48 protein-coding genes, 3 tRNA genes, 1 other RNA gene, 1 pseudogene and 1 riboswitch (2 of these 54 running past the window's edge) are annotated in these 57,671 nt (G+C 44.2%); of the genes and pseudogenes, 39 read left to right on the top strand and 14 right to left on the bottom strand.

Translation table 11 applies throughout. The features are described 5' to 3' along the window. Together metH and V7R39_RS00990 are read left to right on the top strand one after the other, a co-directional pair. Positions 1–448, top strand: the end of a protein-coding gene (gene metH / locus V7R39_RS00995; protein WP_334027294.1) for a methionine synthase. 2,177 nt of this gene lie to the left of the window's left edge; only the last 448 of its 2,625 coding nucleotides appear in the window; its start codon lies off the left edge, out of view; its stop codon occupies positions 446–448. 51 nt (positions 449–499) lie between these two features. Next, a complete protein-coding gene (locus V7R39_RS00990; RefSeq protein ID WP_334027292.1) occupies positions 500–1,084 on the top strand; it encodes a DUF938 domain-containing protein in 585 nt (194 codons plus the stop codon). Positions 1,085–1,095: 11 nt separating this feature from the next. On the opposite strand, the gene V7R39_RS00985 is transcribed toward V7R39_RS00990, so the two are convergent. Continuing rightward, entirely contained in the window at positions 1,096–2,001 is a 906-nt protein-coding gene (locus tag V7R39_RS00985) for a LysR family transcriptional regulator (protein WP_334027289.1), read from the bottom strand. A 128-nt stretch (positions 2,002–2,129) separates the two neighbouring features. Further along, on the bottom strand, positions 2,130–3,071 hold the full coding sequence (locus tag V7R39_RS00980) for a hydrogen peroxide-inducible genes activator (protein ID WP_334027287.1): 942 nt from the start codon (positions 3,069–3,071) through the stop codon (positions 2,130–2,132). A 166-nt stretch (positions 3,072–3,237) separates the two neighbouring features. Here V7R39_RS00980 and V7R39_RS00975 point away from each other — a divergent pair, with 166 nt between their 5' ends. Continuing rightward, positions 3,238–3,900: a carbonic anhydrase gene (locus V7R39_RS00975; RefSeq protein WP_334027285.1), complete on the top strand. Its 663-nt coding sequence runs from the start codon at positions 3,238–3,240 to the stop codon at positions 3,898–3,900. 12 nt (positions 3,901–3,912) lie between these two features. Continuing rightward, the gene (locus V7R39_RS00970; protein ID WP_334027283.1) at positions 3,913–5,550 is read left to right on the top strand and encodes a SulP family inorganic anion transporter; all 1,638 of its coding nucleotides are present in this window, start codon (positions 3,913–3,915) and stop codon (positions 5,548–5,550) included. Positions 5,551–5,913: 363 nt separating this feature from the next. Here V7R39_RS00970 and V7R39_RS00965 read toward each other — a convergent pair whose 3' ends face one another. After that, positions 5,914–7,989, bottom strand: a complete 2,076-nt coding sequence (locus V7R39_RS00965; RefSeq protein WP_334027281.1) for a M13 family metallopeptidase — start codon at positions 7,987–7,989, stop codon at positions 5,914–5,916. Positions 7,990–8,008: 19 nt separating this feature from the next. Next, complete coding sequence (locus tag V7R39_RS00960; protein WP_334027278.1) at positions 8,009–9,217, bottom strand: GNAT family N-acetyltransferase; 1,209 nt, start codon at positions 9,215–9,217, stop codon at positions 8,009–8,011. 190 nt (positions 9,218–9,407) lie between these two features. Between V7R39_RS00960 and V7R39_RS00955 the strand changes: the two genes are divergently transcribed. The 9 genes from V7R39_RS00955 to V7R39_RS00915 all read left to right on the top strand — a co-directional run bounded on the left by V7R39_RS00955 (position 9,408) and on the right by V7R39_RS00915 (position 17,368). Next, positions 9,408–9,857: a regulatory protein RecX gene (locus V7R39_RS00955; protein WP_334027276.1), complete on the top strand. Its 450-nt coding sequence runs from the start codon at positions 9,408–9,410 to the stop codon at positions 9,855–9,857. 341 nt (positions 9,858–10,198) lie between these two features. Then, entirely contained in the window at positions 10,199–12,796 is a 2,598-nt protein-coding gene (gene alaS / locus V7R39_RS00950) for an alanine--tRNA ligase (RefSeq protein WP_334027274.1), read from the top strand. A gap of 132 nt (positions 12,797–12,928) precedes the next feature. Beyond that, positions 12,929–13,120: a carbon storage regulator CsrA gene (gene csrA, locus V7R39_RS00945; protein ID WP_032094439.1), complete on the top strand. Its 192-nt coding sequence runs from the start codon at positions 12,929–12,931 to the stop codon at positions 13,118–13,120. A gap of 282 nt (positions 13,121–13,402) precedes the next feature. After that, positions 13,403–13,492 (top strand) — tRNA-Ser (locus V7R39_RS00940). A 39-nt stretch (positions 13,493–13,531) separates the two neighbouring features. Continuing rightward, positions 13,532–13,608, top strand: a tRNA-Arg gene (locus V7R39_RS00935). A gap of 53 nt (positions 13,609–13,661) precedes the next feature. Further along, positions 13,662–13,738, top strand: a tRNA-Arg gene (locus V7R39_RS00930). Positions 13,739–14,023: 285 nt separating this feature from the next. Continuing rightward, positions 14,024–14,293, top strand: coding sequence for an OadG family protein (locus V7R39_RS00925; protein ID WP_032094440.1), 270 nt, complete (start codon positions 14,024–14,026; stop codon positions 14,291–14,293). Between the two features lie 15 nt (positions 14,294–14,308). Then, a complete protein-coding gene (gene oadA, locus V7R39_RS00920; protein ID WP_334027270.1) occupies positions 14,309–16,234 on the top strand; it encodes a sodium-extruding oxaloacetate decarboxylase subunit alpha in 1,926 nt (641 codons plus the stop codon). Between the two features lie 3 nt (positions 16,235–16,237). Continuing rightward, entirely contained in the window at positions 16,238–17,368 is a 1,131-nt protein-coding gene (locus tag V7R39_RS00915; protein ID WP_334027268.1) for a sodium ion-translocating decarboxylase subunit beta, read from the top strand. A gap of 64 nt (positions 17,369–17,432) precedes the next feature. Here the strand turns inward: V7R39_RS00915 and V7R39_RS00910 are convergent, their stop codons facing one another. The 7 genes from V7R39_RS00910 to pspF form a co-directional block, all read right to left on the bottom strand. Then, on the bottom strand, positions 17,433–17,642 hold the full coding sequence (locus V7R39_RS00910) for a hypothetical protein (RefSeq protein ID WP_334027266.1): 210 nt from the start codon (positions 17,640–17,642) through the stop codon (positions 17,433–17,435). Between the two features lie 141 nt (positions 17,643–17,783). Beyond that, positions 17,784–18,590 (bottom strand): ATP-binding cassette domain-containing protein, encoded by an 807-nt coding sequence (locus V7R39_RS00905; RefSeq protein WP_334027264.1) that lies wholly within the window; start codon positions 18,588–18,590, stop codon positions 17,784–17,786. Beyond that, on the bottom strand, positions 18,587–19,582 hold the full coding sequence (locus V7R39_RS00900) for a peptide ABC transporter ATP-binding protein (protein ID WP_334027263.1): 996 nt from the start codon (positions 19,580–19,582) through the stop codon (positions 18,587–18,589). The genes V7R39_RS00905 and V7R39_RS00900 overlap by 4 nt, the downstream gene beginning before the upstream one ends. A 1-nt stretch (position 19,583) precedes the next feature. Beyond that, complete coding sequence (locus V7R39_RS00895; RefSeq protein WP_334027261.1) at positions 19,584–20,477, bottom strand: ABC transporter permease subunit; 894 nt, start codon at positions 20,475–20,477, stop codon at positions 19,584–19,586. Continuing rightward, the gene (locus tag V7R39_RS00890) at positions 20,464–21,495 is read right to left on the bottom strand and encodes an ABC transporter permease (RefSeq protein WP_334027259.1); all 1,032 of its coding nucleotides are present in this window, start codon (positions 21,493–21,495) and stop codon (positions 20,464–20,466) included. The genes V7R39_RS00895 and V7R39_RS00890 overlap by 14 nt, the downstream gene beginning before the upstream one ends. Then, entirely contained in the window at positions 21,492–23,261 is a 1,770-nt protein-coding gene (locus V7R39_RS00885; protein WP_334027256.1) for an ABC transporter substrate-binding protein, read from the bottom strand. The genes V7R39_RS00890 and V7R39_RS00885 overlap by 4 nt, the downstream gene beginning before the upstream one ends. A gap of 121 nt (positions 23,262–23,382) precedes the next feature. Then, positions 23,383–24,552, bottom strand: coding sequence for a phage shock protein operon transcriptional activator (gene pspF, locus V7R39_RS00880; RefSeq protein WP_334027254.1), 1,170 nt, complete (start codon positions 24,550–24,552; stop codon positions 23,383–23,385). A gap of 227 nt (positions 24,553–24,779) precedes the next feature. On the opposite strand from pspF, the gene pspA reads away from it, so the two are divergent. The 7 genes from pspA (at position 24,780) to maiA (ending at position 30,950) form a co-directional block, all read left to right on the top strand. Next, the gene (gene pspA, locus V7R39_RS00875; RefSeq protein ID WP_334027252.1) at positions 24,780–25,463 is read left to right on the top strand and encodes a phage shock protein PspA; all 684 of its coding nucleotides are present in this window, start codon (positions 24,780–24,782) and stop codon (positions 25,461–25,463) included. A gap of 67 nt (positions 25,464–25,530) precedes the next feature. Next, positions 25,531–25,770 (top strand): envelope stress response membrane protein PspB, encoded by a 240-nt coding sequence (pspB, locus tag V7R39_RS00870; protein WP_032094451.1) that lies wholly within the window; start codon positions 25,531–25,533, stop codon positions 25,768–25,770. Then, positions 25,767–26,216 carry an envelope stress response membrane protein PspC gene (gene pspC, locus V7R39_RS00865; RefSeq protein WP_334027249.1) on the top strand — a complete coding sequence of 150 codons (450 nt, stop codon included), beginning with the start codon at positions 25,767–25,769 and terminating at the stop codon, positions 26,214–26,216. Before pspB ends, pspC begins: the two co-directional genes overlap by 4 nt. A 190-nt stretch (positions 26,217–26,406) precedes the next feature. After that, positions 26,407–27,207 carry a phenylalanine 4-monooxygenase gene (phhA, locus tag V7R39_RS00860; protein ID WP_334027247.1) on the top strand — a complete coding sequence of 267 codons (801 nt, stop codon included), beginning with the start codon at positions 26,407–26,409 and terminating at the stop codon, positions 27,205–27,207. Positions 27,208–27,457: 250 nt separating this feature from the next. Further along, positions 27,458–29,014, top strand: coding sequence for a transcriptional regulator TyrR (gene tyrR, locus V7R39_RS00855; protein WP_334027245.1), 1,557 nt, complete (start codon positions 27,458–27,460; stop codon positions 29,012–29,014). Positions 29,015–29,248: 234 nt separating this feature from the next. Then, a complete protein-coding gene (locus V7R39_RS00850; RefSeq protein ID WP_334027243.1) occupies positions 29,249–30,259 on the top strand; it encodes a fumarylacetoacetate hydrolase family protein in 1,011 nt (336 codons plus the stop codon). Between the two features lie 37 nt (positions 30,260–30,296). Continuing rightward, entirely contained in the window at positions 30,297–30,950 is a 654-nt protein-coding gene (maiA, locus tag V7R39_RS00845) for a maleylacetoacetate isomerase (protein ID WP_334027242.1), read from the top strand. A gap of 74 nt (positions 30,951–31,024) precedes the next feature. Here the strand turns inward: maiA and V7R39_RS00840 are convergent, their stop codons facing one another. Further along, entirely contained in the window at positions 31,025–31,492 is a 468-nt protein-coding gene (locus tag V7R39_RS00840; RefSeq protein WP_032094572.1) for an Lrp/AsnC family transcriptional regulator, read from the bottom strand. A 193-nt stretch (positions 31,493–31,685) separates the two neighbouring features. On the opposite strand from V7R39_RS00840, the gene V7R39_RS00835 reads away from it, so the two are divergent. Next, positions 31,686–32,744: a Glu/Leu/Phe/Val dehydrogenase dimerization domain-containing protein gene (locus V7R39_RS00835; protein WP_334027239.1), complete on the top strand. Its 1,059-nt coding sequence runs from the start codon at positions 31,686–31,688 to the stop codon at positions 32,742–32,744. Between the two features lie 83 nt (positions 32,745–32,827). Further along, positions 32,828–32,924: signal recognition particle sRNA small type (gene ffs, locus V7R39_RS00830), an RNA gene on the top strand. A gap of 242 nt (positions 32,925–33,166) precedes the next feature. Here ffs and V7R39_RS00825 read toward each other — a convergent pair. After that, positions 33,167–33,436: pseudogene (locus V7R39_RS00825) on the bottom strand (late competence development ComFB family protein); the annotation flags it as partial. A 238-nt stretch (positions 33,437–33,674) separates the two neighbouring features. On the opposite strand from V7R39_RS00825, the gene V7R39_RS00820 reads away from it, so the two are divergent. The 12 genes from V7R39_RS00820 (at position 33,675) to V7R39_RS00765 (ending at position 50,259) form a co-directional block, all read left to right on the top strand. Next, positions 33,675–34,766, top strand: coding sequence for a tryptophan 2,3-dioxygenase family protein (locus V7R39_RS00820; protein WP_334027237.1), 1,092 nt, complete (start codon positions 33,675–33,677; stop codon positions 34,764–34,766). Between the two features lie 347 nt (positions 34,767–35,113). Continuing rightward, positions 35,114–38,053 carry a TonB-dependent receptor domain-containing protein gene (locus V7R39_RS00815; RefSeq protein WP_334027235.1) on the top strand — a complete coding sequence of 980 codons (2,940 nt, stop codon included), beginning with the start codon at positions 35,114–35,116 and terminating at the stop codon, positions 38,051–38,053. 519 nt (positions 38,054–38,572) lie between these two features. Beyond that, the gene (locus V7R39_RS00810) at positions 38,573–41,473 is read left to right on the top strand and encodes a TonB-dependent receptor domain-containing protein (protein WP_334027233.1); all 2,901 of its coding nucleotides are present in this window, start codon (positions 38,573–38,575) and stop codon (positions 41,471–41,473) included. Positions 41,474–41,538: 65 nt separating this feature from the next. After that, a complete protein-coding gene (locus V7R39_RS00805; RefSeq protein ID WP_334027231.1) occupies positions 41,539–42,444 on the top strand; it encodes a class I SAM-dependent methyltransferase in 906 nt (301 codons plus the stop codon). A 5-nt stretch (positions 42,445–42,449) separates the two neighbouring features. Beyond that, positions 42,450–44,288 (top strand): putative 2OG-Fe(II) oxygenase, encoded by a 1,839-nt coding sequence (locus V7R39_RS00800; RefSeq protein ID WP_334027229.1) that lies wholly within the window; start codon positions 42,450–42,452, stop codon positions 44,286–44,288. A 32-nt stretch (positions 44,289–44,320) separates the two neighbouring features. Then, complete coding sequence (locus V7R39_RS00795; RefSeq protein ID WP_287010119.1) at positions 44,321–45,019, top strand: 2OG-Fe(II) oxygenase; 699 nt, start codon at positions 44,321–44,323, stop codon at positions 45,017–45,019. A 296-nt stretch (positions 45,020–45,315) separates the two neighbouring features. Then, positions 45,316–46,077 carry a DUF3450 domain-containing protein gene (locus tag V7R39_RS00790; protein WP_334027225.1) on the top strand — a complete coding sequence of 254 codons (762 nt, stop codon included), beginning with the start codon at positions 45,316–45,318 and terminating at the stop codon, positions 46,075–46,077. Positions 46,078–46,083: 6 nt separating this feature from the next. Next, positions 46,084–47,442: a MotA/TolQ/ExbB proton channel family protein gene (locus tag V7R39_RS00785; protein WP_334027223.1), complete on the top strand. Its 1,359-nt coding sequence runs from the start codon at positions 46,084–46,086 to the stop codon at positions 47,440–47,442. A gap of 1 nt (position 47,443) precedes the next feature. Next, positions 47,444–47,968, top strand: coding sequence for a MotA/TolQ/ExbB proton channel family protein (locus V7R39_RS00780; RefSeq protein ID WP_334027221.1), 525 nt, complete (start codon positions 47,444–47,446; stop codon positions 47,966–47,968). A gap of 11 nt (positions 47,969–47,979) precedes the next feature. After that, on the top strand, positions 47,980–48,378 hold the full coding sequence (locus V7R39_RS00775) for an ExbD/TolR family protein (protein ID WP_163105330.1): 399 nt from the start codon (positions 47,980–47,982) through the stop codon (positions 48,376–48,378). Position 48,379: 1 nt separating this feature from the next. Continuing rightward, on the top strand, positions 48,380–48,991 hold the full coding sequence (locus V7R39_RS00770; RefSeq protein ID WP_032094466.1) for an energy transducer TonB: 612 nt from the start codon (positions 48,380–48,382) through the stop codon (positions 48,989–48,991). A gap of 2 nt (positions 48,992–48,993) precedes the next feature. Further along, complete coding sequence (locus V7R39_RS00765) at positions 48,994–50,259, top strand: tetratricopeptide repeat protein (protein WP_334027216.1); 1,266 nt, start codon at positions 48,994–48,996, stop codon at positions 50,257–50,259. A 279-nt stretch (positions 50,260–50,538) separates the two neighbouring features. Here the strand turns inward: V7R39_RS00765 and V7R39_RS00760 are convergent, their stop codons facing one another. Then, positions 50,539–52,938: a GNAT family N-acetyltransferase gene (locus tag V7R39_RS00760; RefSeq protein ID WP_334027215.1), complete on the bottom strand. Its 2,400-nt coding sequence runs from the start codon at positions 52,936–52,938 to the stop codon at positions 50,539–50,541. 60 nt (positions 52,939–52,998) lie between these two features. Between V7R39_RS00760 and V7R39_RS00755 the strand changes: the two genes are divergently transcribed. The 5 genes from V7R39_RS00755 to V7R39_RS00735 form a co-directional block, all read left to right on the top strand. After that, positions 52,999–53,424 carry an acyl-CoA thioesterase gene (locus tag V7R39_RS00755; protein ID WP_032094467.1) on the top strand — a complete coding sequence of 142 codons (426 nt, stop codon included), beginning with the start codon at positions 52,999–53,001 and terminating at the stop codon, positions 53,422–53,424. Positions 53,425–53,618: 194 nt separating this feature from the next. Further along, a riboswitch (TPP riboswitch) is annotated at positions 53,619–53,723 on the top strand. Positions 53,724–53,779: 56 nt separating this feature from the next. Further along, on the top strand, positions 53,780–55,876 hold the full coding sequence (locus V7R39_RS00750) for a TonB-dependent receptor (RefSeq protein WP_334027212.1): 2,097 nt from the start codon (positions 53,780–53,782) through the stop codon (positions 55,874–55,876). A gap of 12 nt (positions 55,877–55,888) precedes the next feature. Then, entirely contained in the window at positions 55,889–56,152 is a 264-nt protein-coding gene (locus V7R39_RS00745) for a hypothetical protein (RefSeq protein ID WP_334027210.1), read from the top strand. Beyond that, on the top strand, positions 56,152–56,790 hold the full coding sequence (gene pnuC, locus V7R39_RS00740) for a nicotinamide riboside transporter PnuC (protein ID WP_334027208.1): 639 nt from the start codon (positions 56,152–56,154) through the stop codon (positions 56,788–56,790). Before V7R39_RS00745 ends, pnuC begins: the two co-directional genes overlap by 1 nt. Continuing rightward, on the top strand, positions 56,756–57,671 hold the 5' portion of the coding sequence (locus V7R39_RS00735; RefSeq protein ID WP_334027206.1) for a phosphotransferase. It continues 20 nt past the right edge of the window; 916 of the gene's 936 nt are visible here — the first part of the coding sequence; the start codon lies at positions 56,756–56,758; its stop codon lies off the right edge, out of view. The genes pnuC and V7R39_RS00735 overlap by 35 nt, the downstream gene beginning before the upstream one ends.

Here is a 57,671-nt window from a genome sequence, read left to right as displayed (position 1 = left end):
TATTAAGGCCGGTGATGATTACAATGGCATTATGGTAAAAGCCGTTGCCGATCGCTTAGCCGAAGCCTTCGCTGAATATCTTCATCAGCAAGTGCGCTTGAAGTTTTGGGCCTATGCGCCTAATGAAACCTTAAGCAATGAAGAGCTCATTAGGGAGAAGTACCAAGGTATTCGACCTGCACCAGGTTATGCGGCGTGTCCAGAACATACCGAAAAGCAGCTTATTTGGGATTTGTTATCTGCAAAAGAACACACCGGCATGACGCTTACTGAAAGTTATGCAATGTGGCCTGGCGCGTCTGTATCGGGGTGGTACTTCGCTCACCCAGAGGCAAAATATTTTGCGGTGGCTAAAATTCAACCTGACCAAGTTGAAGATTACGCCAAGCGGAAAAACTGGACACTGGAAGAAGCCGAGAAATGGCTGGGGCCTAATCTGAGTGATTAGGTCAACCTGTCCCTTGGCGAAATTATCTGTAAGATGGAAGTTACAACAGTAATGGAAAAACCCTTTAGCCAAGCCTGTGAAAATAACAAACGCCCAATTTTAGATATTCTAAAAAGGGCGTTCGCTGACACTCAACAGGTGCTTGAAATTGGCAGCGGTACGGGGCAGCACGCATCCTATTTTGCTGCTCATTTGCCGCATCTAGTATGGCATACGAGCGACCAATACGAGTACCATGACGGAATAAACGCCTGGGTAAGTGAGTCTTCACTATCCAACCTTATTCAGCCAGTTGAGTTCAAGGTGGGTGTAGACCCTTTTCCTGCTTTGCCCTTTGATGGCATATTTTCCGCCAATACTGCCCATATTATGCAAAAGCATGAGGCGAAACTGCTCATGGAATTAGTATCGCAAAAATTACCTAAAGGCGGTACATTTTGCCAGTACGGTCCGTTCACCCAATCAGGGATTTTCTCATCTCAAAGTAATGCTGAATTTCACCAATCGTTAGTCGAGCGGGGTTTTGGCGGTTATAGAGATATTGATGAACTCGAAGCATGGGCTAAGCGACTCACATTGAAAGAAATGACAACGATGCCTGCTAACAATCTTATGTTAGTGTGGACGAAAGAGTAACAGCGCGGTTATTACTTCGTGCTGTTTGCTTTTATCCCCTGCGCCATTGCCATCTCTACGAAGCTATCAATAAAACCCAGCGTGTCAGTACGCTTTCTATGCCCCACGAACAAGGTTTTTGTTAGCCCTTTTTTACCAAGAGGACGACAGCACAGTAATTCACTTTCTTTCGACTCATCTACAAGCCATTTAGGCAGCGCAGTTACCCCTCTTCCTGCCGCTACCATTTGCAGAATAATCTCAGTGGTCTCTATGGTTTTGTGACTTTTAACCGACGCATTGGCCGGCGTTAAAAAGTGAGAGAATATGTCTAACCTACTGTTTTCTACTGGGTAAGAAATGAGCGTCTCTTGAGCGAGATCCCGAGGCGTTATAAATGCCTTCGACGCTAAGTCGTGTGTATTGTGCATAACGAGAACCTGTTCGTAGCTAAACACAGGTGTGTAAGTAATCGCATCTAAGTGCAGGGGATCGGGAGTAATGAGTACGTCAATGTCATAACCATGCAGTGCTTGAAGGCCGCCAAAAGAAAAGGCACGTCGTACGTCTACGTCTACATCAGGAAATCGTTTTAGAAAGGGAGCGACTATTTTCAATAGCCATTCAAAGCAGGGGTAACATTCCATTCCAATGCGCAGTGTGCCTTGCTTGCCCTCGGCAAATCGACGAAGTTGCGCTTCTGTGTGTTCAAACTGAGGTAATATACGCTGTGCAAGGCCAAGTAAACTTTCACCTGCTTGGGTTAAAAACAAACGCCTGCCTTCTTTTTGCCATAGCGGAACATCAAACTCGTGTTCAAGCTTTTTCATAGCATGACTTAAAGCCGACTGGGTTAAATACAAAGATTTCGCGGCTTGTGTCATCGTGCCATGCTGGTGTATTGCGTGGACAATACGCAGGTGTTGTCTATCAATCATGTGTATAAAAGCGCTAGTGAATATGGAGTCAATATAACATCAATAGGTGTGTTAAAAGCGCTAATTCAATAACCCTATTTAAATAACAGGCTTTAATTAAATAACGAGCACCTCTTTACTCACCAAACCTAATCACACATAGTGACAGCATCAGCAAGCCGCTCTTCAATAATACGCCTAATAATAATAGACATCTCGCGGAAGGTCTTTCGACTAGGTGAGGTATTACGCCAAGCAAGAGAATGCTGGCGCTCAATAGGCATGTCAGCAATTTCACACACGTGTAAAGCTTCAGGCTTGTGTAATTCAGAATGAATATAAAGACCGGGTAAAAAAGCAACGCCCATGCCCATAACCACCATTTGTCGTAATGTATCAAGGCTGGTGCCTTCATAGTCACGCTGTAGGTCTGCACCTATGTCTTCGCATATTCTTTGCACTTGATGATGAAAATGATGCTTATCTTCTAACGTAAGTATTTTTTCACCGCTGATATCCTCAGGGTGCACAAATGCCTTACCCGATAGAAAATGGTCAGACGGCGTAACAAACTTTAGCGGTTCTTTGAACAGCGGCGAAGTAATAAGCTGTGAGTTATCACTTGAAAGGGGAGAAAGAATAATGTCGTACTCACCTATTAATAATCCGTGCTGCAAGTCATCGGGTGACGCTTCCCTTACGTAAAATCGTAGTCCTGGCTTTAGTCTGTGCAAATCGGGTAAAACAAAAGGCAATAAATAAGGGCCAAGTGTTGGAGGAATACCAAGCCGATAGGTTATTACTTCCCCTTTTGAGAGATCGCGGGCCATTTCCGAGAAGCGTTGAGTAGACTGCAATACCTCCTCTGCACTGGCTAAAAGCGCCTTTCCTAATGGCGAAAGCAAGGTGCCAGTACGGGAACGTTCTAACAGCGTTAAATTCAGTGTGTCTTCTAACGCATTTATCTGGCTAGTCAGCGTGGGTTGGCTAATGCCAAGTGCTCCTGCTGCCTGTCGAAAATTGAGGTATTTTGCAACGGCCACAAAGTAGCGAATCTGGTTAAACGAGGGGGCTTTACCACCTAATTGCATAATTAAAATTCCTATTTTCGACTATAATTAACGGGCGGTCTAACCAACAAATAACTTGCATGATAGTTTTTGGTTATCACGAGGTGGTATATTAAACTATTAATCTATCAAGTAACACTAATGTATTAACATTGTTAAAACTATTTTAAATAATCGGGAGTATTCTATGGAACACGTCTTTTCAGGTGTTGCGAAGTTTCAAAAAGAAGTTTATCCAAACAAAAAAGCAACCTTTCAAAAATTAGCGAATGGGCAAAACCCAGAAGTTCTCTTCATCACGTGCTCTGATTCTCGTATTGACCCGAACCTAGTTACCCAAACCGACCCGGGCGAGCTTTTCATTTGTCGAAATGCGGGCAATATTGTTCCTCCTCATAGTAATCAAACCGGCGGCATGACGGCGTCTATTGAATTTGCTGTAGCTGCGCTAGGCGTGTCTCACATTGTTGTATGCGGTCATACAGATTGTGGTGCTATGAAAGGCGCTATCAGCCCTGAAGGCCTAGATTCATTACCACATGTAAAAGAGTGGTTAGGTCACTGCCGCGTAGCGACCGACGTTGTTAAAGAACGTGGTGGTCACGACAAACTTTCTATCGACGATTTAGAAGCGGTGACAAAAGAAAACGTATTACAACAAATACAGCACCTTCGCACTCATCCTGCAGTGGCGGCTAAAATTGCGACTGGACAAGTAGAGCTTCACGGCTGGGTTTACAATATCGGTAGCGGCGACATGTTGTGTTACAGCAGCGAAGCTGGCGACTTTGTTACTATGGACCAGACAGAGGCAGAAGCGCGATTCAAACGTGCGAAAGCGGCTGAATAAGAGGGAACATTTGTGGTAAAAATTAATTTTTCAAATTTAAGGGGTGATCTCACTGGTGGTTTAACCGCCGGTATCGTTGCATTACCTCTTGCGTTAGCGCTTGGTGTAGCCTCAGGTCTTGGACCTATGGCTGGCCTGTATGGTGCAATAGCTGTTGGTTTTTTCGCTGCTCTTTTTGGCGGCACACCAGCTCAAATTTCAGGCCCTACTGGACCAATGGTGGTGGTACTTGCTGGCTTGTTTGCCAGCCTCTCTGGTGATGCTAGCCTAATTTTTACGGCGGTAATGCTAGCCGGTATATTCCAAATAGCGTTTGGCTTTTTTGGGGTTGGTCAATATATAAGGCTTGTTCCTTATCCTGTGATTTCGGGCTTTATGTCTGGGATTGGTGCCATCATTATTATTTTGCAAATTGGCCGATTACTTGGGCATGAACCTCCAGGCGGTACCATCGGTGCGCTTTCCTACCTTCCAACCGCGTTGGCTGATATAAACTTCTCAACTCTAGCTTTAGGTCTTGGCACGTTAGTCATAGCATACAAGTGGCCTGCGTCTTTAGGCAAATATGTACCTGGTGCTCTTGCTGCACTTATCATTGGTACATTAGTCAGTCTTGCGCTAAGTGTGCCTGTATTAGGTAATATTCCAACGGGCTTGCCTAGCCTTCAATTGCCTGTATTTGACCAAAGCAAAATATGGGTTGTAATAGAGGCTGCATTTATTCTAGCGCTGCTAGGTGCAATTGATAGTCTTTTAACTTCGCTTGTTGCTGATAACATGACTCGTACTCGTCATGATAGTAATAAAGAGCTTATCGGTCAGGGTATTGGTAACACCTTTGCCGGCTTAATCGGCGGTATCGCGGGTGCAGGTGCAACCATGCGTACTGTTGTAAACATCCGAAGCGGCGGTAAATACAATGTTTCTGGTATGGTCCATGCGTTGGTATTACTTGCCATTGTATTAGGTTTAAGCCCACTGGCGGCAAAAATCCCGCATGCTGTGCTTGCCGGTATATTGGTAAAAGTTGGACTAGACATCATCGATTGGGGCTACTTAAAACGTGGTCACAAAGGCCCACGATGGGACTTCGGATTAATGGCATTGGTATTGCTGTTAACGGTATTCGTAGACCTTATTACCGCAGTGGGTGTAGGTGTTGTACTTGGCGCTTTAGCATATGTTAAACAAGTCGCTCAGCTACAAATTGAAGAGCTACAAAAGATTCCCCAAGATCTAAACGACCCTAAAGAGAACGGGTTACTTGAAGAACTCAAAGACAAAGTGTCTATCTTCAGTTTTGGTGGTCCATTGAGCTTTGGTGCGGCAGCTGATTTAGGTCACCGTGTTCGCGAGCGTGTTCAGCCAGGCAGTAAGTTCACTATTCTGGACTTCTCACGGGTACCTTTGATGGATGTATCTGCAGCAATGGCAGTGGATACAGTAACATCAGACGCACTAGCGGCAGGAAGACAGTTGATAATTTGTGGTGCCAACGAAAAGCTTAACAAAGTACTTGAGGGTGTTAATGAAGCTCATCCAGGCATTCCTAACTTTGAGACGCTACACGAAGCACTACTGCATGCAAAAAAGCAACTTGGCGGTAGTGATGATGGCGCACCATCATTGCAAGCCGCTGCGCAGTCGTAGTCAATAGATTACACTGGTTAAAGGCCTCCGCTTCGTAAAGAACCGGGGGCTTTTTTATGCCCTTACCTAAATACCTTCTCAGTAGCCATCCTCTATTCATTGCAAGTCGCTATTAGGTAGTCGTTAGTAATGGAGCAAAGGTAGAATTAATAAGGTAAAGTTAGATAGGTAAGAGCAGATAGGTAAGAGCAGATAGGCCTTGAGGCCAATAAAAAAGCACCTTACTGACGTAGGGTGCTTATTATGTTTTTTAGAGTGTCGTCGCTTAGTTAAAGAATTGCTACTTCATAGCGAATGCACCGCCAGGAAACAAGCCGGTTATAGTGCTAACCGGCGCTGTCTCAGGTACCCAGCATTGGGTTATTACCAAATACGCACACGCTCATCTGGCGCTAGATATAGCGCGTCACCTGGTTTAACGTCAAACGCTTCATACCATGCATCATGGTTACGAGGTGCTTGTGCACGGAAGCGACCCGGTGCGTGTGTACCGGCACGAAGCTGGTTCAACATGCTTTGTTCAGTTCGCTTTTCTTTCCAAACTTGAGCCCAAGCAAGGAAGAAACGCTGATCGCCTGTAAGACCATCAATAACTGGCGCTTCTTCGCCGTTAAGACTAAGTTTGTAAGCGTGGTAGGCCATTGCAAGACCGCCTACATCACCAATGTTTTCACCTAGACTGTTACGACCGTTTACGAAGTTACCTTCAATGGGCTCGTACTTACTGTATTGAGCTGCAAGGGCATCTGCTTTTTCTTCGAACGCCGCGCGATCTTCGTCTGTCCACCAGTTAGTTTGAATACCCATGGCATCAGACTTCGAGCCTTGGTCATCAAAACCGTGTCCCATTTCATGACCGATAACAGCACCTATTGCACCGTAGTTAACGGCTGCATCTGCATTTGGGTCGAAAAATGGTGGTTGAAGAATGGCAGCAGGGAATACAATTTCGTTGAATGAGCTGTTGTAATAAGCATTTACTCGCTGTGGTGTCATACCCCAGCGCTCACGATCGGTCTTCTTAAGCTCACGCTCTACCGATTCAGCATGGAAGAATTCACGTAAGTTGCGAACGTTACCAATAAGGTCGTTATCACTAATAGTTACGCCGTCAAACGACTGCCACTCATCTGGGTAACCAATTTTAGGACGAAATGCCATTAGCTTCTCTTTGGCATTAACCTTGGTTTCTTCACCCATCCATTCAAGGGTATCTATACGCTCGCTTAATGCAGCACGTAAATTTTCCACTAGCTCTGCCATTTGTGTTTTTGAGCTTTCAGGAAAATACTCATCTACGTAAATCTTGCCAATGGCAAAACCAAGAGACTGAGTACCCGACATTTGACTTAACGCACGCTTCCAACGAGGGCGCGGCTCTTGTTGACCATTAAGCGTACGACCGTAAAAGTCGAAATTGGCCATGTATACATCTTCTGCAAGCAAGCCCGCATTATTAGAAATCGTGTGATATTTCAAATAAGATTTCCAGTCGTTTAGGTCAACCTGGTTTATCAGTTTAATCACATCTTTTACAGGCTGAGGCTGAGTGATGTTGAGCTCTGGTACCTTATAGCCTGACTGTGCGAAATAAACATCCCAATCGAAACCCGGATAGGCATCAGTTAGCTTACTGCGCTCAATTTGGTTAAGGGTCAGGTCACGGTTACGGCGTTTTTCGCGAGGCCACTGAACCTCAGCTAGCTGAGTTTCTAGCGCCATAATATTCGCTGCTTTTGTGCCTGCGTCTTCTACGCCAGCTAATGTAAGCATTTCTTCAATGTGGGCTACATAGGCTTCGCGAATTTTTACAAAGCGCTCACTATCGCTTAGGTAGTAGTCGCGATCGGGAAGGCCAATGCCTCCAACACCAACGCTTAGCTGGTATTCATTCGGGTCAAGACGGTTGTACCACATACCGCCACCAATAGGTGTACTGTAACCGTATAGCCAGCTTTTACCGAAGGCTGCGGTGAGGTCTTTTGTGTTTTCTATACTATCAATGTCGCTTAATACATCATTAATAGGAGATAGGCCTTTTTCATTGATGGTCTCTGTGTCCATAAAGGCAACGTAGAAATCTCTTACTAACTTTTCATCTGCGTTGAGCGTTTCCTTTTCTGTTAGACCATCGATAATGCTTTTTACCTGTTCTTCGCTGCGTTCAGCTAAGCCGGTAAATGCGCCATAGCGCGTTTTATCTGCAGGAAGTTCATAGTTGTCGTACCAAGTGCCACTGGCATACATAAAGAAGTCGTCGCCTGGCTTGACCGCTTCATTTCGAGCAGAAAGATCAACACCAAACGAGCCAAGTTCCGCCTCGGCTTTTGCTTCAGTTGGCTCTGCTTTGGTCATTTGTTCTTTGACTTGCTCTGGTTGAGAGCAACCAGCCAGGCCAAGCGATGCCGCAATCGCTACGGCAAGGAGTTTATATTTCATATGGATTCTCATTTTAGTTTTATGTGTCGTCGTTAGGATGAATGACACTTTTAGTTTTTAAAGTAGGCACAAATTCCTGATTAAAAGGTAAAGCATTCTGTGCCTGATTAAAATAGTGGGCGATATGTTCGTTTTCTTGCTGTAAAAAATTTGCGACAGCATCGTGGAAAGCAGGCTCAAACAGCTGGTGTTTGGACTGACAGTAAATAGGCTCAAACCCTCGCAATATTTTATGTTCGCCTTGGGTGCCTGGATTGAAGTGGGTGAGCTTATTGTTAATCGCAAATTCGATACCTTCGAAATAACAGCATGCAAAGTGCAGACTATCGATATCTTTGAGTGCTCCCCAATAACGTCCATAAAGGCCAGATTCGTCGTGAAAAAATAAAGCGCTAGCCACCGGATTTCCGTGCTCAATTGCTGTAACAATAAGCAGGCGTTCACTCATAGTTGACACAAGCGTTTCAAAAAAGGCGGTATTGAGGTAGCCAAGGTGGCCACTGCGCTTTAAGTAGGTAGATTGATAGCACTTGACGAAGAAGGCGAGTCTTTCTGGGGTAATGTCGCTTCCGCTGTAGTGTGAGAATTGGATGCCGTGTTCAGTCAGTTTTTTTCGGGTTTTGCTTATTGATTTACGCTTTCTCGAGGTGAGGGCATTCAAAAAATCATCAAAATGCGTATAACCATAGTTGTGCCACTGAAATTGTACGCTGTGGCGAGTTAAATAATGATGTTCTTTAGTCAGGAAGTTGTTTTCGCTGTCTGAAACGAATAACCAGTGTAGTGACGAAAGATGCTCTTTGTATTTCAATTGGCACTGCGCGCTTAAGGTATCTGCAATTTGCGCTAATAGAGCAGGGGAGCACGTTAAACCTTCTTTTATTAGTAACCGTTTGCCTGTTACCGGAGTGAAAGGTACGGCAGTTATCCATTTTGGGTAGTAGTCAATGCCGTGTTGATGATACGCATTTGCCCATGCGTGGTCGAATACGTACTCGCCATAGCTGTGTGTTTTAAGGTAGCCAGGTATCGCCATAACAATATGGCCGTCGTGCTCTACCGTTACATGAAACGGGCGCCATCCCGATTCTTCACCACAACACTTTGACGTTTCCAATGCATGCAAAAATTCAAATTGGAGAAATGGGCCTGCATTCTCAGCGAGAGAGTTCCATTGCGCTTTGGAGATACTTGCTATGCTGTCGTGTATTATTACTTGTTCATTCATAATTTCATTTAAAGTATATCAAGCGCTAGTAATGCGACTCTCTTCTTATTAAGGCTAGACTGTCGTCGGTATTACGAAATAAAATACTGTTTCAAACAAGGTCAACGGGACCTAATTAAGCCACATCACCCATGCCGTAATTTTAGTATTTGAATATTTACGGAAAACACTTACAAGTAGGGTCATAAAAATGTCAGAGTTTGACCGAAAGATCATTATCGACGCGATTACCCGCATGCTGGCACGACGAGAGCATAGCTATAGTGAAATAGTGCGAAAACTTGCGCAAAAAGGCATTGAGGATGAGGCATTTTTACCTATTCTAGATGCTTTTCGTGAAGCTGATATTCAAAGCGATGAGCGATTTGCCCAAAGCAGAGCGCGGGCCCTGTATTTAAAGGGCAAGGGCCCAAAAGTTATAAAGCTTGACCTGCAACAATACGGTGTTGATGAAGGGTATGTTCGACAGGCTTTCGAAGAAATTGAAGCGGATTGGTTTGAAAGCGCCAAAACGGCAAAAGTGAAAAAATTTGGCGCATTCTTTGAGACAGACTTCACCTTGCGCCAAAAACAAAAGCGCTTTTTACAATATCGAGGGTTTTACCAAGAGCATATTGATTATGCGGTAAGCAACGAGTGATTATGCGGTAAAGTAGCAAGTGCCTATTGAGCAAAGTAACGATTTACAATGCCTACCATTTTATTTTAGCTGCAGTTTTGGTGATATTTAGTAAAAAATTGCCTTCTACATAGCCCCCATAGGCTTAACAGAAAACCACTATTCGTGCTATTGTTTCGCAAAAATGTGCGAGCATAACGCCACGTGACGCGGATATCACTTTGTTCACTATTTTTACTCGTCTTTTTCACTCTGCTTTTCGCGCGTAATTCTTTGCGATGGAATTGTGAGTGATGTAAGCAATAATTTCGAGTAAGCGCTTCGCACCGTCTCATTAATGTATAAAGGAAGTTAGGTTCTCAATGACAATATCAACTGCTGACTTACGCAACAAGTTCAAAGATTATTTCAAAAGTCATGGCCATCACGCCGTCGCTAGCTCGTCACTGGTACCTGCAGATGATCCAACGCTTCTTTTTACTAACGCAGGCATGAATCAATTTAAAGACACCTTGCTAGGCGCTGATAAGCGCAGTTATTCTCGTGCAGTGTCTTCTCAGCGCTGTGTAAGAGCCGGTGGTAAACACAACGATTTAGAGAACGTAGGTTACACCGCTCGTCACCACACATTCTTTGAAATGTTGGGTAACTTTAGCTTTGGCGATTACTTCAAAAAAGAAGCTATTGAGTTTGCGTGGAATTTTTTAACCAAAGAAGTGGGCCTTCCTGCAGAGAAGCTATTAGTGACGGTTTACTCTGAAGATGATGAAGCCTTTGATATTTGGGAAAATCACATTGGCGTCCCTAAAGAGAAAATCATTCGCATAAGTACCTCTGATAACTTCTGGTCTATGGGTGATACAGGGCCTTGCGGTCCATGTTCTGAAATATTTTATGATCATGGTGCACATATCTGGGGTGGTCCTCCTGGCACGCCAGAGGAAGACGGCGATCGTTTCATTGAAATATGGAACCTAGTATTCATGCAGTACAACAAGCAGGCTGATGGCAGCATGGAGCCACTACCTGCACCCTCTATCGATACTGGCATGGGACTTGAGCGTATTTCTGCCATTTTACAAAACGTGCACAGCAACTACGAAATCGATTTATTTCAAAATCTTATTAAGTCAGCGGCGTCAATTGTCGGTACCGATGATTTAGAGAATAAATCGTTGCGAGTGATTGCTGATCATATTCGTTCTTGTAGCTTCCTAATTTGTGATGGTGTTATGCCGTCTAACGAAGGTCGCGGCTATGTACTTCGTCGTATTATCCGCCGTGCCGTTCGTCATGGTTATAAGCTAGGTGCTGATGATATCTTTTTCTACAAACTGGTAGCCTCATTGGCCACTGAGATGGGCGAAGCGTACCCAGAGCTGGTTGATCAAAAGCCAGTAGTAGAAAAAGTTCTTCGCGTAGAAGAAGAGCAGTTTAGTAAGACACTTGCCCGCGGAATGGCAATGCTTAACGAGACGCTTGAATCATTAGAAGGCGATACCATCCCAGGTGATGTTGTGTTCAAGCTTTACGACACCTATGGATTCCCTGTTGACCTGACCAACGATGTCGCAAGAGAGCACGAGCTTAAAATTGACGAGGAAGGCTTTGAGTCTGCTATGCAGCAGCAGCGAGCAAGAGCGCAACAAGCAAGTAATTTTGGTACCGATTATAATAATAGACTGGTGCTAGAACAGGAAACCAGGTTCACCGGTTACACTGATGTTGACGGTAGTGCAACGGTCGTTGAGCTGATTGCTAACAATGAACTTGTATCCACTTTAGAAGACGGCCAAGAGGGTGTTGTGGTTCTAGATAGCACGCCGTTTTATGCCGAGAGCGGTGGTCAATCTGGTGATAAAGGCATACTAAGCGTAGCCGGTGGTGAATTCCTAGTATCAGACACTCAAAAGATGGGTAAAGCATTTGCTCATAGAGGTGTCGCTAAAGGTACAGTGAAAAAAGGTGATACAGTCACAGCATCTATTGATGTAGCCAACCGAGAAGCAATTAAAAAGAACCACAGTGCAACTCACTTATTACACGCTGCGCTTCGGGAGATATTGGGCGAGCACGTAACGCAAAAGGGCTCACTGGTTGAGGCTCCTCGCTTGCGCTTTGACTTCTCTCACTTTGAAGCCGTGACGTCAGATCAAATTGCGCAAATTGAGCGACGAGTCAATGAACAAATCAGAGAAAACCATGTCTTATCGACAGAGCTAATGGAACTTGAGGACGCTAAAGCGTCAGGCGCGATGGCATTGTTTGGCGAAAAGTACGACGAAAAAGTACGCGTCGTAAAAATGGGCCCGTTTTCTGTTGAGCTTTGCGGCGGTACTCACGTTACGAGAACCGGAGATATCGGCCTGCTTAAAATTACCAGTGAGGCAGGAATTGCATCAGGCGTACGTCGTTTAGAAGCAGTAACAGGCGAAGAAGCTTTAAGCGTAATGCAAAGCCAGCAGGCGACGCTTACATCGCTATCGACAATGTTGAAAACAGACAGCGCAAGTGTGGTGGACAGAGTAGCAACATTACAAAATCATACTAAAGAGCTAGAAAAAGCACTCACTGCGGCCAAACAAAAACTGGCAAGTCAGCAAGGTGCTGATATGCTTAGTAATACCGTAGAGATAAATGGCGTAAAAGTGCTAGTCGCCAACTTAGACGGTGTAGAAGCTAAATCATTGCGTTCAATGATGGACGACATAAAGAACCGAATCGGCGAAGGCATCGTAGTATTAGGTGTGGCAAATGATTCAAAAGTTAACCTTATTGTTGGCGTTACCAAAACCCTTACCAGTCAGGTAAAAGCCGGCGAGTTGGTGAATTTCATCGCCTCGCAAGTTGGCGGTAAAGGTGGCGGTAGACCTGACATGGCTCAGGCAGGTGGCGACAAACCTGAAAATCTCAATCATGCGTTAGATTCGGTTAACGCTTGGTTACAAGATAAGCTATAATGATAGGTGCATATAACAGTGAGTTTTTGAAGTGACACAGAAACAAGGAATCACTGTGCTTCCGCTGGGTCGTGCCGGCGAGTTAGCAAACTATAATGGAAACGTTCAATATAAAGGAACAGGAGCAAGCGAATGCTTATTTTGACTCGTCGAGTTGGTGAAACGCTTATGGTTGGTGACGATGTTACTGTTACTGTGTTAGGCGTCAAAGGGAATCAGGTACGAATAGGTGTTAATGCACCAAAAGAAGTTTCTGTGCACCGTGAAGAAATATACATGCGTATTCAAGCAGAAAAAGGCGGACAGCCGGATTCTGCAGAATAAACGCTAATAGAGCTTCATTGGGAAAGGTCGGCGCACGCCGGCCTTTTTTGTTTTTGGTTATAAAAAATCTGACAATACCCATTATCTATGCGAACTGGTATTAGCCCAAAATTTGCCGGCAATGAATGATTGACGAAGTAGCAGTAGGCGAGGGTCGTGTGATTGGTATACAATTAACGTGTTTTTTAAACGAATCGTTTAAAATGACAGCGGACGAACACTTTCTTCCTAAAAAAGGTTTGACTCAGGCCAATGAATCCGTAAAATGCATCCCGCACTCAAGGAGAGGTGGGTGAGTGGCTGAAACCAGTTCCCTGCTAAGGAACCGTACGTTAATTCGTACCGAGGGTTCGAATCCCTCCCTCTCCGCCATTATTCGTTGATAGTGGCGGTCGACAAAAAGTTTATTGCGCGTGTGTAGCTCAGCTGGATAGAGTACCTGGCTACGAACCAGGCGGTCGGAGGTTCGAATCCTTCCACACGCGCCACTTATTTTGAAGCGTCACCTTTTGATATAAAAGTCGAAAGTAAAATAGTTTACGCGTGTGTAGCTCAGCTGGATAGAGTACCTGGCTACGAACCAGGCGGTCGGAGGTTCGAATCCTTCCACACGCGCCATATAAGAAAACCCACCTCATTGAGGTGGGTTTTTTTATGCCTGCCTTAAAGTGCCTCATGCTCCACTACTTCTCATAATATGCTCAATGCACTTTTTATATATTCTCTTTTTAATTATTTCTTTTTTAAAGATTCCTTTTTAAAGATTGTGCACCTCTGCACTTGCTAAAAGCATGTTCAAATATCGACAGTTTTCATCTTTATGGCATTTATCACATTGCGTTGTTGAGTTTTTATAAACCCCATGATAGTTATTTATGTTAGATTTTATTAAAGCGAGTTCACATGGACACCGATTCAGTCACTAGCCTGCTAATGGAAGCGGCTTCACTTATGCTAATAGGTATGCTGTTTGTATTTTCCTTTCTTGGTTTACTTATCCTAGGGATCCATCTTATTGCGCGCTTTTGTAAAGCATTCCCCGGTGAGGTTGACTCAGAGTCAGTTTCTACCAGTAGACCCAAGCATTCAGCGCAGCCAGGTATAGATGGCAATATCATCGCTGCCATCTCCGCTGCTGTTCATACTCACCGTCAATCTAACAAAAATATATAGCCTCAAGGAACTACCATGACAAAGCCACTTGCGCTTACCGAGCTTGTTTTACGTGATGCACATCAATCTTTGCTCGCCACTCGGATGCGAATTGAAGATATGCTGCCTATTGCTGAAAAATTAGATAGCGCAGGGTTTTGGTCTGTAGAGTCTTGGGGAGGCGCAACCTTTGACGCCTGCATCCGTTACTTAGGAGAAGATCCCTGGGAGCGTATAAGAAAACTGAAAAAGGCGATGCCAAATACGCGGCAACAAATGTTGTTACGCGGGCAGAATTTACTCGGCTATCGTCACTACGCCGACGATGTAGTGACGCGGTTTGTCGAGCGGGCTCACGAAAGCGGTGTGGACGTATTTAGAATATTCGATGCGATGAATGATATTCGCAATTTAGAAACAGCCATTAAAGCTACTATTGATAGCGGAGCCCACGCGCAGGGGACTATTTCATATACGGTGAGCCCTGTCCACGGGCTAGAAACGTGGTTAGAGATGGCCAAGCAGTTAGAAGATCTTGGCGTCCACTCTATTTGCATTAAGGACATGGCAGGACTGCTTAAACCGTACGAGTGCGAGGCATTGATCTCAGGGCTTAAAGAGACAGTGAATATTCCTATTGCAATGCAGTGTCATGCAACAACAGGGTTAAGCACGGCCACATATCAAAAGGCTGTTGATGCAGGTATCGATATGCTAGATACCGCCATTTCTTCTATGAGCATGACATATGGTCATACGGCCACTGAGACGATGGTATCCATTGTTGAGGGTACTCAGCGAGATACGGGCATATCACTGCCACATTTAGAAGAGATCGCCAGTTACTTTCGAGAGGTCAGAAAAAAATACAGTCAGTTTGAAGGCAGCTTGAAAGGTGTAGATGCGCGCATCCTTCTTGCTCAAGTGCCAGGTGGAATGCTTACCAACATGGAAAGCCAGCTAAAAGAGCAGGGTGCAGAAGACAAATTTGAAGAAGTATTAAAAGAAATTCCGCGGGTTCGTGAAGACCTCGGTTACATACCATTAGTAACACCTACGTCTCAAATAGTGGGCACACAGTCTGTATTAAACGTACTCACGGGAGAGCGTTACAAAAGCATTACTAAAGAAACCGCCGGCGTTTTAAAAGGTGAATATGGTGCAACTGCAGCGCCGGTGAACAGCGAGTTGCAAGCGAGGGTGTTAGACGGAGCAGAGCCAATAACATGTCGTCCTGCTGATAACATTTCACCTGAACTTACTAAACTTGAAAAAGAATTAGATGAACTCGCGGACAAAAAGAACATTGCTTTGTGTGAAAGCAAAATTGATGACGTGTTGACCTATGCACTCTTTCCTCAAATTGGTCTTAAGTTTCTTACCAATCGAGGGAACCCTGATGCATTTGAGGCTGCGCCGAAGCTCGATGAGAGTTCAAAGGACAATACCAAGGACAATACCAAGGACAATACCAAGAACTCATCGTCTACTAAGGACGCTGCCCAAGAGGGCCATACCCAGCAGGTGACGTCTTCTCAAGCTAATACACAGGCAAATGCGGCCGTGTATGACGTCAACGTTGATGGAAAGCTTTATCACGTAGAAGTAGCTCCATCAGGCGCATTAAGCCAAGTCTCTGAGGTAAAGGGCAACTCGGAGGTCAAAAGCAATACTGCGGCTAGTGCTGCACCGCCTGCCAATCAAGTTCAAGCGTCGAATCAAGCTGCTTCAGCATCTCAAGCAAGCGCTGCACAGGTTATTGATGCCCCATTGGCCGGAAACGTATTCAAGGTTTTGGTGCGCAATGGCGATAGCGTCGCCGAAGGAGATGTGGTTATTATCTTGGAAGCCATGAAAATGGAAACAGAAATTCGCTCGCCCTACACAGGCACAGTTAGCGACATTCTTGTTAGTGATGGCGACGCTGTTAGCAGTGGACAGTCACTGATTTCGTTGGGGTAATACATGGATAAGTTACTACTGCTTTGGGATAGTACCGCACTTGCCCATTTTGAGGCTGGCCAACTTGTTATGATGTTGGTGGGCTTTGGGTTGCTCTATTTAGCCATCGTTAAGAAATTTGAGCCTCTTTTGCTGTTACCCATAGGATTTGGCGCGCTTCTCACCAATATTCCCATAGCGGGCTTTTCCGAAGCGGGAGGATTGCTCCACTATATTTATAAAATCGGTATCGACACCGGTGTGTTCCCACTCCTTATTTTCATGGGGGTTGGAGCTATGACCGATTTTAGTGCGCTTATCGCCAATCCAAGAATGCTATTACTAGGCGCGGCAGCTCAGTTTGGCATTTTCGCTACGCTCTTTGGTGCCATCGCTTTAAATTTGCTGCCCGGTTTTGAGTTTACCTTAAAAGACGCCAGTGCTATCGCCATTATAGGTGGGGCCGATGGGCCTACCGCAATATTCCTTGCTTCTCGTTTAGCGCCAGACTTACTAGGTGCCATCGCCGTTGCGGCCTATTCGTACATGGCATTAGTGCCCATTATTCAGCCTCCTATTATGAAGGCGCTTACTACCAAAGCTGAGCGAGAAATTAAGATGGGGCAATTACGCTCTGTTTCTAAACGGGAAAAAATAATTTTTCCTCTGGCGGTGTTATTCCTAACAATTTTATTTTTGCCTGCGGCAACCCCTCTTGTAGGCATGTTCTGTTTCGGTAACTTAATGAAAGAGTGCGGTGTTGTAGACCGGCTAAGCAATACAGCGCAAAACGAACTTATTAATACAGTGACAATCTTTCTTGGTCTTGCTGTTGGCTCAAAGTTATCGGCAGAAGCGTTTCTCACGGTAGAAACCCTTGGCATTCTAGGACTAGGGGCTATCGCTTTTGCTATTGGTACGGCAACTGGTGTGCTCATGGCAAGACTAATGAGTCGGCTAAGTGGCAATGCAATTAACCCGTTGATTGGAGCCGCTGGTGTATCTGCTGTACCAATGGCCGCGCGAGTCGTCAATAAGGTGGGTTTAGAAGCCAATCCTCATAATTTTTTACTTATGCACGCTATGGGGCCTAATGTGGCCGGTGTGTTGGGCTCAGCAGTGGCCGCAGGTATTTTGCTTGCCTTGGTAGGGTAGCAGTGATTAGCGCGGTAGAGATCATCCCTACCGCGCTTTTACCAGCAGAGTCAGGCTATCTAATTTACAAAATGAATCCAGATGATGTGTGTACTGCAGCGGCCGCTGTTGCTGCACCCAGTAACGTAACCACGCCAGCACCGGCTAAAAATGTACCTAACTTCTTAGCAAACGATCTATTTTTTGACTGCGCTGGCAGCTTTTGCGATAAAAACGAAGTAACAATAAAAATTGCACCAGCAATAACTGCATAACTCACGTAGGTCATCAACATAACATTTTCCCATTATTTAAATGTGTAATGCTTTTTTCGTTCGACGCAGGATAAACGTTCATTTTTATGAGTTACATTATGTTAACAAATCGAAGGTTGTGGTCGTTTTTTAATGTTGCCGTTAGCTATCGTTATTACTGTTTAGCGAATGGTTTGCTGGGGCACAAGAGAGTGGTAGGCAGTCACGAGCTTTTTAGTTCGAGTGTGTTGGGGCCAACGAAATATAGTTTCTGTTTTGCCTTCTTCAACAATTTGACCGCGCTCCATTACAATCACTTTATCTGCAATATGGCGCACAATACCTAAATTGTGACTAATAAAGATAAACGCCAAACCAAGCTCTTGTTGTAACTCTAAAATGAGATTGACAGTTTGCGAGCGAATAGAGGGGTCAAGAGCGGCAAAAGGCTCATCTGCTACCAGTACTTTAGGTTTGAGCATGATTGCGCGAGCAAGAGCAATACGCTGCTGCTGACCGTCTGAGAGCATATTCCGATAAAAGTAGAAGTGCTCCCTTAACAACCCAACTTTTACTAGGGTATCTTCAATGATTTTCTTACGCTCGTTAGATTCCAGCGAGGAATTCAATCGCAAAGGCTCATCGAGTATACGGCCCACGGGAACCGAGGGGTTCATGGTTTCGTTGCTGTGTTGCAATATCATCCGAATGTCATGCGTTCGCTTTCGCTGACCGTCTTTCGATTTATATTTGGCTAAATATTTGTGCTCATTAATTTCAATTTCGCCCTCGTCAGCACGAACGGCGCCCACAAGTAGCTTGGCTAACAGTGATTTACCAGAGCGATTTTCGCCAATAATGGCAACGGTTTCTCCACGTTTTACCGTTAGGTCAATGGGGCCTAGCTCAAAAACTTCAGGCCGTTTTAGCCACCGCTTATTTTCATTATGTAGAAACCTAAGTTGCTTTACCTGCATAACGTCGTTCATAGTTTCTCCATATGCAAAGGGTAATGGCAACTGTAGCTGTGATCGTGGATGCGCCTTACAGCTGGTGTTTGTACGCAAGCACGTTGTGCTCGGGGGCATCGTGGACCTAATCGGCAGCCAATAGGTAAATGCTGCAAGGTGGGTATTGACCCAGCAATGGTGGGCAAATGAGACTTAGGCGGTAAATCCTTTCTAAAGCTTGGGGCACTATCAAGCAGAGCCTTGGTATAAGGATGTAGCGGGCGCTTTTTAATATGCTTCATTTTACCTGATTCCACCGTTTGCCCTGCATATAGCACCGTCATGGTATGCGACATGCTAGCGATGGCAAGAAGGTCGTGACTCACAAATAAAATAGACAGAGAGCGGGTTTGATTTAAGCGAGTGAACAACTTCAGAATTTGTGTCTTTGTCGTTGGCTCCATGCCACGTGTAGGATCATCAGCAATGAGTAGCTTTGGTTGTGAAACCAGCGCCATGGCAATCATAAATTTTTGACCAATATCGCTTGGAATTTGGTGGGGATAGGCGCTTAAATAGTGCTTGTGATGTCTTATTCCCACTTTATGCACCGTGCTGATAGCAATCTTTCTGCGTTGTTGAGCGCGTTGCCAAAACCATCGTCCCTGAATAAACTCACTGGGAATACTTTCTTCTAGCTGTTCACCAAGCGTTGCAGAGGGGTCTAAACTGGTTTGCGGGTTTTGAAACACCACCGCAATTTCCCGTCGCATCACCTCACGACGTTGTTGCGAAGACATACCAAGTAAATTTTCTCCGTTCCAGCTCATTCTGTCTGCTGTAACCGACCACTCTGAGGGAAGGGCACCACATATTGCAGATACGATTAAACTCTTGCCTGAGCCAGACTCACCCACTAATGCGCGAATTTCTCCAGTGCTCACCGTTAGATTAACTTTATCTAGAGCTTTAATGGTGCCCTCACTACTATGCATTTCTAGCGTCAGGTTTTTTATATCTAACATTGGCATTTTAGTGATTTACCCTTTTTCTCAAGGCTGAGCGAAGACCGTCACCAACCACATTGATTGAAAGTACTAAAAAGAATATTGCCATGCCGGGAATCGCGACGTTCCATGGGGCTAAATAGGTCACATCCAGTCCATCTGATAGTATTGCCCCGAGTTCCGGCAGGGGGGATTGTGCACCGAGGTTTAAAAATCCCAGTGCCGAAATATCAATAACGGCAATAGAAAGTGCTATCGTTCCTTGCACTACCAGCATTTCAGTCATGTTGGGTAAAATAGAATAGGTAAATAACTGCCACTTGTTCGCACCGTCTAGCTTCGACGCTACAATGTAATCTTTTTTCATTTCAGTACGCACGAGGCTTCGGGTGTGGTGCACAAATTGAGGTATGAGCGCGAGAGTAATTGCCCACATGCTGTTCACAAGTCCAGTACCAAAAATAGCGATAATAATAATAGCGATAAGTAACGTGGGTATTGCCATTAGCGCGTCTGGAAGGTGGTTGGCAATACTTGAACGAACGCCGCGAAGCATGCCCGCAAAAGCACCTAAGCTTACGCCAACCAACATGGCTAATACTACGGTAATAAATGCAGAGCCTAGAGTTACCCGACACCCGTAGATAACGCGCGTAAAGAGATCTCTTCCTAAGGAGTCGGTGCCGAATAAATGGGAAACTGAACCATTACCCGTCCAACTTGGTGGTACTAACAGGCCATCGATATTTTGTTCATTAACCCCATAAGGGGTTAATAACGGAGCAAACAAAGCAAATACAACAAACACGCAAAGCAGCACTGCACCTGCCATTGCAATGTGACTCTCTTTGAACGCGCGCCATGTGCGCTGCCACGGCGATGGGTGAAATTCTTCTTCGTACAAACTATATTGTGGCATGCTCGTACTTCTCTCTGCTAGGATCGATGAGTCGATTAAACATATCAACCGTAATGGTGAGGGTGATAACTAGCGTCGATACAGCCAGCATGCCTACTCGTAGCGCAGGATAGTCCCGCTGATAAATAGCCTGAATTAACCAATTGCCAATACCTGGCCACGAAAATAGTGTCTCTACGATCATTGTGTTGGTTATCAGGGTCGTAATCTGAATGGCCATCAGTGGCAATATGGGTAGTAATGCGTTTCTTAAAATGTGTCGAAAGAAAATCTGCCAACCCGACAATCCTCGAGAAACTGCTGCGGCAATGTAAGGTTGATTCCTAGCATCGATAACAGAACGCCTAGTTATCCGCACCATGGAAGCGGTTGAAACTGCGCCAATAGCAATGGTGGGAAGGGTTAAATGGGACAGGGCATCTTTAAACGCCAGGCTTTTGTTTTGCATGTCAGAAAGCAAAATGTCCAGCAGTATGAAGCCGCTTACTGGCTCTACATCGAATAACAAACTTATTCGGCCAGAAAGAGGCGCTTTGTCTAGTTGCAGACTGAACACAAGAATTAGCAATAGCGCTAGCCAAAATACAGGAAAAGAATAAGTGGTGATGCTGCTTGTATTAATAAGATAGTCAGAGGTGGAGTAGCAGCGCATTCCAGCGTAGTACCCCAGAGGAATACCAATAAAAAGGGCAATCATGATTGAGTAAGTAGCAAGCTCAATGGTCGCAGGCATTGCTATGCCAATTTCATCTCTTAAGGCAATCCCCGAGGTAAAGCTGTATCCCCAATTTCCCGTAAAGAGGTTAGTGAGGTAATAAAAAAACTGGATGAAATAAGACTGGTCAAGTCGGAATTGGCGTTCTAAAGCCAGACGCTGAGCGTCATTGGCTGGCACAATGCCAGTGAGGTTTTCTAGCACATCACCGGGAAATAAATAGGCCAGTGAGAACGACATAACGGCTAACACTAAAAGCGTTAGGACAAAAAGAATGCTGTAGCGTGCTAAAATCCGAATCACAGTACTTTTTCAACTCCACCAAAACGGACACCGCCAAAGGGGTTAATGGTCATTCCCTTAACTTCATTTCTGTAGGCTTGATAGCGATAGGCATGGGCAATTGGCACCAGCGGGAGTCGCTCATACATTAGCCTGTTAACTTGATGATAAATAGCCCGTCGTTTATCAAGGTCTTCTGTTTTCAATGCCTCGTTTATTAGCCTATCATAATCCTCATTGCACCACATCGCCCTGTTGGTGCCTGAGGGAATCGCGCCGCAGCTAAGCAGAGGGCGATAAAAGTTATCGGGGTCGCCGTTATCTGCAGACCAACCTATCAATACCGAGTCGTGTAAACCTTCTTGCAGGTGACGTCTAAACGTCTTCCAGTCATACGTGACGATGTTGGCTTCAACACCCACCTCTCGCAGGTATCGCTGAATAAGTTCTGCCATCTTTATTGCATTGGGATTGTAGGCACGTTCAACAGGCATAGCCCAAATTGTCATTGAAAAGCCTGGCTCAATACCCGCTTCTGCAAGCAAGCTTCGGGCTAGCACGGGGTTATATGCCGTATCGTCTGCATCATTTTGATAAGCCCAGCTGGCGGCAGGTAACAGGCTCTTCGCACGAGATGCACTGTCAAAATACACCGCCTCCAACAACGTATTTTTATCGATAGCGAAGGCGAGTGCCCGTCTTACGTTTGGGTTATCAAAAGGAGGCCGCTGTGTGTTGAAGGCCCAAAACCCAATATTCAGTCCTGGTTTTTCTGCTAACGTGAGATCTTCTCTATTCCTGATTACTTCAAGCTCTGTTTGTGCAGGAAATGCAGTGGCGTCGCACTCTCCCGTCATCAGTTTTGCCAGGCGAAGTGAACTACGGGGAGTAATATCAAAAATAAGTTGTTTTACACTAGCGCTTGAGGCTTTTTCATCGGTTGTTAGATTAGGAAACTCTTCATTTACAACATTCTTTTTAATAGAGAGATCTCGGTCGCTCGCCAAAAGGCCGTCATTGTCATCACTATTTTCTTCAGGAGCTTCTTCTTCAGGTGCATTTCCTTCAAGAGCACGCCAGTAGTCCTCATGGTGCAGGTATTTAATGTAGCTATCTTTGCGAAAGCTATCAAACCGGTAGGGTCCGGTTCCAACCGGAAGCTGGTCGATTTGGCTAGGGTTACCTTGCTCGAAAAGTTGTGCCGCATATTCTTCGGATAATATGACGGCAAAGTCAGTGGCTAAATTGGCTAGAAATGAACTGTCTCGACGCTTAAGAGTAATTTCAACGCGATAGCCATTCACTCGCGTTACGTCAGCAATGTTGTCTGCTAAACCTAAGCTTTCAAAATAGGGATAGCTGCCGCTTGATACATTGTGAAATGGATGAGACTCAAGTCTCCAACGATCGATACTGAATATGACATCGCTGGCATTAAAAGTACGGGTTGGCGTAAAAAAATCAGTGGTGTGGAACTCAACGTCTCTTCGAAGTTGAAACGCATAGGTTAAACCGTCTTCTGAGACCAACCAACTGCTTGCCAGACTTGGCACTATGCGTCCAGAGTCTGGGTCGAAGTCAAGTAATCGGTCGTAAAGTTGATGGGAAGTGGCGTCTGAGGTTGTACTTGAGGTATCAAGCTGGGGGTTGAAAGTAACAGGATTACTCTCAGAACAATACACTACGCCAGTATTGTAAAAAGGCTGTTTATTTTGCTTTGCACAGGACACCACAAGTAGCGCTGTGCCAGCGCAAACCGCAACGCGCTTGATAACACTGCTCATCATTTTTGTTGCCTCAATTTTCACGCCCCAGTCTCTGCGATTCAGTGTTTACGATTCGAGGTTTGCGCATATAGCTTCATGTATTATTCCAATAGCGTTATGCCGCTAACCTATGTCTAAGGGCCTACGCTTCCAAGTCTTGCGCAGATGAATCTAACAGGTTGTACTTCTTCAAGTAACCCCTTAGCTGATGATACGTTAGGCTGAGTTTTTCTGCTGTCTTTTTCTGATTAAACTGACTATCTGATAACGCCTGCTTGATGATATCAATCTCAAAGCGCTGCGAACGCTCTTTTAAGTCAATAGGGTAGTCAACTGCAATAGAATCTACCTTTGGTGAAAGCTGTTGAAAAGACTGCTCATCTGCAGAATTGCCTGTATTTTGCGGCGGTGTTTCTGAGTTTGCAGTGTCATTTGCTGCATTATTTACTGTGTTATTCGCTGCGTTGTGCGTTGAGGCTTTATTCAGCGTCGAGACTCTATCCTGCGTTCGCATTCTATTTTTTGGCCTAAACGCCGATTCAAAGGGGTCGAGTACAATTTCATGCACTGGCAGGTGAGGGTTATTCGTTCTGTATACAGCGCGTTCAACCACATTTTTAAGTTCACGAATATTGCCAGGCCATTCATATTCAAGCAGCGTGCGCTTGGCTTTTTCGGTGAATCCGCTGAAAAGCTCCATTTCCAGCTCGCGAGCCATATTGATTGCGAAGTTTTCAGCTAGCATCATAATGTCTTCTCTTCTTTCGCGAAGAGGGGGAATAGTAATAACATCAAAGGCAAGGCGGTCGAGCAAGTCTGCTCTGAATTCGCCAGCGTCAGCAAGGGCTGGGAGATCTTCATTTGTTGCTGCAATAAGGCGTACATCAGTTTTAACTGACTTACTGCCACCTACACGTTCAAATTCGCCATATTCAACTACCCGAAGCAATTTCTCCTGAATAAGCCCTGATGTGTTTGCAAGTTCATCAAGAAAAAGCGTACCGTTATGAGCCACTTCGAAGCGGCCTTCGCGACGCTTAGCCGCTCCGGTAAATGCGCCCGCTTCATAACCAAAAAGCTCACTTTCTAAAAGGCTTTCATTCAAAGCAGCGCAATTGAGCTTGACGTAATTCTGGTCCCAGCGCTTCGATAAAAAATGCAAGCGAGCAGCAATTAGCTCTTTACCCGTGCCGCGTTCACCGATAACTAGCACGGGTTTGTCTAAAGGGGCTATTTGCGAAATTTGCTCTAAAACTTCTAAAAAGCTATTTGCTTGGCCTAGCAAATTATCTTGTTGGCGATATCGACTCATTAAATCTCTCAATAGTTAGTCATTTCGACTAATAAATAGTGTAGAACAAAAAATAATGATAAACGAGCATTATTTAAATTTAAAAAAAGGCTTTGTATTTAGGTGCTTACGAGTTTGAGCAGATTGGCAAGCATATTGAATACTCTTCTATACAGATTTATTCAATATGTCAGTCATAGTTTCACAAGAATACATGACGACCAGATTTTCATTAAGAGGTAATTATTATGGGTATCTTCTCGCGTTTTACAGACATTGTGAACTCAAACATAAACTCATTATTAGATAAGGCGGAAGATCCTGAAAAGATGGTTCGTCTCATCATTCAGGAAATGGAAGATACATTAGTAGAGGTGCGCTCCGCATCAGCGAAGACCCTTGCCAATAAAAAAGACATTGTCAGTCAAATAGCAAAATACGAAAGTGACGCAGCCGACTGGCAGTCAAAAGCAGAGCTTGCACTGAGTAAGGATAGGGAAGACCTCGCAAGAGCGGCACTGCAAGAAAAGAAAAAGTCTGCAGAAGCAGCAGAGACATTAAGCAAAGAATTGGCTATTGTTGATGCTCAGATCAGTAAATTACAGGATGAGATTGGGCAGCTACAAGAAAAGCTTGCTGACGCCAAAAGCCGTCAAAAGACCATCATTATGCGTCAGAAAACAGCGAGCTCTCGTCTTGAAGTTAAGAAAACCTTGGACAGCACCAAAGTGGACAGTGCAATGGGGCGGTTTGAGCAATACGAGCGTAAAATTGATGACCTAGAGTCGCAGGTTGAATCTTATGACTTAGGTCAGAAGTCGCTGCAGGATGAGTTTGCAGAATTAGAAGCGGGTGACAAAGTAGACGACGAATTAGCAGCGTTGAAAGCAAAAATGCAAAACGCCAAGAAAGATACTGAAAAGTCTGAATAATAAAAAATAACGAGCTGCTCTGACTTTATGCGGAGCAGACTGATCAGAGTTTGTAGGAGAATTCGAGATGGAAGAAGGCATGATCGCAATTATTGTAATGCCACTAGTGGTTTTCACAATTTTTGTCGCACCCATATGGTTAATTTTGCACTATCGCAGTAAGAAACAAGTGAATCAGGGATTAAGTGCTGAAGAGTACGCGGCGTTGAGCACGTTAGCCGATAAAGCGGAAAAGATGAGCGAGCGTATTGAGACACTAGAAGCGATTCTTGATAGCGAGGCTCCTGAGTGGAGGAATAGAGCATGAGAAACGGTAAGCAGCTCTACCGCAACCCGGAAAAGGCAAAAATAGCCGGTGTTTGTTCAGGTGTTGCGGAGTACTTCGGCTTAGAGACATGGTTGGTGAGAATTTTAGTTGTCACGGGTTTCTTCCTCCTTGCTGGACCTTTTATCTTTGTCGCTTATGTTGCCGCATGGTTTATTTTAGACAAAAAGCCAAAGCATTTGGATAGCGCACAGCCTACGCCTCAAGCTTTTTCGCGGGGTAAAGGTTGGACAAACCCAAACCGTGGGCAGGTTAAAGAAACGAAGGTCGAGGTGAAAACTAAGGTGTGGCAGGCTGGCGAACCACCAAAACAAGCGTTTCACGATATTAGAAATCGATTTGAAAAAACAGAAAATCGATTACGTAAAATGGAAACCTACGTAACGTCGAAAGAGTATCAGTTAAACAAAGAAATTAGTCGACTGTAACTATTAACTGCACATTGAATGAAAACCATCCTTAGGGGTGGTTTTTTATTTTATATCATGTGGTTAGCCTTTGATGTAAAAACATTGTTACAGTGGTCTGAGTGGCTCAATATGGTCAAATGCTTCTCGCAAAGCGGTTTTTGGTTAGACTACAGGTCACGTAATAAGCAACTCATTGGTTTTAGAAGTTATGCCAAAAACAACTCAATACGCATCGCGAGAATCTGACGGTAGCGGCCATATCGCCTGGTCTAAAGAAGAAAACCAAATATGGTCAGAACTTTATTCAAGACAAATACCCTTGGTAAAAGAGCGCGCCTGTGATGAATATATCGAGGGGTTGAGATTGCTTAACTTGAGCGAAAATTGTATTCCTCAATTACCCGATATCAACCGTGTATTGTTAGAGCAAACTGGCTGGCAAACCGCAGAGGTTCCCGCACTAATTCCATTTGGTGAGTTTTTTCGTTTGCTAGCAAATAAGCAGTTTCCTGTGGCGACGTTTATCCGCTCACGTGAAGAATTTGACTATCTGCAAGAGCCGGATATTTTTCACGAAGTATTCGGGCATTGTCCACTACTGACTAACCCTGCGTTTGCGCACTTTACCCATACCTACGGAAAACTGGGGCTGGCAGCGAGTAAGGAAGATAGAATTTACTTAGCGCGCCTTTACTGGTTTACCGTTGAGTTTGGCTTGGTAAAAGCCAAAGACGAGCTGAAGATTTACGGCGGTGGCATTCTCTCTTCACCGGGTGAAACTATTTATTCGCTAGATAGCGACATACCAGTAAGAAAGCCACTAACCGCCATCGACGCCTTAAGAACCCCTTATCGTATCGATATCATGCAGCCACTCTATTACATTTTGCCAGAGTTTGACCATCTGTTTGAATTAGCTGAAATGGATATCATGGCGTTGGTAGAAAAAGCGAAGTCTCTTGGTTTGTTCGCACCCTTGTTCGAACCAAAAGAGAAAAAAGCAGGCTAGTTTTTGAGAGCGTTCGCACGCAAGCGAAAAAATTACATTTATTAAAAAAGAATACTGAATAAAAAAATACTGATAAAGAAGAATATCTGGCACGAAGGAGACGACACAGTCTCCTTTTTTACCCGCCCCATGTCGTACCCCATTGCTTACAAACTCTCAGTTTTTTAATCTTTAGTAACAATTATCGTGTTATCTTTTTGTAAAAGTGTGATATCTTGTACATAAATCTTTACAATAATATACATGCCCTATGCGCCTAGAAATCAGTTGTCAGGACCGCCTTGGTATCGCCCAAGATGTTCTGGATATTCTCGTGACTAAAGAAATAGACCTTCGGGGAATCGAAATAGACCCTATAGGCAAAATCTTCCTCAATTTTCCCAATATAGAATTTGAAGACTTCCAGCATCTCATGCCTCAAATTCGTAGAATAGACGGTATAGATGACGTAAAGACCACGCTTTTTATGCCAGGGGAAAGGGAGAAAAATCAGCTTTCAGCAATACTACGTACGTTACCAGACCCGGTTTTCTCTGTTGATGCCAAAGGCAATATTTTACTGTGTAATGAAGCAGTCAGTGCTGGCTTAGAGCTGCCTGCCAGTGAAATCAACACAATGGAGATTGCTGAGGTTGTTAAAGGGTTTAACTTTACGAAGTGGATGGATGGAAAAAGTCCGGGCCCTCAATCTTCAAAGGTGAAGTTTATTCAGCAGGATTATCTAGCCGACATGCTGCCTATCACGGTAGCGGATGGAGAAAAGAAAAGTATCATGGCTGGCGCGGTGGTCATTTTAAAATCCGAGATGCGCCTTGGCCAGCAGTTCACCGCATTTCACCAGTCGCCCACAGACAGTTTCGACCGTTTTGTAACAGAGTCATCCTTTATGAAACGTGCGGTTCACGAAGCCAAAAGAGTGGCAGATCTGGACGCACCTATCCTTATATTTGGTGAAACAGGCACAGGTAAAGAAATGATCGCGCGTGCCTGCCATCAATCGAGTCGACGCAGTGAAGGGGCATTTTTAGCATTAAACTGCGCCTCGCTACCCGACAGTGTTGCAGAAACTGAGCTTTTCGGTTGTGCAGCAGGAACCTATAATCAGTCTAGCGGCAAAGTCGGCTTGCTCGAGCAAGCAAAAGGCGGCACCTTATTGCTTGATGAAATTGCTGATATGTCCTCGCAACTGCAAGCAAAACTACTACGAGTGCTTGAAGACGGTGAGTTCAGACGCGTAGGGGATGTAGAGCCTGTTTCTGTAGATGTACGTTTTATTTGTACTACTTGCCGCGACTTAGGCCAACTGGTAGAAGAGGGGCGCTTCAGAAAAGAGCTTTACTATCGCCTAAACGTCTTAAGTCTAGTAATGCCGTCGCTAAAAGATAGGCGTCAAGACATTGTTCCTCTGGCAGAGTCTTTTATCTTGCAGCACAGTACCAAGCTGGGTCGACGACCTGCTAAATTAAGTAAGTCCTGCGTCGACTTTTTGCAGCAGTATCCTTGGCCAGGAAACGTTAGGCAGCTGCAAAATGCCCTTTATCGTGCGCTTTCTTTGCTTGATGGCAAAGAAATAACCAAAGAAGATATTCAGCTTCCAAGCTGCGCCCCAAGTGTTACCTATATTGATGAGAATTTTGAGGGTACGCTGGATGAAGAAGTGAAGAAGTTTGAGAAAGACCTATTAAAGCGCCTATACCCGTTTTATCCAAGTACCAGACAGCTTGCTAAAAAGCTGGGCCTTAGTCATACCGCCATTGCTAATAAGCTGCGTGAATATGGCATTAATAAGGCGACAGTTAAATTGTAGAGCGCTCACTTTTCGCTGTTGCAAGCGTGTTGTGATAAGTTTACAGCACCCTTGCAGCTAGCGTCGGCAGGTCATTGCCAGCAATTCTTCCTTACTCCCCGTACATCCTTTCTTACAGCTTATTAAAACTTGTGGCGGTGCGCACTTCTCTTTCCCCTACATGTAATGGCATAACTGTGCTTATACTAAAGCAAACGTGCCCTAATTTACTTAGTGCTTATCGAGGAAAAAAGAATGAAGCTTGCTACATACAAAAATGAAACCCGCGATGGGATCCTTATGTTGGTATCACGAGATTTGTCTAGAGCGTGTGAAGTGTTAGATATAGCGCCAACAATGCAATATGCCCTCGATAATTGGCAAGAAGTTGCGCCGCAGCTACAAAGCCGATATGAACAGTTAAATAATAATGATGGTGACAGCGTGCAATTCGATTCAACTCGCTGTGAGTCTCCCTTGCCTAGAGCGTTTCAATGGGCAGACGGCAGTGCTTATGTCAATCATGTTGAGCTGGTGAGAAAAGCACGGGGTGCTGAGATGCCAGAGAGCTTCTGGACCGATCCACTGATGTACCAAGGTGGCTCTGATGATTTCATTGGGCCAAATGACGATATCATTTTGCCTAGCGATGACTGGGGAATCGACTTTGAAGGCGAGGTTGCCGTGGTTACCGACGACGTGCCTATGGCATGCACACCAGAGCAAGGCGCTGAGCGCATTCGGTTAATCATGCTGGTAAACGACGTTTCACTTCGCGGCCTAATTCCAGGTGAGTTAGCCAAAGGGTTTGGCTTTTTCCAATCCAAACCAGCCTCTAGCTTTTCACCCGTAGCGGTTACGCCTGATGAACTCGGTGATGCGTGGCAAGATAACAAAGTACATCTGCCGTTGCGCTCGACTTACAACGGTGAGCTGTTCGGTAAGCCTGAAGCAGGGCAAGACATGACTTTTGATTTTGGTCAGCTTGTTGCCCACGCCGCTAAAAGCCGTAACTTAGGTGCAGGGGCCATCATAGGCTCGGGAACTGTATCGAATAAGCAAGGCACCGAGCACGGCTCAGCAATCAGCGAAGGCGGCGTCGGTTATTCCTGTATTGCTGAGGTGAGAATGATTGAGACAATACGAGATGGCAAGCCAGCCACACCGTTTATGCAGTTTGGCGATCGTATTCGCATGGAAATGCTTGATGAAAGTGGCGTCAGTATTTTTGGTGCTATCGAGCAGCAAGTTAAGCCTTTGCGCTAAATCTATCAATCGTTAACATGTGTAGAGGAACAATAAGATGAGTATTAAGCTTCACGGTTACTGGCGATCTACTGCTACCTATCGCGTGCGTATCGCGCTTAATTTAAAAGGTGTGGACTACGAATATGTACCGGTTCATTTAGTGGCCAATGGCGGTGAACAGCACAGTATGGATTACGCCCGCCTAAACCCGGCTCATCTTGTTCCTACATTCGTGGATGAAGATGAAGACATTATCTTGAATCAATCGTTAGCCATCATAGAGTATCTCGATGAACGCTATGAGAGCGACTTTCGTTTAATTCCAGAGCATAAAACAGAGCGTGCGCGAGTAAGGGCACTTGCCCAGGACATTGCTTGTGACATTCAGCCTGTGGGAAACCTTCGTGTGTTAAATGCATTAAAAGGTACGTTTAATGCCAGCCAAGATGATGTGTCTGTATGGGCAGCCCATTGGATAACATTGGGTTTCAATGCTATTGAAAAACGACTGCAAACTCAGTCAGGTAAGTATTGCTTTGATTTTGACGTAACCATGGCCGACATATGTTTAGTGCCTCAAGTTTACAATGCGAAGCGCTTTAATATTGATATGGACCAATATCCTCTGATTAGCAAAATCGCGGACAACTGCAATGCCCTTGAAGCTTTTGAAAAGGCTAAGCCAGAAAATCAAATCGATGCTAGTTAACGTTTGGTATAGAAGAAGCTTTGGGTTTGATTTATAGCTAAAAAAGGGGCGGTTTTTACCGCCCCTTTTTGTATCTACTGACGCTTGATAGGAAGCTCGGTGGTGTTTTTCACTTGCTTAAGTGCAAATGTAGAACTGAGGTGGTCAACTAACGGTAAATGTGTCAGTTTTGTTTTTAATAAAAACTCATATTCTTCGATACTTTCTACAATGACTTTAAGCAAATAATCCTTCTCGCCGCTCGTAGTATGACACTCCACGATTTCATCAATATTCTGCACTGCCGTTTCAAAATCTGTCAGTGAGTCACCATCGTGATTTTTAAGGGTAACATAGATAAAAACAGACACACCAAGGTTAAGTTTTTTGCTATTTAGCAAGGTCACTTTTCCTAGGATAATACCATCTGCTTCCATTCGCTTCACACGTCGCCAGCACGGAGTATGAGAGAGCCCGACTTGCTGGCTTAAATCAGCCATAGAGACGGTGGCATCTTGCTGTAGGACGCGTAAAATCTCACGGTCAAATTTATCTAATTTCATAAGAGTTATGTCCATCGTTTTTATGATGTTCATTATATAGTAAAAAAAATTATAGGATAGCTGTCCTAGTAAAATAGTGTTCATTTCTTTTCCGTTTCGGTTTGTAAAAACCACATGAGAAACTCGCAACGCTTGTCCTCAGCGTATTCAGCTAGACTAGTCGAATTAAACAGCAAATAAAAATAGGGAACGTATGTCAGTCTTCGATCATTCAGAATTTGATAATCACGAGCACGTGGCTTTTTATCACGACGAAAAAGCGGGCCTTAGTGCCATTATTGCAGTGCACAATACCAATCTTGGACCTGCACTCGGAGGTTGCCGCATGTGGCCATACGTGAACAGTAGTGAAGCACTTACGGATGTGCTTCGATTATCAAAGGGGATGACATATAAAGCAGCGCTTGCCAATTTAGAGTTGGGCGGCGGCAAGTCAGTCATTATTGGCGATCCTAGAAAAGCAAAAACACCAGAAATGATGAAGGCAATGGGTAAATTTGTAGATTCTCTAGGTGGTAAGTATTTCACCGCAGAAGATTCTGGTATTGCTGTAACTGACTTACAAACAATGGCTGAAGAGTCTGACTATATTGCTGGTGTCAGCGCGAAATATCACTATGCAGGTGAAGTACCAAATGGCAACCCAGCCCCTTCTACAGCCTATGGCGTATACGTTGGCTTAAAGGCGTCTGTTGAGTTTGGATTAAAGCGCAGCCTAGATGGTGTTTCAGTGGCTATTCAAGGCATGGGGCATGTTGGCTACAGACTGGCTAAGCATTTACATGAACAGGGCGCAAAGCTTTATGTTGCAGATATCTTCCCTGAAGGCATAGAAAAAGCGCAAAAAGAATTTGGCGCAACCGTAGTAGCGCCAGAAGATATTCTAAGTTTAGACGTAGACGTGCTCGCACCATGTGCATTAGGCGCTGCAATTAACGATCAAACGCTGCCAGATATAAAAGCGAAAGTCATTGCGGGCGCGGCAAATAACCAGCTTGCACGAGAAGAAATGGGCGAGTTGCTAAGCAAGCGTGGCATTCTTTACGCACCTGATTACGTTATTAATGCCGGCGGTGTTATCGACATCTTCCATCAGCGCATGGCATCGAGCTCAAATGAAGCATTGCGTGCTCACATTGAGCAAATCGGCGACACGCTTAAAGAAATATATGAGCGCGCGGAAAAGGAAAATACGGCGACTAACCGTATTGCTAATGTGATAGCTGAAGAGAGATTTTCTAATAAGGCTTGAAACTTAGCATTCAAATAGTCATAATGCGCCCCGCAATGAGGAGGGCGCTAGCTACTTTCTAATTGCAGTTTTCTATGGTGGGCTTTTGGTCCTCCCGCAATGATACTCTGTGAACTCGGTCAGGCCTGGAAGGGAGCAGCCGCAGCAGACGACTCATGTGCCGGGATGTGGCTGGAGGCCCGCCACCCAAACCTCCTCCAATATGTCACTGTCAATTTTCTTGTTCTAAGCTCTTTTGAATCCACATTCTTTGTTTCACCATCTAATGCAAGCTCGCTCAATGTAAGCGCACTTGACAAAGCGTTCACGATTACGACGATAGAACTAAGCTAATCGTTTTTTAAGTCTTCAGCCGCTAAATTTAAAGAAGCTTCCGTTTCTATATTCTTAGATTCAGTATCTTCTGAGTCTGCCCCATGTGGCTTTTCATTCTTTTCAGCATCGTTCAAAAAACGCAGCGCCTTGCTGATTGCATATTCTACGTTCATTTCCATTTGTCTACGTTCGCTTTGAGGTAGATAAAATGCCATGTCTACTTCAAAGCGGATATATCGCGGCGGTACTTGGTTTAACGCTAAGCAGCATAAGTCGGCCAAATAATCCGCTGTTTTGGTCTTATCAAGGCCAAGCTTCGCAATTCGCTCTAACACCAAATGCTCGTAATAGTTATGAATATCATCATCGAGTTTCATTTTACTTACCTCAAACACAGTGAGTATCGACGGTTACAGGCGATACTTCTTTTAAAAATTGAACAGTATTTTATACGCCCTTAACTTACTGAATAGGGAGTGCTCTGTCACTATAAAGGTATAGCCTGTATTCTATATAAGTCGAGTAGGTGAGACTGAATCTCGAACCTTTAACTATCTCAAAAGCAGTCAAAAACACGCAAAATAACTAAAAAAAGCAATTACAGAGAAGAACACGATGAAAAAGAATATCGAACCCTGCTACTACGGTGACTATTTACAGCTGGATAAAATTCTTGGTGCACAAAAACTCCAAAGTGCGAAATATTCAGATGCGGCCCATGAAGAGATGCTGTTTATCATAGTGCACCAAGTTTACGAACTCTGGTTTAAACAAATATTGCACGAATTAAACGCAACCATAGATACCTTTAATCAAAAGGTAGTAAAAGACCAACAGCTCACACAAGTTGTCCACCGTCTTCAGCGAGTCATAACCATACAGCGATTAATGAACGATCAAATTGCTGTAATGGAAACTATGACACCACAGCAGTTCCTGTCATTCAGAGATTATCTTGTACCTGCGTCTGGCTTTCAAAGCATCCAGTTTAAGCGTTTAGAAATATCGCTGGGATTAAAGCGTGAGTTTCGGGTGGATTTTGATAAGCAAAGTTTTTATAGCCGGTTAAGCGACGATGACAGAGCATTGTTAGAAGGCTTAGAAGCGAAGCCAAGTTTATTTGACCTTGTCGATAAATGGCTATCGAGAATGCCGCTGCTAAAAACAGATGACTTTGACTTTTGGCATTATTACAAACAAGCCACCGATGAAATGCTAAGCGACGACCATGAGACGATATCAACCAACGATACGCTGTCGACAACAGATAAGCGCCAAGAGTTAAAAGACTGGCAGTCGACTAAGGAAAACTTTGATGCGCTTTTTGATCACGCAAAATTTGAAGCGCTTCGCAAAGAAGATAAGTTTAGGTTGAGTCACGAGGCGTTATTGTCTGCACTATTTATAAAGCAGTATTCAGAAGAGCCCGTTTTTAATCTTCCATTTCAGCTTATCACTGCACTGACTGAAATTGATGAGCAATTAACTATTTGGCGTTATCGCCATGCCATGATGGTACAGCGAATGCTCGGCACAAAAATTGGAACAGGGGGCTCATCGGGACATCACTACTTAAAGCGGACTACCGAATCAAATCGCATTTTCCTCGACTTCTTCAACATGGCGACATTCCTTTTGCCCAAGGATGAACTGCCAGAGCTACCTGATGCCATCAAACGTAAACTCGGTTTTTACTTGAGTGAGTAAAAAGGAGAGTGCCAGCAAAAATAAGTAAAATAGACGCAAAAATAACAAAACGTGTCGTCAAAGTACGAAAAGCCGAAATGCTGCTGTATGAAATATGTACATTGTATTAAATCTACACAGAAACCTGAAAAAAATGTAATGAGTACACTTTGTGTACTCTAGGCTTTACGTTTTCTAGCTTTGTTAAAAAATAAATTGAACTTTTCAGCTTACACTTGTTACTGCATGTATTGACCCCCGACCTTTTTTTGTATTTAGTAAAGCACAGGGCTAAGCCCGATCATAAAAAGTTCGTAAAAACGAAATAAAAAACACACAAATAAAGTAATAGGTCCAGGGAGACTTACATGTTTAAAAATTCTAAGTTGGCTACGTCAGTCAAGTTAGCTTGCGTATTGGGTTCTGCACTCGCAGTATCTGCAAGCAACCTTGCCATGGCACAAGAAGCAACGAATGACAAAGCTGCTGAAGAAGCAGTTGAGAAAATCTCGGTAACAGGCTCACGTATCGCCCGTGCCGAACTTTCTACTCCAGCCCCTATCGTGTCAATTGGCGCAGAGCAACTTGCCCGTTTCGATACTCCAGATTTGGGTAGTATATTGGCAGAGCTACCAGCAATAGGTGCAGGCTCAACACTTATCGGAAATAACAACAGCAACGCGAATGCAGGCTTAAGTTCTCCAGACTTGAGAAATTTAGGCGAGAATAGGACTCTTACTCTAGTAAACGGTAAACGCCACGTTGCTGGTGCGCCTGGCTCATCTGCGGTTGATACCGGTACGGTTCCAGTATCACTTATCAAAACGGTTGAAGTAGTAACAGGTGGTGCATCGGCAGTATATGGTTCTGATGCAATCGCTGGGGTTATCAACCTTGTGATGCGTGATGACTATGAAGGCTTCGAAGTGAATGCCCAAGGTAGTACAGATACCAACGGTATTGGCGTTGAAAGCTTCCGCTATAACTTCCTCGCGGGTGCAAATACGGATGACGGACGTGGTAACGTTACCTTCTTCGTTGAAAACCAAAGAATTTCAGAAGTTCTCGAACCGGAACTACAGCAAGCGAGAGCATTTGGTACGGTCATTAATCCAGATGATACAGCGGAAGACGATGGAATTGCAGATAGACTGACAGTACCTTTTGTAGGTTCAGAGTTTATTAACAACTTCACCGTTTTGAACCCATTTGGTGGTGGTCCTCGCATTACCTTCAATCCAGATGGCTCACCGGTTGACCAGGTTTCTCGTGATTTAACAAACAGCTTTGCATTCGGTAACTTCTCTGAGCGATTTGACACAGTATTCTTTGGTGAAGACTTTGTTAACTTTACGCCTAAGCAAGACCGTGTAACGGTTGCATCAACGTTTAAATACGATATAAACGACAATGTTCGTGTATATGGCGATATTAAATATGTTGATACTGATATCGAGCAGCAATTTCAGCCATCGTTCAGATTCGGTAATATCACTATTGATGTTGAAGACAATGCGTTCCTTGATCCAGCCACTAGAGGGCGTCTTCTTGACGGCGGTCAAACAAGTGTGAGCGCGGCGCGTTTCTTCACTGATATCGGTAACCGTTCTGCATCTAACGACCGCTCTATGTTTAGAGTTGTGACTGGCTTTGAAGGCTTCGTGGATGTTGGTGACACCATGTTAGATTACGATATTTCGTATAACTATGGTCAAACAGACAACACTCGTCGTACGCTTAACGACCTAATCCCAACCAACTTTGCAGCAGCGGTTGATTCTGTTATCGACCCTGAAACTGGCTTAGCAGCTTGTCGTAGCCAAGTGCCTTCAGCGCAAGGTGAAGACTATGAAGATCCTGCACTAGTTAATGGCGACAACTGTGCGCCATTTAATCCGTTTGGTTTCAACCAGGGTTCAGATGCGGCTAAAGATTTCATTTCTGGCAATGTAACGCGTGAAGACAGCATTTCGCAAGAAGTCTTCTTGGCGCAATTCTCATTCGACACGTCTGCGTTCCTAGAGCTACAAGGTGGCGCGATTGGCGTTGCATTTGGTTATGAAAACAGAACTGAGACGTCTGAAACAACGACTGATGAATTTACAAAGGCAGGTTTCTTCCTAGGCGCAGCGACGCCAGATGAAGAAGGTAGCTTTGATGTCGATGAATTCTTTATGGAAGTTCGTCTTCCTATCTTAGCGGACATGGAATTTGCGAAAGAGCTGTCTATAGATGCTGCATTCAGAACGGCTGATTACTCTCATGCGGGTACTGCCGATGCTTGGCAGGTTGGTTTAGTATACGCACCGTTTGATGACGTTAGAGTACGTGCACAGATTGGTGAAGCGGTACGAGCACCTAACGTGAGTGAGGCATTTAGTCCTCAATCACCAGGTTTCGCTAATATCAACGATCCGTGTGATGCCGACAACATTTCGGAAGATCCAGATAGAACGGCAAACTGTGCTGCCTTGGGTATTCCTGCAGGCTTCCAAGCAAACGATAACGTAAGTATTGACATCATTTCTGGCGGTAACCCAAACTTAGATTCTGAAACAGCGAAAAGCTTTACTTACGGTATTGTGTATACACCTACGTTCCTTGAGAACTTCTCTGTTACATTAGATTACTATGACATTGAAGTAGAGGATGCGATTACGTTTATCCAGCCGCAGGATATCCTAGACCTTTGTGTTAATGGTTCTGCCGGCTTAGACGAAGCATTCTGTGGACAAATTACACGTGACCCTACCACTAACGATGTTGCCCTTGTAACGTCTGGTTTTGCCAACGCAGGTGCTCGTACGTCACGCGGTGTTGATTTCCAAGTTCGCTACCTTGCTGATTTAGCAGATTTTGGCTTAGACCTTCCTGGTGAAGTTAGATTTAACGTGTTTGGTACAAGAAACCTTGAGCTTAACCTGTTCGCGTTCCAAGACCGTCCAAATGAAGCGAATGCTGAAGCTGGCGAAGTGGGTGATTCACGGGATCAGCTAAACACAAGCGTTGACTACAACGTAGGTGATTGGAACTTCAACTGGTCAAGCCGTTTCCTTGAAAGAGCAGCGCGCTTCGACGTTACACCTGAAGAACTGGGTGGTGCAGGTTCAACTGAAGATTTGGATATTCCATTCGTTGGTTCAATTTGGACTCATGATTTAGGCGTTCGTTACAACGTGAACGACGACACTAGCGTATTCCTAAACATGCGTAACGTGTTTGATAAAGTACCTCCGGGTTACACGTTCAACCCACTTTACGACTTGGTGGGCCGCAGAATAACAGCTAGCGTTCGTATGAGCTTCTAAGAGCTCCTACTAACTAAAGCGTTATTTTATAGAATTAAATTGAAAAGCCTGCGCAAGCAGGCTTTTTTTTGTACCAATTTTTATTCCAATAGTGTCCCGCTTATGACGTGTCTATTGTAAAACGCATCTCACAACAGGTCATTCTCTTCGATACACACCGCTTACTCTAATTCCTCTGTTAAATGCCGTTCTCAATGCAATTCTGCGGTTAAAAAAAATACAAATTGATCAATTACGACTAGCGGCATCGCTAAAAATGAAATTTTTTTTAAAATGTAATCAAAAAACGTAACATGTTAAATAATTTGAGGTTTTGTAAATTTCGTATCTTTATTTGTACAAAATTTGCAAATAAGTGAAAAAAAATTGAACTTTCTACCTGTTTCGTAATGCGTGGTGTGTTGACCGCTCGCTTGTGTTGTGGGTATTATCCGGCTTGAGGTTTCCACCTTGACTATAATAAATCGTTCTAAACGACTCATAACTACCTCAGACAGTAGGTAGACCAGGGAGACATACATGTTTAAAAAATCTAAAATCGCCACTTCTATAAAGTTGGCGGGTGCTCTTAGCTTTGCAGCTGCTGCAAGCATCAGTGCACCGGTTTTCGCTCAAGAAGACGCTCAAGTTGATGAAAAGAGTGTAGAGAAAGTTCAGGTTGTTGGTTCGCGTATCCGTAAAGTTGACTTCGTAAGTAACGCACCAGTAGCAACAGTTGGTATCGAGCAGTTCGAACTAACTAACTCAGTTAACACTGAAGCTCTTCTTAACACATTACCGCAAACTATCCCGGGTCTTGATCGTTCATCGAACAACCCAGGTGGCGGTATCGCTACTGTTGACCTTCGTGGTCTAGGTACAAACAGAACATTGGTTCTAATCGATGGTATCCGCGCTGTACCTAGTACTTCAGGTGGTACGGTTGATATTAACACTATCCCAGCGGCACTAATTGAGAACGTTGAAGTTCTTACTGGTGGTGCATCAGCGGTATACGGTTCTGACGCGGTAGCTGGTGTTGTTAACTTCTCACTTAAGAAAAACTTTGAAGGTGTAGATTTCAACACGAGTTTTGAAACCACTGAAGAAGGCGATGCTGAAATTTGGAACGGTTCACTAACGCTTGGTGGTAACTTTGCAGACGACCGTGGTAACGTAGTTGTAAGCATGCAGTACACTGAGCGTTCAGCGCTTTTTGCCGACTCGCGTGCAATTTCTAGCATAGCGCTAGACGATGCAACAGATGAAAATGGTAACCTTTTCCTTGAACCATTTGGTTCATCAGGTGTTCCTGGAACGTCTATCTTTACTGCTGGCTTACCAGAATCATTTAATAGCGGTGCAATCTTCAATCAAGACGGTACGATTCGTCCGTTCGTTCAAGGCGGCGCTACAAACGACTTCTATAACTTTGCACCAGTAAACTACCTTCAGTTACCGCAGCAACGTCATAATATTACGGCAATGGGTCACTTTGAAGTAAGTGATACTGCTGAGCTTTATATGCGCGGCAGCTTTGCAAACAGTGATGTTCCACAGCAGCTTGCTGCGACGCCTATTTTCCAAACGTCTACGTTTACACTAGATGGCAACCCTTTCATCGACCCAAGTGCACAGCAGATTTTGTCTGACGCAGTAGGTGGTGACGTTGACACTGATGGCGACGGCATTGCTGATGAAGGTACTGCGTTCTTACGTCGTCGTCTTCTAGAAGTTGGTCCACGTATTGTTGAAGACGACAATACTATGTTCTCAATGCTTGGCGGACTTCGTGGTTCTTTCGGTGATTCAGCATGGACGTATGACGCATACTTCCAAACTGGCCGTGTAAACCAAAACTCTATCCAACTTGGTAACGTAAACCGCGGTCGTTTCGACCAAGCGCTTCTTTTAGCGACTGACGATAATGGCGATGTTATCCTAGATGCTAACGGCAACCCTAGCTGTGCCGACTCAGGTGCGAACGGGTCAATTGTAGGCTGTGCACCGATGAACTTGTTCGGTGAAGGCAATATTTCTGCTGATGCAGCTGATTTTCTTCGTACACGTGTTAACTCTACATCAGAGTACGAGCAAAAGCTGTATGGCTTTAACATCAGCGGCGACACCATGGATTTCTTTGAACTTCCAGGTGGTCCAGTTGGTTTAGCATTTGGTTTTGAACGCCGTGAAGAGAGTTTCTCTTTTGACCCGTCTCAAGATTTAGCCGCCGGCACAATTGCAGGCTTTAACGGTTCTGCTCCAGTATCTGGTGAGTTTGACGTAAACGAGTACTTCATCGAAGCATACGTGCCGCTTGTAGAAGGTCTTGAGTTTGCTGAACTTATCGACTTAGAGCTAGCCTATCGTTACGCTGACTGGTCAACAGTGGGCGGAGTAGACGCGTTTAAAGTAGCTGGTTCATGGACAATCAATGACGTAGTTCGTGTACGTTCAAGCTTCAACCGTGCAGTACGTGCGCCAAACATTGGTGAATTGTTCTCTCCTCAGAACGAAGGCTTCCCTTCTGCTGAAGATCCATGTTCTTCACAAGCGTCTGATCAATCTGCTGCTGTTAGCGCAATTTGTACAGCCACTGGTGTTCCAGCAGGTGCAGTATTTACTCCTACATTGGACGCAGTATCGGGTCAGACTCGCCAAGTAAGTGGTGGTAACCCGAACCTTCAAGAAGAATCTGCTGATACTATGTCACTTGGTTTAGTTATTACTCCAATGGACGACCTAAACGTATCAATCGATTACTTCGACATTGAAATTGAAGATGCAGTATTCGGCTTTGGTGGTGGTACTAACAACGTACTACAAACGTGTTATGACCCAGAGAATGAGCTAGGCGGTGTTGGTTCAGCATTCTGTGACGTGGTAAACCGTCGCCCTGATGGTTCAATTGATTTCGTAGAAATCTTAAGCCAGAACGTAGGTTCAATTAAGCTTACTGGTTTTGACGTTGTTGCCGATTATGCTGCGGAAGTAGCTGGTGGTAACATGCGTGTTAATTACTTAGCAACATACACTACTGAAAGTTCATTCCAGTCATTCGCTGGCTCTGACATTGTTGATTGTGCTGGTACATTCGGTAATACGTGTGGCGAGCCTACTCCAGAATACGTTCACCGTATGACGGTAAGCTGGGGCATGGACGACTTCGACGCTCAATTATTATGGCGCTTTATCGGTGCCACTGAAGATGATGATGCAGCCGAAGTATACTTCCAAGAAGACACTGGTTCATTCAGCTACTTCGACCTTTCTGGTACATACCACCTAGGCGAAAACTATCGCTTGAATGCAGGTATTCGTAACTTGTTCGACCGTGAAGCTCCACGTTTTGGTGGTAATGCTGAGCAGTCAAACACTTACCCTGCAACATACGATGTGTTCGGTAGAACTTACTTCGTAGGTTTTACTGCTAGCTTCTAAGCTTAGTTGTTAGACAAAAAGGTGGGCATTATTGCCCACCTTTTTTTTTACGTAAAAGGTAGATAATGAACTCAAAAGAAGAGTGGAACCAATATTGGAACAGTGCCAGCGCACCTCAATCCGATGCGTTGTTTACAGATGCTGACGGTAAAGCGATAAAGGATTTTGTTGTCTTTTGGGAAGACTGCTTTAGCAGCAGTGATAAAGACTCGCACATCCTCGATGTAGCATGTGGTTCTGGTGCGTTATTCAAAAGTGTATCCCACTTGCCCTTTAGCAATATCGCGGGGCTTGATTGCAGTGAACATGCGCTAGCGCTTTTTACAGAAGCCTTTCCTCACTCCCGCACAATTCTAAACTCATCTAACCAGCTTCATAGCGACGTTATAGGTACCTTTGACACGGTGGTAAGCCAGTTCGGAATTGAATACTTGGGTAAAGAAACGTTAGCCAAATTGCCGTCGCAGCTAAAGAAAGACGCAGAATTTGTCGCGCTTTGTCATTATCAGGATGGACACATTCACAGCCGTTATACCGCTGAAAAAAATGCGCTTGTGTTGCTGTATGAATTAAAGGCAGTTGAAAAAGCAAGACAATTGGTAGCTGATTTATTTGTGAACCCAGACAGTGCGTTGCCGTCGATATCAGCTTACTTCACAACCCTTGAGGCTAACAAGCAGCATTGGAATGCGGGGGCTTTGCATTTTATTCAAGGTGCTTACCAATTGCTTGGAAACTATAAGCAATACAATAAGAGTGATATTGTGAATTGGATAGAGGGTATGGATAAGCAACTGCAGCTTGCGTATCAAAGAGTATCGGCTATATGTGACGTTGCCCTTTCAAAGCAAGATGTAGACGATATTATTGCTATCTCTAATCAAGACCGCCAGTCTTGGACAGCCAAGCCCTTTTATATGGCTAGCAGTAAACTTCCCGTAGCATGGGAACTAAGATTCAAAAAAGTGTAGTAACTATGTACGACCTACAAAAAACCTTGAGCCTGCATCAAGAGGGTAAATTAGATATTGCGGCAAAGAGCTACCAGGCTTTGCTCGCAAAGAGCCCTAATGATATCAATGTCAATTTTCTGTATGGAAAACTGCTCAACGACACACAGCAACCTAAGCAAGCAGAGGCATTATTGCGTAAAGCGTATAATGCAGTGTCAACAAATATGGGCATATTAACAGAATATGCAAAATGCATGTTGTCGTTAGGTAAAGGCGAGGACGTTATTGGCCTACTGTCGAATCATTGTAAAATGTCAGTAGAGCTATCAAAGCTCTTTCTTAAAGCGCAGCACCTTGTGTGTAGTACTACCGAACTTACCGAGCACTATCATCAACAATTATCTTATTGGAACGACTCAAGCAGTCTGATGATAGCGATGGCTCAGCTTTATGATGATAGGGGAGAGCTCACTGCTGCATGTGATATCTATCTCAAGGTTCTCAATAAAGACCCTAACAATATATTAGCCCTTCACAATTTAGCCACAATCAAAAGACGGTTAGAGTTGCCTAATGACGCTCTTGCGTTACTTGAGCGAGCACAAACTCTGGGCCTCGACTCTTTTCAGTTGCACCATAATTTGGGTAATGCTTTTTCTGATCTCAATGATATCAACAGCGCAATAGCCGCATACTCAAAAGCGATATCTCTTAACCCCTATTATATTGATAGCTACAAAAATTTAGCCGCACTTTACAGTGAATCAGGCGAAATTGGCTCTGCAATTGCGCTGTATGAAAACGCTATATCTGCCAATACGATATCTAAAGACATCATTTTAGAATTGATTAGAAGCTATTTACGTGTGGGAAGCTCTGAAAAAGCAAAATTGCTGATTTCAAAATATTTTTCTGCTAGAAAGGGCCCTTCAAAAGACAATGTTGATTTACACGACAATGTCGATTTATACGATAATGACGAAGACATTGCGCTGGTTAATGCCGAAATAAAATATCTAGAAAATGATATTGCAGGTGCTTTTGATACGCTATTTGACACACTAGGAGATATAAAGTCAGACAAGGTCGTGCTTCAATGTGCAAAGTATGCAATCCAAACTAACAATACGCCGTTTGTTCGAGAGTATATGCCTGAACTCACGAATAAAAAAGATAGTGCAGTGATGGCGAAAGCCTATCTGACTCTTGCCGAGCGTTTGTCAGGCCAAAACGCGCACAGACAAAGTTACTGTCACTATGAAAGCCTAGTAAAAACCTATGAACTTCCCGATGCCATATCCCTTGACGGTGCCGCCGACTTTTGTAATAGGCTTAGTACCTATCTGTCATCTCAACACACTGCTACATCAGCGCCTTTGCAACAGACACTAAACGGCGGAACGCAAACTAGGGGAAATATATTTTCTCAGTCTGACAACGAGCTCATAGTGTGCTTAAAAGCATTTTGCGAACAGTCAGTTAAAGATTATGCAAGCGAAATTGATAGAGTCGCGAATCCTCATCCATACCTCCCCGCGTTGTCTAACGACATAAAATTTGTTGGTGCCTGGTCGGTAAATTTAAGCAACAAGGGGTACCACACCAATCACGTACATCCAGAAGGCGACTTGAGTGCGGTGTTTTATGTGGACATACCCAGTCATCTTAATGAAAGCAATGAAGAGGGGCATCTTGTGTTCGGCAAACCTAACTTTGAATTGCCACAATATTTAACCCATGAATATTCAGTCATGCCAAAAGTAGGCAAGCTGGTGATATTTCCTTCTTACTTTTGGCACGGGACAATCCCTTTTCATTCATCAGAAAAACGACTGACCGTCGCCTTCGATGTTTCATCCTAATTAACCTACTTCAAATCTTTGACGAGTAACTAATGAATACCCCTTTTAACAATGACATAGACCTGAGTAAATTTAAAAAGACCTTCGCCGATAATGGTAAAATAAGAGTTAACGACATATTGCCATTTGAAAATGCTGCCCATTTATATCAAGCGCTGAGTGAGCGATTTGTATTTGATAATGCAATGGCGATAGATGGACAAAATATTGTTGTGTCGCCAGATGAGTGGAAAGCGCTTAAAGACGAGCAAAAAAAGCAGACTTACTTCAAATTGATGGAAAACGCGGCAAAAGGAAATGGATTTTCCTACGGAAGAAAATACATTACAGATGATGAGTCTGACGAACTTATTAAGTCCTTTTATACGGCTTTAAACGGTGAGGATGTTCTAAACGCGATGAGCGAACTCACTGGCGTTGGAGAACTCAATTATGCCAGTATGCAAGTGACGCGCTTTATACCCGGACAGTTTCTCACTCGCCATAAAGATGTTGTAGATGCTGAGGGACGTAAATTAGCTTATGTTTTCAATCTATCTCCCGAATGGCATCCAGATTGGGGAGGACTTCTTCAGTTCTTTAATGAAGATGGTTCTACCAGTGAAAGTTGGACCCCAAACTTTAATACGCTCAGTCTGTTTACCGTTGAAAATATTCATAGCGTGACGTATCTAACGCCGTTTGCTAAAAAACCAAGGTTTTCAATAACAGGCTGGTTTGGTAAGCGATGATAGTGAGGTGAGCGCTTATTCTCAGAGTTTATTTACAAAGTAACAGTACACAAAATGCAAGGTTGGCATAACGTTTGTTTTTTAGTCAGACAACGCCTCATTTCAGTGGTGTAAACATAGTGTTGCTTGACTAACCCTCACATTCCGTGTGAGTATAATAGGTTCGTAGTGCTGGTTAGCGCCTCATGTACTACATATTTGAAACAACATTGTAAAAATTTAATACGCCCCTTGCCCGAATATTTTCCTATCGGCGAGGATTCAAATAAGAAATTTGGTTGGGAACTATGTCCAAAATGAGCAAGAGAACTCTTATTGCTTCTACTGTTATTGGTGCATTCGCACTAACAGGTAGCGCAGTCTCTGCAGATACCCTTGATGATCTTCACAGAGAAGAAGCAAAAATTCACGCGGCTGCAGCGAAATCGCAAGAAAAAATCAACACGTTGTTTGAACAATCTCAAGAACTACTTGTTGAGTATCGTCAAACAGTAGACCAGACAGAAAACCTCAAAATCTACAATGATTATCTAGCTAGCCTTGTTGCTGACCAGCAGCGCGGCATCAATTCATTGCAACGTCAAATTGACAGCATTGAAGAAACTAAGCAGGGCATCGTTCCGCTTATGTTCCGCATGATTGATAGTTTAGAGAAGTTTATCAAACTAGATCGTCCTATCCACTTGGACGAGCGTCTTCAGCGCGTTGAGCGTCTTCGCGACTTAATGGCAAACTCTAACGTTACTGTATCAGAACAGTTCCGCCAGGTGCTTGAAGCGTACCTAGTAGAAGTTGAATACGGTACTAAGATCAATTCATACCAAGGTACAATCGATGATGCAGGTACAGAAGTAACTGTTGATTTCTTTAACCTTGGACGTGCAGCACTGCTTGCGCTATCTCTTGATCAAACTCACGCCTGGGTTTGGAACAACGAGAGCCGTGCATGGGAAAAACTTGGTGATGAATATCTTTCATCAGTTGTTGATGCAGTTAAGATGGCTAACGGCGTAATTCCTGCAGACCTCATCAAACTACCAATTAGTGCAGCGGAGTAATAGTTAATGAAACCAGTATTCAAATCTCTTTTAGCCGCTGTGACAGTTGCAGTTGCGGCAACCGGAGCACAGGCTCAGGAAGCAAAGAGCCTTAAGGATCTGCTTGACCAGGTTCAGCAAAACCGTGTTTCTGAAGCACGCTTAGATAAGCAACGTGAGGCTGAGTTTCAGTCTGCTCGTGCTGACAAGCAAGCGCTTCTAAGAAAAGCACAAAATGAACTAAAAGCAGAAGAAGATCGTGGCGATCGTCTACAACAGCAATTTTCTGACAACGAAGTTACGTTGAATGAAAAAGCGGCTGAACTAGACCAAGCTACAGGTACTCTTGGTGAAATGTTTGGTGTTGTACGTCAAGCGTCATCAGAAGCATTTGGTCGTATTTCTACGTCAATTGTAAGTGCTCAATACGCAGGTCGTGGTGAGTTCCTTGCTGCAATGTCAGAAGATTCAAAAGGTCTTCCTAACATTCAAGAGCTAGAAGACCTATGGTTTGCACTTCAGAAAGAAATGACTGAAGGCGGTGAAGTTGTTAAGTTTACTACTGAAGTTGTAAACTTAGACGGCGGTTCATCTCAACAAGAAATCGTACGCGTAGGTACGTTTAACCTTGTCGGTGCAGATGGTTACCTTGCATACGATTCAGAAGCAGAAGTTGTACAGCCTCTTGGTCGTCAGCCAGATGGTCACTTCGTATCATCAGCAAATGACTTAGTATCTGCTACTTCTGGCCTAGTTCCTTTTTATGCTGACCCTTCTCAAGGTGCGATCCTTGGTCTGTTAAAGCAAAAAGCAACGATGTCTGAGCGCTATCACGCTGGTGGACCGGTAGGTTACACAATTACAGTGATGCTAATTATCGGTTTGCTTATCGGTGTTTACAAGCTAATCACGCTTACAGTTGTCGGCGGCAAAATGCGCTCACAGCTTAAAAACGTAAACAATCCGTCTGAAGGCAACCCCCTTGGTCGTATCCTTAAAGTCTACGGCGAAAACAAAAACGCTGACGCAGAAAACTTAGAACTTAAACTTGATGAAGCTATCCTTCGTGAACTTCCACGTATCGAAAGCGGTATCAACGTAATCAAGATCTTCGCAGCAATTGCTCCTCTACTAGGTCTACTAGGTACAGTACTTGGTATGATTGAGACATTCCAAACCATCACATTATTCGGTACTGGTGACCCACGTATGATGGCAGGAAGTATTTCAATGGCTCTTGTAACTACAGCTCAGGGTATTATTGCGGCACTACCGTTAATTCTTACTCACAGCATTGTAGCTTCTCGCAGCAAGTCAATCATCCATATTCTTGATGAGCAAACTGCGGGTATCGTAGCTGCTCACTCAGAGTCGGAGAAGGCGTAATATGAATTACCTGATTGGATTATCTGAATCGGTCAGGGACTTTATCGCTACCGGCGGTGACGTGCTGTATTTCGTCGCTGCCGCGCTCTTTCTCATGTGGGTTTTAATGATTGAGCGTTATTGGTATTTAACCTCTGTTTTTCCAAAGGTGAAGAAAGACATCATCGCTAAATGGGATGCACGAGCAGATACTACTTCATGGTATGCGCATAGAATCCGTGACGCGTGGATTTCTCAAGCGTCAGACGACTTAACCGCAAGAATGCTTATCATAAGAACGATTATTGCAATGTGTCCTCTAATCGGACTACTTGGAACAGTAACCGGGATGATCAGCGTTTTCGAGACAATGGCCACACAAGGAACTAGTAATGCGCGTTTAATGGCATCTGGTATCTCAATGGCTACAATCCCGACAATGGCGGGAATGGTAGCAGCGCTATCTGGGCTGTTTATCAGTTCACGTCTTGAAGCGAAAGTGAAGCTGGCAAGAGAAGGGCTAGTTGATAGCCTGCCACATCATTAGAGAGAGAGATTATGCCTCGAAAAGTCAGAACCGAGGAAGAAGATGCACAGATTGACATGACTCCTATGCTGGACATTGTCTTTATCATGCTTATATTCTTCATCGTTACCACTGTTTTCGTTAAAGAAGCAGGGATTGAAGTTAACAAGCCAGACGCGAGTCAGGCGGTTCTTCACAAAAACGCAAACATCTTTATCGCCGTAACGGAAGATGGAAATGTTTGGTTAGACAAACGTGAAGTAGCGCCAGATAGCGTAAGAGCGAATATAGAAAGACTGCTTACCGAGCAGCCAACTGACTATGTAATCATTCAAGCTGATGTTAAAGCGAAGCATGGTTTAGTAGTTGAAATCATGGATCAGGTCAAAGCCGCTGGCGTTGACCGAGTCTCGGTAGCGGCAAGGGGATAAGATGTTACGTATAATTGTATCTATATTATTAGGTGCTGGTGTTGCATTTGCCCTATTCGTTCTAATGGCCAAGCTGATTGAAAACTCATCTAGGCCAGCAGACGAAGTGCCGCCTGCACCCGTAATCGATATTGTGATGCAGGAACCAGACGACCAGACGCAAACACGTCAACGTGTTCCGCCTCCACCGCCGCCTCCGCCTCCACAGCCTCCTAAAATGGAGCAAGTAGAGCCAGAAGCAGCGGAGCCAGATGCTGATGGGTTTAGCTTAGCTATTCCTGCTATCGACACTGGCGGCGTAGGTGTAAACATCGGTGGTGTTGGTGCTATGCAGCGTGACGGTGAAGCAACGCCTATCGTTCGTATCGATCCTAAGTATCCGCCGCAAGCAGCCAGAGATGGTCGTGAAGGTTGGGTTAGGTTATCTTTCACTATCAACGAAGTTGGTGGTGTAGACGATATCGAAGTTATCGAAGCAGAACCTAAGCGCGTATTCGACCGCGAAGCACGTCGTGCTCTTCGCAAGTGGAAATACAAGCCTAAAATTGTTGATGGCAAAGCTGTTAAGCAAACCAACATGTTTGTCCAACTAGACTTCAAACTGGAGCAATGATAATGATGAAACGTTCATTCAAAATGTCAGCCGTTGCTTTAGTGCTTGGTGCAGGGGCGATGTTTACATCGTCTGCTGCCTTAGCGCAGACATCTGCTGTGGTTTGTCCTGGATACGAAAAGGGCAAAACAACACTAGTTGGCGAGCGTACTGGTAAGAAAGTTCAGAAGGCTTTCGAGTTTTACAACGAAGACCAAGTCGATGAAGCGTTGAATATCCTTTATGATATTGACCCGTCTGATGACTTCGACAAGTCTTATGTAAAGCGCTTTATCGGTAACCTACTTGCATCTCAAGAAGGTAAAGGTGCCAAGGCTTATGGGTATCTTGCTGATTCTGTACAGCCGAAGGTACTTAACGACCTAGAGCATTCTCAAACACTTAAGTTATTAGGTGACCTGAGTATGCAGGAAGAAAAGTTTACTGACGCGGTTAAGTGGTACAACGCGTGGATGGATTTCACGTGTAAAGAAGATGCTGATGTGTATACGCGTTTAACTCAGGCTTATTATGAATCTAAGCAATTAGATAAGATGATTGAGCCAGCGGATAAAGCGATTGCTTTATACGAAGAGCCAAACAAAAACCCGTATGTACTTAAGCTTACTTCGTACTACGAGCGCAAGATGTTTCCTGAGACAGTTGCTGTAGCAGAAGAGCTTGTTCGCAATTTTCCTGAGGAGCCACGTTGGTGGAGTCAGTTAGGTTTCTTCTATCTTTCAGTCGAAGATTATAAGAAAGCACTTTCAACGTTCGAACTTGCATATATTCAAGGCTACCTAGAAAAAGAAAGTGAAATTAAAGCACTTTCTCAACTTTACCAAACTAACGGCATGCCATATCGCGGTGCTAAAGTGATGGAAGAGTTTATGAAGTCTGGTTTGCTTGAAGAAGATGAGAAAATGCTGGCAAGTCTAGCGAATGCTTATCACTCTGCAAAAGAATTCGAAACTGCGGCGTCAATTTATGGCAGAGCTGCTAGAATGAGTTCTGATCCTGACCTTTATAAGAAGCAAGGTACTTTACTATTAGTAGCTGAAGATTATAAGGGAGCTATCTCTGCGCTTGAAAATGCGTTGGAGAGAGGGATTGAGAAGCCTGCTAAAGTTCACTTCACTCTTATGGAAGCGAATTTCTATGCAGGCAACTATAGAGAAGCCTTCAGACACATTCAAGAAGCAAAGAAAGATCGCTCTCTACGCCGAAATGCTGCGGCGTGGGAACCTTACATCAAGGAAAAAGCGAAGAACCGTGGTATAAACATTTAATTGTTAATACCACCGCTTAGTAAGAAAGCCTCCTTATGGAGGCTTTCTTGTTTATGAGCATTTTATAGATGAACTAATCAGGTGCACTTGTTAGATAGGTCTGCATAAAAGCCGACGGTATAAATGCGGAGGCTGGAGCTATAGTCAAAGTGAGAGTAGAAGAAAGAATAAAGAGAAAAGAATAAGAGCCTGCTCGGGTGCAGCTATCAGCCTAACTATTTACTACCAAGATAATATCAGCGTGCCGCTAATAACAGTGTGCCGATAATAACAGTGTATCTAGTCTGCCATATCAAGCTTGATGATAAAGCGGTTAATAATTTCTTTTAACGCAGCAGTTGTTCCTTTTTTCCCTTTTGTTTTCAGCATATATGAGAGTGAATCATAGTTAGGGCGGGGTTGTTGTAGAAGTTTTATCAATTCACTGCGTCTTTCATTAGTCTGGTTATCGAACAATTCACTTAATACATCAAATAAAGGGGCGGTGTGATTGCTAGTCGGATGTAGACTGTTGCAGAGGGCAATTGCATTTATCTCTCCCCAGATGTTATCTAGGCTTCGATAACCCGCTATAAAATGACGAAGTTTGGCAACACAAAGTAATTGCAAAGAAGCAGAGAGACAATCATAGGTGGTTTGCTTTTTCTTAGCGTCGTATATGCTGGCCACTTCTGTTGAAAGTGTTCGTGCTCGGTAAGAAAGAGGCGCAATTCGCAATACGCTTGTTTCACCACTTGCTTTGTTGGCTTTCTCACCTTTATGTACGCACACAAATTTATTCTGTTGCCAAAATCTATCTAGTTTATCCTCTGAACCGTACGACGTACTTAAGCTATCAATGTCAGCTTCGTAAGCCGCTTTTTCTAAGGTCGATACAATAAATGTACCAAATCCTTTCCCCTGAAGTTCTGGACTCACCGCAATACGGTTAATACGCCAATACTTCAACGTGGCCAGTGCAGGATTTGCGCTCATAAGCGTTAATTGCTGTGCACCTAAATGTCCCTTAGGTCGACGTTCACCCGTTGCTATATTCTCAGCAATGTCCCGCAGTTTCTCGCCACCTTCCTCGTTAACAACCGCTACACCAATAACTTTGCCACCTTGATACAGTAAAAACAAAATCAGGTCTGGGCTATCTAAGAGACGCATTAAATCATCAGGCGTGGTCTGGTAATGGGCAAGTGTTAATAGCTTCATCACGTCCTCTAGCGCTGTCTCACTGAGCCGTTGAAACCTTGTTTTGCTTAATGAGATATCACTAAATGAGTGAGTAGGGGCTAATTGCGCTGCGGCTGTTTTGTAGCCGCCTTTGTCATCGCCCCCAAGAAACGATTCTGAACTTTCACCACCTGTATCAAATAAACACGCTTTATTGATAAAGCGTTCAATGGGGTCATGGTGCAACCAGCGAAGTGGTGTGTGTAACTCAACAATGTTGACAGATTTATCTCCATTCTCGTTTAAGTGAGCGTGTAATTTCGGAATAAGTTTATGAATAAAGCCGCTGCCGCTGCCCTCATAGCCTTGTAATGTAGTGCTAAGCAGCCACTGCTTATGGTTTGTGATTATATTAAGCACTACGGATATAGGTAAAGAAGCTGCCTCATCAATAAAGACGATATCACAATGGCCGTTAAAGAGGGCTGGGTTATCAGGTGCAACCCATTCAAGGGTTCCCTCACCAACGCACCGTTTTTTCTCAGGCGCCTTATCCAAAACTTTATTCAAATTTTTATTCGAAGAAGAAAAAGGCTCGACATGCGGATGTTTGCTATTGTCGGTAGAAATTTTATTTTGTTGACACATTCGGTCAATCTGGCGAAAAACAGAGTGCACGTTTTCAAACAGTGTACTTGTTAGCAGAATATGTTGGCCTTCATTTAACAAGTGCCATATGAATATTCCGAGTAGGCTTGATTTGCCGCGCCCTCGTGGTGCCGCTACGAGAGTATGCAAATTATCCTCTTCAAACTGGTCTCTCAGCGCATTAAATGCCGCTCTTTGGTCTTTAGAGCTAAATAAGGAGGGGATTAAGTGTTGGCTACTCTGATAAGTATCTAAATAACCCATATCCTGCTTTGCATCGAGATACGGTGTAACTTGATTCGGTAGGCGGGTACCTTCAAGGGTGTGAATTGCGGTGTGCTTGTCATCTAAAAGTAATGTTATAAATCGTTTTAAATAAGCACTGTCATTACTTTCGTAGCCGTATGAAATGAAAGATGCATGGTGATGCCGCGGCCACTTATCAAAAGAAGGGCAGGTAACAATGAGGCAACCACCATGCGTAATTGTGCCAGCCAGCGCCAAAAAGTTGCCTGGGCTAAAAGACTCATGGCAATGAAAAATGGCCATATCACGTTCAGAGCCCAACAGTATTTTTCTGTTTTTACCTTTTAGTTGGCTCTCGCTAAACGCTTCTGCACGGCACTGGCCTGGTAAATCAGCGAGCAATACATCAATAGTATTCCCAATAAACTCAACGTCGCCAGATATAACAAGGAGTCGGCGATGAATCTGTGGCCGCTCTGCATAGTATTCTGCATTATATTCTGCATAGTGTTCTGCATAGTGTTCTGCATTGTATGCTGCATTATATTCTACATCGCACTTTTGCTTTTCAGCCTGCGTGTAGTAGGGGGCGAATAGCCAGTCACGTAATTGTTGTAGCGCCATGAAGAGTTTTTTTCTGTATAATTGAGCGCATATAGTAGCGATTTATATTAAGGAATTCGAATGCGCTTTCTTTCTCGGCGTTTAGTGATGCCAAACGACCTCAATTACGCCAACTCATTGTTTGGCGGTAGAGCATTAGAATGGATAGATGAAGAGGCCGCAATATGGGCTATTTGTCAGTTAGAAACCAATTGTTTGGTCACTAAGCATATTGGCGAAATTAGTTTTGAATCACCAGCTTTACAGGGCGATATCGTTGAGTTTGGTCTTGAGACCAAGGCAGTAGGGCGCACGTCTATTACGGTGAGCTGCTTAGTGCGTAATAAAGCGACTAAAAAGACGATTTGTTTTGCAGACGATATTGTGTTCGTTAAAGTGGACCCAGAGACGAGACAGCCGGCCTCTCATGGAAAGACATTAGAAGGGTTAATTGCGCAAACTGATGATGAAGTGCGCAAGCTCAATCTTAATATAGAGAATAGCTAAGTCGAGTTTAGTTCGTTACGCTAAATTTGTAACGGCCTAGATTTGTAATAACCTAGATTAAATATGAACTTAGCTTAACGAGCGTTGCGCTTGACGGCGTGTTTCGAAGTGGTAGACTCCACGGCGTTCGTTAAGTTAATGACTTGTGCTCGTTTAACTCAAACAGCCTGCACATTACTGATGAGTCACTTGCGAATTATACCAAGGGGTGTCCGTTTTTCGGTCTGAGATCCACACTAGTGGGAACCCTTAAACCTGATCCGGATAATACCGGCGTAGGAATGGTTTACAATATAGCCTGATCACCTGCCGCTAAACCCGGATCTTTTTTCTTATTAAGAGAACAAGAGATCCCATGTACAAACAACTTTTCACACTCTCATTATTAGCAACTTCAATAAGCGCGATTGCACAATCTGAAGCCTCTGATAACGTTCAAGAAAATACTGACACCATTGACGATATTGAAAAAGTAGTGGTGACGGGCAATTTTCGTCAAACTACGCTAGCTCAGCTTAGCGCCAGTGCGACCATACTGAATCAAGAGCGCTTGCGCAGCAGACAGCCTTCTCATGTTGACAGTATTCTCAATATTATTCCGAACGTAAATTTTGCGGCAGGTGCCTCTCGCGGCCGCTTTATTCAAATTCGTGGTATTGGTGAGCGCAGCCAGTTTGCCGAACCGATTAATCCCTCTGTCAGTTTTATTGTTGACGAGTTTGATTTTTCTGGTCTCGCTGCGTCTGGCATTATATTTGATACTAAACAGCTTGAGGTTTATCGCGGTCCCCAGGCAACGCTATATGGCACGGGAGCACTAGCCGGAGCCGTCAAATTGTCAAGCAATGAAACGGGAAGCGAGGCGCCTGACTATGTTGAAGCGCGAATTGGCAATAAAGATAGCTATCGCGTTGAAGCTGCAACCGGCGATGACATCAACACCAATTGGGGCTATCGCGTAGCGCTGGTGCACAATCGAAGCGATGGTTTTGTCGAGAATACGTTTTTAAATAGAGACGATACGAATAATATTGATGAGACTGCGCTTCGTTTCGCTGTAGATGGAAATGTTGCTGACAACAGCACATTGGCATTGGCTTACCGTTGGTATGATATTGATAACGGCTACGACGCATTCTCTTTAGACAATGACAACAGAACACTGTCTGACGAGCCGGGTTTTGACGAGCACCAAACTCATGCAGTAAGCGCCCGCTCTACCACTACCACTGGCGCAGGCGACCTTATCTTAATTGCGACACATGCTTCTCATAACATCGCCTATGGCTATGACGAAGATTGGACGTTCACTGGTTTCCACCCTTTCGGCTATACATCGTTTGACGCTTACTATCGCGATGTAGAAACACAGACAGGTGAAATCCGCTTTGTCTCCTCTCGCGATGCGGCGTTGTTCAATGGGGTGACAGATTGGACGGTAGGGGCTTTCTATAAACAAACTGAGGAAAACTTGCTACGCCAATATACGTACTTAGACAGCGATTACGCCAGTGAGTTTGCCCCAACAACAACCGCGCTTTATTTAGAAACCGAAACCCGCTTAAGAGACGATTTAACACTGGTAGCCGGTATTCGCGCAGAAAACTATGATTTCGATTTTGCGGATAATCGTGGCCTAACCCGTGATAACGATACCAATATGCTGGGCGGCAAAGTGGCATTGCAGTACACACTGGGCAAGCACTTTTACTATGCCAGTATTTCACGTGGCTATAAAGGACCTGGCTTTAACCCTGATAACCGAGTTAACGACGATCAGCGTTTCTTCGATGAAGAGTACAACGTCAATTATGAACTAGGATTTAAAGGGCCCCTGTTAACCCCTGACTTAACGGCGCGAGCTGCTGTTTTCTACATGGACAGGACAGACACGCAAGTTAGCGACTTTGATGTGATTACTCGTGAAGACGGCACGGCCGGATTTATCGATATTATTGATAATGCCGATCTTGGCACCAACAAAGGGGCTGAGCTTGAGTTGTCATGGTTGGTTTCTGATGTTTGGCAGCTAAGTGCGAGTGCAGGATATTTGTCAGCCACATTTGAAGGTTATACGTTAGCCGATGGCACGCAAGTTAATGAGCAGCGTCAGGCTCAGGCACCGAAGTGGACAGGTAACCTATACAGTGAATATGCGTTAACCGACAATGTAACGTGGCGAGTAGACATAGATTATAAAGATGAATATCGCTTTTCAGACGGACACAATGTGACGTCGCCATCTACCACGTTGGTGAACTCAGAGCTGGTAGTAAACCATGGCAACTGGCAAACCTCTGTGTGGATCCAAAATGCGTTTGACAGAGAGTATTACACTCGGGGCTTTGGCGGCTTCAGTAATGATCCAAGAGATGAATATGCGTTTGAAGAGCCGTATTACCAGCTTGGTAATGGCCGTCAATTTGGCGTAACGGCTAAGTATGAATTTTAAGGGAGTATGAATATGCAAGTGATGGTTGAATTGTCGTTATATCCGTTGGTGAATGAGTATATTCCTCCTATCCAAAATTTTATTGATAGGCTCAATAGCTATAAAGAGTTAAGCATTAACACCTGTTCTACCAGTACTCAGGTCACTGGTGATTACGCAAAGGTAATGGAAATTTTAGGAAAAGAGATGCAACGGACACACGAGGAAGTAGGGCAGGCGATCTTCGTCGCCAAATTTCTTAACTTTGATGCAATGCAATCAAGAAAGTCGTCGTAGTGGACGGCTTTCTTTCTGATTTTATTGCCCAAATAGCGGGCACCTCTCCATTAGAGTGGGTGGCCGTTGTGCTCGCACTAGGGTATGTGCTGCTTGCCGCAAAGCAAAACAGTTGGTGCTGGGCGTGTGCATTTGTGAGCACTGGCATTTACACCTGGTTATTCTGGCAAGTCACGCTTCCCTTTCAAGCTGCCTTGAACCTGTTTTACATGGCAATGGCCGGCTATGGATACTATCAATGGTCGAAGGGCAGCACAGCAGACGGGCAGGTTAAGCCTGTGCGTTCATGGGCTCTTTGGGTTCATTGTTTAATCGTGCCTGCTATGCTGCTGCTTGCGTGGGCATTAGCTCAAGTTGCGGGCTCACAGTTTATTAGCGATTACTTACTCTTAGATGCCAGTATTAATTTGCTCAGTGTTGTTACTACCTTTATGGTTGCCCACAAAATCTTACAAAATTGGGTGTATTGGTTTTTTATCAACTTGGCGTCGGCCTATTTATATCTTCAGGTAGGGTATGCGTTATCTGCATGTCTTTTCCTAGGGTATGTGGGATTTTCTATATTTGGTTACTATCAATGGTTCTCCCAATGGAAAGCGCAAGATGACAGACAAGCAACTGCTTCAGCTGTTACATAAGCCTCTAGGGCTGTCTGCTAAGGCAAGTTTGTATCGCTGTCCTGCCGGGGCGGTTAACCATGTGTATCATTTACGAGATGCTAACCTTAGCGCGGCGGTAAAATGGCTTGGTGACGATAACTTTAGTGGCGTAAAACGACGTGAGCAATTTGTGCTTCAGCAATCCTTGTCGCGTTTAGGCGCTGCGCCAGAACCCATTTGGTTGAGTGCTGACGAAAAAATTTGGGTAGAGCAGTGGATTGCTAGTGACGCCAATCAGATAGAACAGGACGTTAGTGCTCAAGAGAGCTCTGTGCAGAAAAACTATAAGCAGGCAAATAGTCAATCAGAGGCGTTAACACCTCAGCAGATGGCGCAGATTTTAGCACAGCTTCATGCATTACCTGTTAGCGGTCACCCTTTGAATTTGTATGAACGTTGGCAGCATTATCTTGAAGTGGCCAACATAACGCCGACAAGTGCTTTATTCGATAAAGTATGTGAGCTAAAACAGCACGTTATTAATAGCGAAAGAGCGTTCTGTGGCGACTCTGATGCCGAAAACAGAAACAATGAGAATGTTGGCGGGGGCGACATCGTTATTTGCCACAATGATTTATTGAGAGCGCATGTAGTAAAAGCGACAGCCTCACCCCCTCTTCTGATTGATTGGGAATACGCTGCCATTGGCAATCGGTATTTTGATTTAGCGTCATGTTGTTTAATCAATGGGTTTACAGATGCCCAAAGCGTTCAGCTAGTTAACACCTACGCCGAAGAAATGGGGATTTGCTCACAAAGAGCACTGTCGCAGCATAAGTTGTTCACTGACATTGTGGATGTAACCAACGCATTATGGCGCGTGGCAATGGATGCGACAGCGAATAATGAGACACTTTTGA

It is taken from the genome of Alteromonas sp. P256 (genome assembly GCF_036864455.1).
In the GTDB taxonomy this organism is placed as follows: Bacteria; Pseudomonadota; Gammaproteobacteria; order Enterobacterales; family Alteromonadaceae; genus Alteromonas.
The sequence above is the reverse complement of the archived record's forward strand: the minus strand, read 5'-3'. Positions and strand labels throughout refer to the sequence as shown.

Coding starts and splice junctions, on each gene's coding strand:
- V7R39_RS00990 (WP_334027292.1), top strand. CDS start 500: ATGGAAAAACCCTTTAGCCAAGCCTGTGAAAATAACAAACGCCCAATT.
- V7R39_RS00985 (WP_334027289.1), bottom strand. CDS start 2,001: ATGATTGATAGACAACACCTGCGTATTGTCCACGCAATACACCAGCAT.
- V7R39_RS00980 (WP_334027287.1), bottom strand. CDS start 3,071: ATGCAATTAGGTGGTAAAGCCCCCTCGTTTAACCAGATTCGCTACTTT.
- V7R39_RS00975 (WP_334027285.1), top strand. CDS start 3,238: ATGGAACACGTCTTTTCAGGTGTTGCGAAGTTTCAAAAAGAAGTTTAT.
- V7R39_RS00965 (WP_334027281.1), bottom strand. CDS start 7,989: ATGAAATATAAACTCCTTGCCGTAGCGATTGCGGCATCGCTTGGCCTG.
- V7R39_RS00960 (WP_334027278.1), bottom strand. CDS start 9,217: ATGAATGAACAAGTAATAATACACGACAGCATAGCAAGTATCTCCAAA.
- V7R39_RS00955 (WP_334027276.1), top strand. CDS start 9,408: ATGTCAGAGTTTGACCGAAAGATCATTATCGACGCGATTACCCGCATG.
- alaS (WP_334027274.1), top strand. CDS start 10,199: ATGACAATATCAACTGCTGACTTACGCAACAAGTTCAAAGATTATTTC.
- csrA (WP_032094439.1), top strand. CDS start 12,929: ATGCTTATTTTGACTCGTCGAGTTGGTGAAACGCTTATGGTTGGTGAC.
- V7R39_RS00925 (WP_032094440.1), top strand. CDS start 14,024: ATGGACACCGATTCAGTCACTAGCCTGCTAATGGAAGCGGCTTCACTT.
- oadA (WP_334027270.1), top strand. CDS start 14,309: ATGACAAAGCCACTTGCGCTTACCGAGCTTGTTTTACGTGATGCACAT.
- V7R39_RS00915 (WP_334027268.1), top strand. CDS start 16,238: ATGGATAAGTTACTACTGCTTTGGGATAGTACCGCACTTGCCCATTTT.
- V7R39_RS00910 (WP_334027266.1), bottom strand. CDS start 17,642: ATGTTGATGACCTACGTGAGTTATGCAGTTATTGCTGGTGCAATTTTT.
- V7R39_RS00905 (WP_334027264.1), bottom strand. CDS start 18,590: ATGAACGACGTTATGCAGGTAAAGCAACTTAGGTTTCTACATAATGAA.
- V7R39_RS00900 (WP_334027263.1), bottom strand. CDS start 19,582: ATGCCAATGTTAGATATAAAAAACCTGACGCTAGAAATGCATAGTAGT.
- V7R39_RS00895 (WP_334027261.1), bottom strand. CDS start 20,477: ATGCCACAATATAGTTTGTACGAAGAAGAATTTCACCCATCGCCGTGG.
- V7R39_RS00885 (WP_334027256.1), bottom strand. CDS start 23,261: ATGATGAGCAGTGTTATCAAGCGCGTTGCGGTTTGCGCTGGCACAGCG.
- pspF (WP_334027254.1), bottom strand. CDS start 24,552: ATGAGTCGATATCGCCAACAAGATAATTTGCTAGGCCAAGCAAATAGC.
- pspA (WP_334027252.1), top strand. CDS start 24,780: ATGGGTATCTTCTCGCGTTTTACAGACATTGTGAACTCAAACATAAAC.
- pspB (WP_032094451.1), top strand. CDS start 25,531: ATGGAAGAAGGCATGATCGCAATTATTGTAATGCCACTAGTGGTTTTC.
- pspC (WP_334027249.1), top strand. CDS start 25,767: ATGAGAAACGGTAAGCAGCTCTACCGCAACCCGGAAAAGGCAAAAATA.
- phhA (WP_334027247.1), top strand. CDS start 26,407: ATGCCAAAAACAACTCAATACGCATCGCGAGAATCTGACGGTAGCGGC.
- tyrR (WP_334027245.1), top strand. CDS start 27,458: ATGCGCCTAGAAATCAGTTGTCAGGACCGCCTTGGTATCGCCCAAGAT.
- V7R39_RS00850 (WP_334027243.1), top strand. CDS start 29,249: ATGAAGCTTGCTACATACAAAAATGAAACCCGCGATGGGATCCTTATG.
- maiA (WP_334027242.1), top strand. CDS start 30,297: ATGAGTATTAAGCTTCACGGTTACTGGCGATCTACTGCTACCTATCGC.
- V7R39_RS00840 (WP_032094572.1), bottom strand. CDS start 31,492: ATGAAATTAGATAAATTTGACCGTGAGATTTTACGCGTCCTACAGCAA.
- V7R39_RS00835 (WP_334027239.1), top strand. CDS start 31,686: ATGTCAGTCTTCGATCATTCAGAATTTGATAATCACGAGCACGTGGCT.
- V7R39_RS00820 (WP_334027237.1), top strand. CDS start 33,675: ATGAAAAAGAATATCGAACCCTGCTACTACGGTGACTATTTACAGCTG.
- V7R39_RS00815 (WP_334027235.1), top strand. CDS start 35,114: ATGTTTAAAAATTCTAAGTTGGCTACGTCAGTCAAGTTAGCTTGCGTA.
- V7R39_RS00810 (WP_334027233.1), top strand. CDS start 38,573: ATGTTTAAAAAATCTAAAATCGCCACTTCTATAAAGTTGGCGGGTGCT.
- V7R39_RS00805 (WP_334027231.1), top strand. CDS start 41,539: ATGAACTCAAAAGAAGAGTGGAACCAATATTGGAACAGTGCCAGCGCA.
- V7R39_RS00800 (WP_334027229.1), top strand. CDS start 42,450: ATGTACGACCTACAAAAAACCTTGAGCCTGCATCAAGAGGGTAAATTA.
- V7R39_RS00795 (WP_287010119.1), top strand. CDS start 44,321: ATGAATACCCCTTTTAACAATGACATAGACCTGAGTAAATTTAAAAAG.
- V7R39_RS00790 (WP_334027225.1), top strand. CDS start 45,316: ATGAGCAAGAGAACTCTTATTGCTTCTACTGTTATTGGTGCATTCGCA.
- V7R39_RS00785 (WP_334027223.1), top strand. CDS start 46,084: ATGAAACCAGTATTCAAATCTCTTTTAGCCGCTGTGACAGTTGCAGTT.
- V7R39_RS00780 (WP_334027221.1), top strand. CDS start 47,444: ATGAATTACCTGATTGGATTATCTGAATCGGTCAGGGACTTTATCGCT.
- V7R39_RS00775 (WP_163105330.1), top strand. CDS start 47,980: ATGCCTCGAAAAGTCAGAACCGAGGAAGAAGATGCACAGATTGACATG.
- V7R39_RS00770 (WP_032094466.1), top strand. CDS start 48,380: ATGTTACGTATAATTGTATCTATATTATTAGGTGCTGGTGTTGCATTT.
- V7R39_RS00765 (WP_334027216.1), top strand. CDS start 48,994: ATGATGAAACGTTCATTCAAAATGTCAGCCGTTGCTTTAGTGCTTGGT.
- V7R39_RS00760 (WP_334027215.1), bottom strand. CDS start 52,938: ATGGCGCTACAACAATTACGTGACTGGCTATTCGCCCCCTACTACACG.
- V7R39_RS00755 (WP_032094467.1), top strand. CDS start 52,999: ATGCGCTTTCTTTCTCGGCGTTTAGTGATGCCAAACGACCTCAATTAC.
- V7R39_RS00750 (WP_334027212.1), top strand. CDS start 53,780: ATGTACAAACAACTTTTCACACTCTCATTATTAGCAACTTCAATAAGC.
- V7R39_RS00745 (WP_334027210.1), top strand. CDS start 55,889: ATGCAAGTGATGGTTGAATTGTCGTTATATCCGTTGGTGAATGAGTAT.